Source organism: Roseovarius lutimaris (assembly GCF_900115165.1).
GTDB lineage: Bacteria > Pseudomonadota > Alphaproteobacteria > Rhodobacterales > Rhodobacteraceae > Roseovarius > Roseovarius lutimaris.
The window spans coordinates 113083-153848 of sequence record NZ_FOVP01000010.1 but is presented as its reverse complement, the minus strand read 5'-3'; the positions used below and the strand labels follow the sequence as shown (position 1 = coordinate 153848).

Sequence of the window (40766 nt, the reverse complement as noted above, 5' to 3'; positions counted from 1 at the left end):
AGAAGGTGCGGGACTGGATCGCTGCCGTCGGTGCCAAGACGGCTTACATCGAACCCGGATCACCTTGGGAGAACGGATATTGCGAAAGCTTCAACGCCCGTTTCCGCGACGAATTGCTCAATGGCGAAATGTTCTACACCTTGCGCGAGGCACAAATACTGATCGAGCAATGGCGAATCCACTACAACACCGTCAGGCCGCACAGCGCATTAGGTCATCGACCGCCCGCGCCAGAAAGCATCGTTCCGATAGACCAGAGGCCCACAATGCACTAACAATTAACCTGGACCACCCGACGGGGGCACGCCACCGTCTCGAACCGGTCCACCAGATCAATCAGTGATCCGGCTTCAAGGCCCGCTTCAAGTTCGGCCAATGCCCCAAGCGTCAGCTTGAGAACCTGCCGCTCTCCGTCGATGACCAACGCCACCTCACCTGCCCAGGGGTTCGCCATGGGTCACAGCACAGTAAAGGTCAGCTGACCCGCCGAGGCGAGCGCAACCTCATAGGTCGCCTCGCCATCATGGGTGCCGCCATATTCGATCGCCGTGACCTGAAACGCACCCTCGATGGTGCCAAAATCGGGGATCACCACCTGAAAATCGGGTGTTTCGCCATCAAAGAAAATCTGGCGCGCGCGCTCGTCACTGGCCGCATCGCGGAAGATGCCAGACCCGCTGATACTGGCCGATTTCACACCGGCACCGGCCAGCAACTCGCGCCAGCCCCCCGCCGATTCAAGGCTGGTGACATCGACGCTCTCGGCGTTAAAGCTGACCCGCGTTGCACGCAGCCCGGCCACCGTTTCAAAATTACCGCTGCCATTGAGATCAATCTTGATCAGCAGGTCCTTGCCATTCTGTACTGCCATTGGTCTTATCTCCAATAAATCATAGGGTTATGGGGTGTCGTCCACGCGCGCCCGAAACGTCAGGTCGATCCGGCGCAACTGACCGCCGCTCTCTCGTCGGGCGCGGGCGCGCAGGAAATCAAGGTTGCTCAGCCGCCCACGCGCCAGCGTAAGATCGGCCCCGACAAGTGCGTCACTGACCGCGCTGGCCACCTCTTTCGCGGCCAGAAAACCGGCGTTTTCGGTAACGACCGAAACGGTGAACCGGTGCCAGGCGCCCCCGGCGGTGGCATCTGATCGGTCACGCACGTCTTCGGGGCCGAGCGTGACATGGGTCTGCGGCACCTGGCCGGCGGGGATCGCATCAAAGATCGCGTCCCCGACCAAAGCCGCCAACCCGCTATCTGCGGAAAGACGTTGAAAAACCGCCTCTTGCAGGGCCGCCTCTACGGCATAGCTCATAGCACCACCTCCTCTTGCGCCCAGCAGGTCAGAAACCGCCCCGCCGCATCCCGCTCGGTCACCGACTGAATAACAAATAGCCGGGACCCATCGCGAAACCGCTGACCGGGCTTGGGGCGCGCCGGGCTGTCTTGTGGCGCGGCGCGCACCGTGATCCGAAAGGTGGCACGCGACAGGCTTACCGCCGCACCGGCCACTCCACGCCCCGTGCGCGCCACCACCTCGGCCCAAAGCGTGCCACGCGGTAGCCAGGCCTCGATGAACCCGCCCGCGCCATCGGGCTGGCGATCCGGCACCTCAAGCACAAGCTCCCGATTAAGGTGAACGGGGCCCATCATGCACCCCTCCCACCAAGCAGACGCACCGTGCGATAGCGCTCGATCAGGCTTGAAACCCCGAACGGCATACAGCCATCGCCAAGACCCGTCTCATGGCGGTACTCATAATAATGCGCCGCCAGCAACAGCACCGCCTGCGCCAGATCCGCCGGCAGATCGCCCCATGCCACGCCATACCCGGCGCGAAACACGATCTCGACCGTGCCCCCCGGCGCAATCGGCGCAAGCATCGTGCCGCTCGGTCGCAGGATCGGGCGATGCGCGTCCTGCTCAAGGCGATAGTGATCGGGGGTGACCAGATCGGCCTCATCGGCGCGGTTGCGCAAGCTGAGGCTGACGATCTCGACGACCGGCGCCACCGGCAAGGCTTGGCCTTGGCCATCGCGCCAGGCGCTCAGCACCCAGGAAAACTCTCTTTCAATCAGAACCTTACCCGTGCGCGCCTCAATCGCGGCCATGGCGGCGCGCAGAAAACTTTCCAGAACCGGGTCCTGAATATCGTCATCCGCAAACCCCGTCCCCAGCCGCAGATGCGCCTTGAATTCCGCCAGCGGCAGCGCGGCCAGGGGAACCGCAGTTTCTTCGATTAACATCATGGACCTACTCCATACATCCCGGACCCCTCCGGTGGTTCAGGCGCGCACCACCTCGCGTCGCTCGGACGGAGGGGAAGAGCTGGACAACGCCAATATGCGGCAGCACGCGCCCCAGGACGGAGGCCATCATGCCCCCGCCCCGCTTCGCCCGTCCTTAGGAGAGGGCGAATTTCAAAAGCTTGATCGCCTTGAAGTCGCTCACATCACCACCCACACGCTTGGTTGCGTAGAACAGGACATGCGGCTTGGCACTGTAGGGATCGCGCAGCACGCGCAGATCGGGGCGCTCGGCCACGATATAACCGGCGCGGAAATCGCCAAAGGCAATCGCATCCGCGCCCGTGGCGATATCCGGCATGTCCTCGGCAATCAGAACCGGATAGCCCATCAGACGCGCAGGCTCACCCGCCGCAAGACCATCCGACCACAGGAACCGCCCATCCGCATCCTTGAGCTTGCGCACAGTGCCTGCGGTTTTCGAGTTCATGACAAAGCTGGCATTGGCGCGGTATTCGGCGCCAAGCGCATAGACCAGATCGACAATAGGATCGGCCCCGCCAATCGCGCCGTCGGCCCCGGTCGGCACATAGCCAAGGTTGCCCCAGACCCAGACATCGTTGTCAACGCTCGGATGGGTCAGGAAACCGCGCGGCTTGTCCACACCATCGCCGCTCACAAAAGCTGCGGCTTCGGCGCGGGCAAACTTGTCGGCAATCCGGCCTGCAAGCCAACCCTCGACGTCAAACGCGCTGTCGTCCAGCAGACGCTGGCTAGCCTTCGGCAGCGCGCTCAGCTCGTGCAGCGGGATGGTAATCCGGTCAATCACCGGCGTCGCGGTCTCTGCCGTGCCCGCCGTTTCGGTCGCCCAGCCATGGCCGACATCGGTATGGTCAATCAGCACGTCAAAGCTTGTCGCCTCGACCCCCACGACATTGGCCACGGCCCGGATCGACGCGGTCGAGCTCAGAACCGACTGGATCGTCTCGGCGGTCTGCGGATCAACCAGATAGCCACCATCGCCAGCCACAGCGGTATTGAGCGCCTTGCCCTCAAGCTCAAGACCGCGCAGGCCATCATCGTCGCCCGCCCGCAGATAGGCGTCAAACGCCTTGCGATGGGGTGCATATGTGTCACCTGCGGCGGCCAGTTGCGGGCGCTGAAGGCCAAGAGGTTTGCGTTCAAACATGGTCATCTTCTCTTCTTGCTGTTGAAGTCGGTTGTGAACATCGGACTGAAAGCCCTTGAATTCGCTCATGAACCCCGCGATTGCGGATTTCACTTCGGCCGCCGGAGAAAGATCTTCCCCGGTCCGAGAGGTTGCCTCGGTTTTGCTCATCATAAGATCCTGTAGCTTTGGTCCTGTTGGGCGCGTTACATCTGCGCCATCTCCCGGCGGGCGTCCTCAAAGGCCGCCGCCAACTCGCGCAGGGTGTCTTCGGCCAGGCCATCGCCCTTGGCCGCAACCCGCGCACTGGGCAGCATCGGAAAGGTCACAAGCGACACCTCCCAAAGCTCCAGTTCCGTCAAGAGCCTGCGGCCCTTGTCATTCTTGCTGGCGCGGAGCGTGCGATAGCCGATGCTCAGCCCGTCAATCGCACCCGCCGCAATAAGCGCCGCCGCCTCTCGGACCCGCCCGACGCTTTCCAAAAGGCGACCCTTCACGAAAAGCCCCCGCGCATCCTCGCGCACCTCGTCCCAGACGCCGATCGGCTGGCTCGGGTCGTGCTGCCAAAGCATCTTGACCTTGCGCCCCTCGGTCACAAGCCGCGTTAGCGATTTGGCATAGGCCCCCGCCTCCACGATATCACCGCCCTGATCGGTGGCCCCGAACAGACTTGCATAGCCTTCGATCGCACAGCCATCGGTCACGCTCAGCGCATCATCATCAAACCGCGCGAATTTGCGCTCCAGTCCCGTTTCCATATCCATTTGCCTCATCCTTTTGCCCAAGGAGGGGATCACCCCACTCATCCCGTTCACGGCAGCGCGGCCAAGATCGGCTGAAATGCCTGCACCAGAATGGCCGCCACCACGCCATAGACCGCCAGCCACAACCGCCGCTCCAACCTCTCCAGCGCGGCTTCCATCCGCATCAGCCGGTCGCTCAGCGCGCGGGTCTGCAATTCGGCCACCCTTTCATGCGCCTCAAGCCGCAACGCCGGTGCGCAATCAAAGGCCTCAAACCCGTAACGCTGCGGCGGGTGCTGCTCAGCCATTCAAATCCCCCTCGGCCAATGCCGGAAGCCCCAGCAGTTCGCGTTTTTCCGCATCGGTCAGAAAATCGGCGGTGGCCACCCGGCTCCACTGCGCATCGCGCTCGGCCGCAAGGGCCGGCACCTGATCAAGGTCGGGGCGCAACTCAAGCATCTCGCCGCTGAACCCCGCAAGCCAGTTCGTCACCGACGCCGCCACCCGCGTGGCCAGCGGCAAAACCGTCAGCCGATAGAATGCCCGATTGGCCTCCTGGTAATTCGAAAACGTCGCATCACCGGGGATACCAAGCAGCATCGGCGGCACCCCAAACGCCAGGGCAATCTCGCGCGCCGCACTTTCCTTGGTCTTCTGGAATTCCATATCCGAGGGGCTGAACCCCATCGGTTTCCAGTCAAGCCCGCCCTCCAAAAGCATCGGGCGACCGGCATTGCGCGCGCCCTGGTGATGGGCCTCCATCTCGCTCACCAGCCGCTCATACTGATCGTTGCTCAGGCTGCCCTGCCCCTCGGCCCCGCGATAGACAATCGCACCGCTGGGACGTGCCGCATTGTCGAGCAACGCCTTGGACCAGCGGCTTGCGGAATTATGCACATCCACCGCCTGCGCCGCCGCCTGCAAGGGTGACAAACCATAATGATCGTCCTGCGGATGAAAGCTTTTGACATGGCAGACAACCGGATTGCCCTCGCTCACGTCAAACCGGTGCTTGCGCCCTGAAACCGCATATTCATAGGCAATCGGCCAGCCATCGGCGCCCGGCACCACACTCATCCGATCCGAGCGCAACACATGAAGCTCAAGCGGCACACCCTGGCCTGCGCCAACCGCCTCGACATAGGCATTGCCGGTCAAAAGCAACTGACCATAGAGCGCCTCGAAAAGTTCGGCCCGCCCCTGCGCCGGGTTCGGCGCCTTGATCAGGTCAAGCAACGGATGCTCCGAAAAGCGGCGCTCGCAATCCTGCAACACCAAAGGCAGCGCCGCCGCCGCCTCGGCGATCATCTTGACACAGCGAAATCCAACCGGATTGCCAGCAAAGCCGATGCGCGTCAGGGTCACCGTATCGCGCGGGCTCCATGCCACACGACCGGCGCCATGCCAGGCCATGACCCGCCCCGTGGCACTGGCTTTTTGCTCGGGCGTCACCGCCGGTTCCGCACTGCCCTGCCGGAAGAAGTCCAATATCATCTCGCGTTCTCCTTGGTCCTGCATCCATTGGGCTCATTGCCCGCTTGTCGCCATCAGACGCTCAAAGGTTTAAGAAAAATAAACCACACCGTGCGCCGCCGCCCACAGGCCCTCGGACGCTGCCAAAACGCTCTTACCCTTTGTTTTTCATAGAGAAATGAAAACCACTCCCAGAACCAAAAACAAAAAAGGCGCGGCGACCTTTCAGCCGCCGCACCAGATTTATCCCGTTCAATCCCCAAAGCCGCGCCGTCACACCGCGCGCACACTCGGGTTGCGCCATTTGGCGGCCGGCTCCAGAATGAGATCGCTGATCGCCCAGACAAGTGCATCCACCCGGTCCGGGCTACCCTTGCCCTCGAACCCACGCGCCGTCATCGCGCACATCTGATCCTCAAGCGCGCTCAGCCCGCGCAGATGCAAGATACGGCCCTGCTCATAAAGCGCCGCCACCGGCTCTGCGCGGGCAACCTTGCCCCGGCTGGCATGCACCTTGCGAAACGGCACCAGCGGATCGACCTGCCGGATCACCTGCTCAACCATGTCGCCGCCCTGGTTGACCTCAGCCACAAGCCGCTCTGCCCCCCATTGCTCCATCGCGCGGATGGCCGCATTGGCCCACCGCGTCGGACTAGCGGCGCTGATGCTGCAATCGGCAAGCACATAGGCCCGCCAATCCTGCACCGGCCCGCTGGTCACCGCGCCGACAACCACGATCCCGCATTCATCCGATCCGCTATGCCCGGTTACAGGCGGGTCGACCGCCACGATCACCCGGTCCATCTCGGGCACCTGGTCAATCCGAGCCGCCTCCAGCATCCCAGAGGTCCAGAGCGCATCCTCGGCCTCATCCACCAGAATACCGTCAAGCTCCTGCCGCCCAAGCCTTGTTCCGGCATAGCGCGTCCGTACCTCCTCCAGAAAGCTCTCGGCAAGATAGGCCCGGTTGGCCTCGGTCGGCGCATTTGTCACCACTGTGCTTGGCGCCGCCAACAGCTCCTTCAAAACGCCCACATTGCGCGGCGTGGTCGTGACACAAACTCTTGGATCGTCGCCCAACCGCATCCCGAACTGAAGCATATCCCAGGTCGCGCGGGCCTTCTTCCACTTGGCCAGCTCATCGACCCAGGCGCCATCGAACTGCGGCCCCCGCAAGCCCTCGGGATCATGCGCCGAAAATACCTGCGCCGTGGCCCCGTTGGGCCAGATAAGCCGTTTGCGCGTCGCCTGCCATACCGGGCGCCGATCGGGTGGCGAACAGGCCATGATGCCGCTTTCGCCAAACACCATGACCTCTCGCACCTGATCAATCGTCTCGCCGACAAGCGCCAGACGCTGACAGCGGCCCTTGTCCAAGGGCCGCGCGCCCTCCACTTGTGCACGCACCCATTCGGCCCCGGCGCGGGTCTTGCCTGCCCCGCGCCCCCCCATGATCACCCAGGTGCGCCAATCGCCCTCTGGCGCAATCTGATGATCCAGCGCCCAGAACTCGAACAGATAGGGCAGCGCCATAAGCTCGCCATCACTCAGCGCATCGAGGAATTCGTCCTGGGCATCTTGCCCTTCTGAGACGATCCAGCCGGCACCCGATCTGAGCCCGTGCATCGTCGAAATCGAGGGCATAGTCGTTGACGATGCCTCGGTCTTGTTTTTTACGTTTTTCAAGTTGCGCCTCCGCTTCTATCGCGATCTTGAGCCATTGGCGGATTTCACCTGTGGCCTTGGTTGCGTTTTTGAGTTCATCCAGGTCCCCAGCCCTGATCTTGAGATACAAATCCTCCAGTTCTTCGCGCATTTCCGCCAATTGACGTTCAAGCGCATTGATCGAAGTCGTAAGGCCCGTGGGCCCCTCTTCGGGGGTAATCAAAACCATGCGTGCTCTTGCCTCATGTGATTGCTATGCTGTCAGCGTCCCCTCCGCATATGCGACACAAAAAACGGCCACCGGGGTCACCCCCGGGGCCGCTTGCCCATCTCGTCCAGCATGTCACAACCTATACGGGAAACCGTTCGCAAAGTCAAGATGTTAGCAGATCACTATCCCCCCGCAACAGACCGGTATCATTACTTTTTATTAACGAATACCCGCCCTGCGCCCGCAACGCGCGCACCTCTGAATGCCCTTCATCTTTCCCGAAATACTCCCGCCGGAGGCGCCAAAACCGCAACACATCGAACAGGCCGACAGGTGTATTTCTGCAAAGGACTGCACCCCTGAAACACCCAGCCCATATGCCGTGGCATTCATTTCGGGGACAAAACGCCCATGTATGAAAGCCTCTGCCTCGCCGCCGAGGGCTATATGGTCGCGCTCGGGTCAGGTCAGCCGCGCCGGTGGCATGGTTCAGGTGACCTGCATCATCCGCCCCGACCGGCTTGACGGGTTGCTTGAGGCCGCTTTTCAGGTGGTCGAACGCCATATCGGCGCGGTCTGCGTGACCGATTGTGATGTGCTTCGCGCCGAACGGTTCTAACCTCTACTCCGCCGCATCCTGTGCTGCGGTTTCCGCCTCGATTTCTGCGGCGCGCTTTTCGACCTGCTCGACGATATGCTCGACCATCTGATCGTTGTCCATCCGGTGGCTTTGCTTGCCCGCCAGATAGACCATGCCATTGCCCGCCCCGCCGCCGGTAAAGCCGACATCGGTCATCAGGGCCTCACCGGGGCCGTTCACCACACAGCCGATGATGCTCAGGCTCATCGGCGTCTTGATGTGCTCAAGGCGCTGTTCAAGCGCCTCAACCGTCTTGATCACGTCAAAGCCCTGGCGCGCACAGCTTGGGCAACTGATGATGTTCACACCGCGATGCCGCAGACCAAGCGATTTCAGGATTTCATAACCAACCTTAATCTCTTCCACCGGATCGGCCGACAGGCTGACGCGGATCGTATCGCCAATCCCCATCCAAAGAAGGTTGCCGAGACCGATCGCCGATTTGATCGTCCCGCTGGTCAAACCGCCAGCCTCAGTAATCCCAAGATGGATCGGCGCATCGGTGGCCTCTGCCAGCTGCTGATAGGCGGCGGCGGCCATGAATACATCCGAGGCTTTGACGCTGATCTTGAACTCGTGAAAATCATTGTCCTGCAAGATGCGGATATGCTCCAACCCGCTTTCGACCATCGCGTCGGGGCACGGCTCGCCGTATTTGTCCAAAAGATGCTTTTCAAGACTGCCCGCATTGACCCCGATCCGCATCGAACAGCCATGATCGCGCGCGGCGGCGATCACCTCGCGCACCCGCGTTTCGCTGCCGATGTTGCCGGGGTTGATCCGCAAGCAGGCGGCACCTGCCTCGGCGGCCTCGATGCCGCGCTTGTAGTGAAAATGAATGTCGGCAACAATCGGCACCGGGCTTTCGGCCACGATCTCTTTCAGCGCCTTTGAGCTGGCCTCATCAGGCACGGATACCCGCACGATGTCGGCTCCCGCCTCTGCCGCCGCCTGAACCTGTGCCACGGTGGCCGCCACATCGGTGGTCAGCGTGTTGGTCATCGTCTGCACGGTGATCGGCGCATCGCCGCCGACCGGCACATTGCCCACCATGATCTGTCTGCTTTTGCGGCGGTAGATATTGCGCCATGGGCGGATATGGTTCAGCGACATTGCAAAAGCCCCGTCAAATCATGTGAATTCCTGCCCCATGCCTATCGCGCAGCGGACCAATTCGCAATCGGTCGGCAAACGAACATGAAAATGGGGAAAGGGTTAGTCCTGCGCCGCAACCGGAGGGCTTACAGGCGCGGCCTGCAATTCGGCCACATAGCGCAAAAGGTCCTGATCCGCATTGATATCGGCCACGGCATAACGTCCCTGAAGCTCGCCCGGCGTCAGCGTCAGACCAGAGGTCACCGAGCCGCGCGGACCTGCGGGGCCGTAATGCTCTCCGTTGACCGCGAAATACACCGCGCCCGATTCGCCGACGCGCAGCGTCGGCGGCTCTTGCGTGGCGGGCACATCATAACTGTCGCCGGCGTTGAGGATACCCTCATAAATCACGCTGCCATCAGCCGCGCGCACCCGCACCCATGCCGCGCGTACAGCAACAAGGCGCACATCGGGCATATCATCGGCAACAACCTGTGGCCGGTTTTGCGAAACGCCGCTCTCTTGATCAAGCTGCGCAACCGCAAAACCGCTATCGCGATCCGCAGTCGGTGTGCCCGGGCTCATTGTGCCCATTTCGGCCGGATTCAGCGTCGAAATCGGCGCGTCGCGCGCCACCATCACAGGCACATCAAGCGCCTTGGGGCGATAAAGACGGTTCAACCGCTCGTTGCGCGGCGGCTGGAACACGCCCGAGGCGTCAGCCGTCGACGGCTCGGTCGTATCAGCGGCCGCCCCTGCGCTCGTCAGCGGATCAAGGTCCGCCAACACAATCGGCGTATTCTCAACCGGCGCCAGTTGAACCTGCTGCACCTGATTGAGCACGCTCCACCCGCCATAGCCAATCGCCCCGATCAGCGCCACAAGCACAAAGGCAGAGCCAATCGCGCCCGGCTCGACCCGTGCCAGAAAGCTTTCCGAGGCCGGCAAAAACGGAGCGTTGGGAGAAATCAGCGGATCAGACACCTTGGCGGTCTTGCGCACCGCAGAAGTGCCTGTCTTGCGGATCGACGAGGCCTCGGCCGACATGCCATGGGCAATCGAAAAGCCGGATTCAGCGCAAAATGCCTTGAACGCCTGATCCGGGTCCATCCCAAGATACCGCGCATAAGAGCGTACATAACCGGGGATAAATCCAGGCGTATCAAAAGCGGTGGGATCAGCATTTTCAATCGCAGCCACATAGGTGGCCTTGATCCGAAGCTCGCGTTCTACATCGAGAAGGGATTTGCCGAGCGTGGCCCGCTCTCCTCGCATAAGGTCGCCAAGTCGTAATTCGAATGCATCAAAGCCACGGGCTTCGACGTCTTTGATCTCGGCCTTGCGTGCAAACCGCCGCCCAATCATGCGCTCACTGCCTCTTTTGGTTACTAATGCGTTTTCTCGAACGTCCCGATTCGAGCTTTGCACTTTTCTTTACGCAACCTTAACACAGGGCAAGGGCAATTGCACGTTTTACGGCACTAACCAGTCAGCTCAGCGCGATTCAGCGCACAATGGCTCCAGAGTTCATCCATCGCACTTACCAGCGCATCCATCTCATCGGGGCCATGCACCGGCGAGGGTGTAAACCGCAGGCGCTCGGTGCCACGCGGCACGGTCGGAAAGTTGATCGGCTGCACATACATACCAAAGCCCTCAAGCAACATATCGCTAAGTTTCTTGGTATGAACGGGGTCGCCCACGATCACCGGCACAATATGCGAACCATGATCGACAATCGGCAAGCCCAATCCCTTGAGGCGGGTCTTGAGGATTTTCGACTGTGTCTGATGCAGCTCGCGCAGTTTTTTGCCCTCGGAGGTCTTGAGGAACGCGACCGAAGCCGTGGCCCCCGCCGCCAGCGTCGGGGCCAGCGAGGTCGAAAAGATGAAACCGGGCGCATAGCTGCGCACCGCGTCACACATCTTGGCCGAGGCCGCGATATAGCCGCCCATCACACCATAGGCCTTGGCCAGCGTGCCGTTGATAATGTCCAGACGATGCATCAGGCGGTCACGCTCGCAGATGCCCGCGCCGCGCGGGCCATACATGCCAACCGCGTGAACCTCGTCGATATAGGTCAGCGCGCCGAATTCGTCGGCCAGATCACAGATCGCCTCGATCGGGCCAAAATCGCCATCCATCGAGTAGATGCTTTCAAATGCAATGACTTTGGGCGCTTCCGGGTCATCGGCGGCCAGCAACTCGCGCAGATGCTCGACATCATTGTGCCGGAAAATCCGCTTGGCGCCGCCATTGCGGCGCACGCCTTCGATCATGCTGGCATGATTCAGAGCGTCCGAATAAATGATCAGACCGGGGAAAAGTTTCGGCAGCGTGCTCAGCGTGGCGTCATTGGCAATATAGGCGCTGGTGAACAAAAGCGCCGCCTCTTTGCCATGCAGATCGGCCAATTCGGCCTCAAGCCGCTTGTGATAGACCGTCGTGCCCGAGATATTGCGCGTGCCGCCCGACCCGGCGCCGGTGGCGTCAAGCGCCTCATGCATCGCCTCAAGAACGACGGGATGCTGGCCCATGCCAAGATAGTCATTGCCGCACCACACGGTGATCGGCTGTTCACTGCCATCGGGCTTGCGCCAGATCGCATGGGGGAAATTGCCGTTGCGGCGTTCAATATCAATAAAGGTGCGATAGCGCCCTTCCTGATGCAGACGTTCGATTGCGTCATCCAGCTTGGCCGAATAATCCACTGGCAGTCCCTTCCCTCACCGATGCCGTTCCGCGCCTCTTGCAAGGTGCCTCGCGGGCCGCAGCAACGCAGCGCGCTACTTATTCAATAATCAGAATGGGTATACATCCCATCTGTCTCTGACAACAGGCTACAAAATGCCGCTCCCCCCTTCCTTGACTTGGGTCAAGTCGCTGGACAGCACCGCAGAGCCTGTTACCCTCGTCTCAAAGCATAATTCAACATCGAAGGCCAGCCATGTCCCTTACCGCCGTTCTCGCCCGCATTGACGACCAACTGCCGACCGCCACAGAGCGGCTGATGGGACTTTTGCGCATTCCGTCGATCTCGACCGACCCGGCCTATAGTGATGCCTGCCAGGACGCTGCGGACTGGCTTGTCGCAGACCTGCAAAGCCTTGGTGTAAAGGCGCAAAAGCGCCTTACCCCCGGCCACCCGATGGTGGTGGGGCATATCGACGGGCCGAGCGATGGCACCGGGCCGCACCTGCTGTTTTATGGCCATTACGATGTGCAGCCGGTTGACCCGCTTGACCTCTGGCACACCGACCCGTTTGATCCGCAAGTGCAGGACAGCGATCACGGCAAGGTGATCCGCGCGCGCGGCGCCTCGGATGACAAAGGACAACTCATGACCTTTGTCGAGGCTTGCCGCGCCTATAAGGACGTGACCGGTGCCCTGCCCTGCAAGATCACGTTTTTCTTTGAAGGCGAGGAGGAATCAGGGTCGCCCTCTCTGATTCCCTTCCTGCGCGAGAATGCTGACGAGCTTTCGGCCGATATCGCGCTGATCTGTGACACCTCGATGGTCGCGCCCGGCGTGCCCTCGATTGCCTCACAACTGCGCGGCATGCTCAAGGATGAATTCACGATCGAAGGCCCCCGCATCGACCTGCATTCCGGGCATTACGGCGGCCCCGGCCTGAACCCGCTGCGCGAGATCAGCCGCCTGATCACAAGCTTTCATGACGACACCGGCCGCGTCGCGGTCGAGGGCTTTTATGAGGGCGTTCATGAGGTGCCCGACGACCTCTTGCGCCAATGGGAAAGCTGCGGGTTTGACGAGCACGACTATCTCACCTCGGTGGGCTATACCCAGCCCCACGGCGAACAGGCCTATTCTACCCTTGTCCAGCAATGGGCGCGTCCGACGCTTGAAATCAACGGGCTCTGGGGCGGTTATCAGGGGGCGGGCAGCAAGACGGTGATTCCGTCCAAGGCGCATTGCAAGCTGACCTGCCGCCTTGTGGGTGACATGGACCCCGATGCGCTGCGGCTCAAAATTCGCAAACATGTCGAAGACCGCCTCTCGCCCGACGTCAAGATCACCTGGGATCAGAACCTGGAGGGCTCGCCCGCTGCGGTAATGAATATCAATCGCCCCGAATTTGAAAAAGCCCGTGCGGCGCTTTCGGATGAATGGGCGCGCGAAGCGGTTTTTACCGGCATGGGCGGCTCGATCCCGATTGCGGGGTATTTCAAGGAAATCCTCGGGCTTGACGCCATGCTGATCGGATTTGCCCAGGAAGATGACGCTATCCATTCCCCCAACGAGAAGTACAACCTCTCAAGCTTTCACAAAGGCATCCGAAGCTGGGCCCGTGTGCTTGACGCATTGGCGGGATAAGCGTGGGTTTCACCCACCCTACAGGCAACCGCAGATGACAATTCCCGGTTTCAGCGATCACGTATCCGCCCCCAACGGCGTAGAGGTCGCCTTTTCGCAAGGCGGCTCTGGCCCGGCGCTTTTGGTGCTGCACGGCTTTCCCCAGACCCGCGCCATGTGGGCGTCGATCGCACCAGAGCTTGCCAGAACCCATCGTGTCATTTGCCCCGACCTGCGCGGCTATGGCCAATCGGGCAAACCGCAAGACGTGGCCGCCTATGCCTTTCGCGAGATGGCGCGCGATTTGACCGCACTGATGTCAGAGCTGGGTCACACGACATTTCACCTCATCGGCCATGATCGCGGCGCCCGCGTCGCGCACCGCCTTGCGCTCGATGCCGCGGACCGCGTGCAAAGCGTCACGCTGATGGATATCGTCCCGACCCACACATTGCTCGCCGATCTGCGCACCGATGTGGCGCAGGCCTATTACCACTGGTTCTACCTCGCCCAGCCGGAGCCCTTCCCCGAAACCATGATCGGCTATGACCCCGACGCCTTTTATCACGCCTGCCTGTTGGGCTGGGGCGGCACAAAGCTCTCGGATTTTGACGCGCAACGGCTCGATCACTACCGCGCCGCCTGGCGCGATCCCGACACGATTCGCGGCATGTGCAACGATTACCGCGCCGTTCTGTCGCATGACTTTGCCGATGACACTGCGGACCTTGGCGCGCGCATAGCCTGCCCTGCCCTTGTTCTTTACGGCGCGGATGGCGCCATGGCGCGGGCCTATGACGTGCCTGCCACCTGGGCCCCCAGATGCACCAAGATGCAAAGCGCCGCCATCCCCGGCGGACATTTCTTTCCCGATACGGCGCCGGGCGCCACGCTCACCGCGCTCAAGGCCTTTCTGCAAGCCCAGGCTTTCACCGTTCCATAAATACTCGAACGCCGCACTTGCACCGCGCCCAACGCTGTCCGTCATGGAAATCAAACAGGAAAAGTGGCGCGGTTGACGGGACTCGAACCCGCGACCCCCGGCGTGACAGGCCGGTACTCTAACCAACTGAGCTACAACCGCGCATCTCACGTCCAAGGGATCATTGGGCAGCGGTGGCGCGGTTGACGGGACTCGAACCCGCGACCCCCGGCGTGACAGGCCGGTACTCTAACCAACTGAGCTACAACCGCTCACTGCTTGCCCGATCCCTCAGGCGTGTTGCGCTTCTACGGCGGGCCTGCGCCCCCGTCAAGCGCCCGTAACGGGAAAAATCAACTTTCCGGGCATGTTGCCTTTTACCCCCGCTCAACGACACTCACAGCTTGCTGTCCGGTAGCGCCCGAGCGCCTCTGGAAGCACCTCGATGCCAAGGCCCGGCGCCTCACGCGCGCGCCATTCCCCGCCCCCAAGCGCACCACCCGGCCCCTCGAACGCACTGCGCAGCGGGTTGGGGTTCACATCCACCTCAAGCAGGCCATCCCCGCCAGCCGCCGCAAGCACCGCGCCCGAGGCCGCAAGCCCGATCCCGCCGCCAAGAAAATGCGGGCAATACCGCCGCCCCTGCGCCAAAGCGCGCTTTGCAACCGCAAAACAACCGCTTATCCCGCCCCATTTCACCACATCGGGCTGAACAACCGTCAAGGAACCCGCCATCAGGGCCGCCTCAAACCCGGCCAGGCCAACGATATTTTCACCACCCGCCAAAGGCATGTCCGCCGCCCGCGTCAGCGCCGCCCAATCCTCGGGGCGGGCAAACACCGGCAAGGGCTCTTCCAGCCAGCCAAGCCCTGCCCCGCGCAGGGCCTGCACAAACGCCAAAGCCGCAGGCAGATCCCACGCCTGATTGGCGTCAGCACATAGCACTGTCGTCGCAGGCAACCGCTCTTTCAACGCCAAAAGACGTGCGGCATCCCCTTGGTCAAAGCCGACCTTGACCTTGAATGCGCCAAACCCGGCATCGCGCGCGGCGGGGATCAACGCATCCGCCGCATCAATCGCGATTCCGCTGGCATAGGTCGGCACCGCCCCCGGCGCGCCCTCGCGCAGCATATGCCGCAGAGGCCGCCCGGCGCGCCGCGCTACCAGATCCCAAAGCGCGATATCAAGCCCCGCGATCACCTGATCAAACGGCCCCTGTTCGCCACATTGCACCGCTCGAATGCGGGTAAGGGCGCAAAGTCGTCGGAAAAACGCCTCGGGGTCTGCGGCGCTCTGGCCAAGCACCAGCCCCGCGATATCGCGCTCAAGCAGGGCCACGCGATGCTCGGCGCCGGCAGCGGGCCAATTGGCAAACACCTCACCCCAGCCAAAACAGCCATCACTGTCCTCAATGCGCACAAACACCGCCGGACGGTCCCGCATCACCCCAAAGGACGTGGCCACCGGCGCCTTGATCGGCACCCGAAAGGCATGCGCCTCAATCCGGGTGATCGACGCCGTCCTCTGCCCCTCTGTCATGATGCCCCCATTGCCTGCTTCAAGGGCCCAAGCCTGCAATGACAGGCCCCGGTGCGCAAGCTTTGATCATCGCAAACGAAAGACAGTTATACTCCAAACACTCGGAAACCCGAGTTTCCGGAGTATAACTTCTCTATTTTTCCAACAACTCATCTGAAAACCGGTTCCCACTTTTCAGGTCGATCGAGTAGAGCAAACATTGCTCGAAAGAGACCGGACCAAAACCGTGACAAGACCAGCGGTCTCACGACGATTTTCGGCTCTGCCCTGGCGTATAGCCAAATCGCGCACGAAAGGTCTTTGTGAAAACCACCGTCGATGTAAACCCTGACGCCATGGCGATCTCGCTCACCCTCAAATCGGTCTCGCGCAGCAAGCTACGCGCATGATCAAGGCGCAGATCACGGAAGAATCGATAGGGCGACTTGCCGAGGTATTTGACGAACAAACGCTCCATCTGTCGCCGCGAGCATCCCGCAGCCTCGGCCAGTTCGTCCATCGAAGGCGGCGTCTCGATCCCCGCCTGCATCGCCTTGATCGCGCGCACAAGCAGCGGGTTGCGCGTCTCGATCGCTGTGCTCACCGAGGCACGTTGCGGCGCGCGGTCGCTGCGTCGTTGGCTGTAAAGACACATATCGGCCACAAGATCGGCAAACACGCCACCGTAATCGGCTTCGATCTGCTCAAGCATCATGTCCGTAGCCCCGACACCGCCGCCACAGGTAAAGATCTGACCATCCACCTCATAGGCGTTCTGCGTCACCTCGACATCCGGGAACCTTTCTTGAAAGGCGGGCTGGTTCTCCCAATGCAAGGTCGCGCGACGGCCCTTCAACAACCCCGCCTGCGCCAGAGCAATCGCACCCGTACAGATACCGCCCACGCGCCCACCGAACCGCGCATGCTGGCGCAAAGAGCCAAGCAGATCCTTTGCCATCCCGCCGGTGCGCACGGTGCCGCCACAGACCACCAGATCGGTTTCGCGCGGAAACGGCCCAAGCGATTGGTCGACATTCACCGACATGCCACAAGAGCTGGTGACCGGCGCGCCCTCCCAAGAAGTGACAGTCCAACGATAAAGCGGTCGCTGTGCCAATTGATTGGCGATACGCAGCGGATCAAGCGCCGCGCTAAAGGCCAAAAGCGTGAAATCCGCCAACAGGTGAAAGGCAAAATGACGGGCCGGACGGGCGGTTTCAATCGCAAAAAAGGCCGCGCCCTGCGGGATGATGGCCGCGCGGGACACGGCTGGTTTATTCATCGGGCAGCCAACGCAGCATCACGCCGTTGCGCGGATGCCGATCAATGGCGGTCGGCTCGGTACGAGTCTTCTTCATCTTCGCCTCTTCTCGCGTTTCGGTTTCCCACAAGACCATGGTGCCGCCACGTTCGTTTTCACCCCCGGACGCCCGCAACGGTCTTGCCCGCGGCGCTGATCTGCGGTTCTGGCGCGCTGACGAAAAGCAGAGGCCAACGACCTTGGCTGCTGCCTTTGCCACCCTCCACTCTTACTTACCACACTTATCCTGGCGCTGGACAAAACCTGACAGGGATGTTCAGTGTCATCTGAAACACTCTTCCATAGCAAGAACAGAGAGCAACAGCCGATGGCACGCAGCGTAATTATCGAAGACTTCGGCGGCCCGGAGAAAATGAAGCTCGTCGATCGCGAGATCGGTGATCCGGGGGCCGGTGAAATCAGAATTCGGCACAAGGCCTGCGGGCTCAACTTCATCGACGTCTATCAGCGCACCGGTCTCTACCCGCTTGATCTGCCGCATGCCCTGGGAATGGAGGCGGCGGGGATCGTCGAGGCCGTAGGCGACGGGGTGACCCACCTCAAGCCCGGCGACCGGGCCGCCTATGCCGCAATGCCCCCCGGCGCCTATAGCGACGCGCGCATCATGCCCGCCGCTCAGGTCTGCCCGCTGCCCGACAGCATTTCGTTTGAGGAAGGCGCCGCCATCATGCTTCAGGGGATGACGGTAGAGTATCTCTTTCACAGGGTCTGGCCGCTCTTGGCTGGCGACACCGTCTTGTTTCACGCCGCCGCCGGTGGTGTCGGGCTCATGGCCTGCCAATGGGCAAAGTCCGAGGGGATCGAGCTGATCGGCACAGCCGGGACCGATGAAAAATGCAAGCTCGCCCTCGAAAACGGCGCCGCACATTGCATCAACTATCGGGCGCATGATTTCGTGCCAGAGGTGAAAAAGCTCACCGATGGCGCAGGTGTCAATGTTGTGATGGACGGGGTCGGCAAGGATACCTTCGACGGTTCGCTCGATTGCCTCAAGCCGCTCGGCATGATGATTTCCTTTGGCAATGCGTCGGGGCCGGTCGATCCGGTCAGCCTGCTTACCCTTGCCAACAAGGGTTCGCTCAAACTGACACGCACCACTCTGTTTACCTTTCTGGCCGATCACGCGCGCTGTCAGGACATGGCAAAGCATCTTTTCTCCAAGGTCGAAAGCGGCGCCATCAAGGTCAGAATCGGCCAGAGATTTCCGATTGAACAGATCGTCGAGGCACATCGCGCCCTTGAGGCCAGACAGACAACAGGATCGACCGTCATAACCCTCTGAGCCCGCCCCCCCCCCGGTCTCCGGGGTCTGCGGCGCGCCTTGAGGAGCGGCTTGAACGTGACAGCAAACTGAGACAACATCGACAGGTGGGCATTTACGCGGGAATGCCAGTTTGTGTTGCGGCAACCGAGGGAAAGACCTTCATGAGTGGATTACTGGCCCTTCTGGACGACGTCGCAGCGATCGCAAAGCTGGCGGCGGCGCAACTTGACGATATCGCGGCGCAGGCCAGCAAAGCCGGAACAAAGGCCGCAGGCGTGGTCATTGATGACGCTGCGGTGACGCCGAAATATGTGACCGGTCTGCCGGCCGCGCGCGAATTGCCGATCGTGTGGAAAATCGCGCGGGCGTCGTTTTTCAACAAGCTGGTGATCCTGTTGCCCGTGGCCCTTCTGTTGAATGCCGTCCTGCCGTGGATGTTGACGCCGCTCCTGATGATTGGCGGGGCCTATCTGAGTTTTGAGGGGGCAGAGAAGGTTTGGCACCTTATCGTCCCGCACAAGGATCACGGCCCCCAGCAGGCAGAGACGCTGGATGCGGCGCATCTGGAAGAGCAGCGGGTGAAAGGCGCCATCAAGACCGATTTCATCCTGTCGGCAGAGATCATGACAATCTCGCTCGCCCAGATCGAGATCGACACCCTGTGGATACAGGGGACGGCCCTGGCGGTGGTGGCCATCGGGATCACCGCCCTGGTCTATGGCGCCGTGGCCTTGCTGGTGAAAGCCGATGATTTCGGAATTCTGCTCAGCGCGAAAGGTCGGTTTGCCGCAACCCAGGCGGTCGGGCGCCGGATTGTCGCAGCGATGCCCGGCGTGATGGTGGTGATCGCGTCGGTCGGCACCGTGGCCATGCTCTGGGTCGGCGGCAGCATCATCGTGCACGGGCTGCACGATCTCGGCTGGCACCTGCCCTATGAGCAGATCAAGCACGCCGCACAGGTCACAGCGACCAGCCTTGGCACCGCGACAGGCTTTGTCACCTGGCTGGTGACCGCCGGGCTGGACGGTATCATCGGGCTGGCCACCGGGTTTGTGCTGATCCCGATTATCACCTACGCGGTGGCGCCGGTCACCGGCTGGCTCTTTCCAGAAAAAGCCTGATGCGGCCCTGCCCCCGGCATGCACAGGGTTGTGTTGCTTTTCAGAGGGGGAATGGTGGGTGATGAGAGGCTCGAACTCCCGACATCTTCGGTGTAAACGAAGCGCTCTACCAACTGAGCTAATCACCCGAGTGCGGGCGTCTTAGCCAAGCCCGCCGCACAGTGCAAGAGGCTTTGTTCACCTTCCTGCAATTCCTTGCCAATCCGACGCCCCGATGCGCACCTAACGCATCAAAACCACCGGCACCTTACAGGATCGGATCATCGCCGTGGTGGTCGAGCCGATGATCAGACTGCGAATGCGGCTATGGCCATAGGCGCCCATTACCAGCATGTCGAAATCGGCCTCTTCCACCAGCTTGCCAAGGGCCGCATCCGGTTGACCGGAAACGACGCCGATTTCGGCGGTGATCCCGGCCGCCTCAAGCAGGGCGCGGGCATCCTCAAGGCCTTTCTTGACCTCGGGCGTGGCCGTGCCGACGGTGACCACATGCACCGACAGGCCCGCGAAGACCGGGTTGCGCGCGATCTGATCCACCGCTTTCATCGCCGAGACACCGCCGTCATAGGCCACAAGCACCTTTTCGATCGGCCGAAACGCGCGCGCGGCCACGACGACAGGCTTGTGGCTGGCGCGCACGATCCGCTCAAGGTTCGATCCCAAATGCCCCTTGGCAAAATCCGCCGCCTCGCCGCGCTTGCCGATCAGGATCATTGCCGCATCGGCTTCGACCTCGGCCACGGTTTCCACGATATCGCCATGACGCAGCCGGGTGGTGATCTCGCTCACCCCGGCGCGCTCGACAATGGCGCGGGCATCCTCAAGAATGGCACGCCCGCGATGCGCCACAAGCTTGGCGCGCTGCTCATCCAGCGTCGCCAGCTCTTCCAGCAAAGCGGTGCGCGCGCCAAGCCGGATCGAGCCCGACAAATCGGAATTTTCCGCGCTTTCGCGGCGCCCCAGCACATGCAAAAGCTCAACCGGTGCCTCTGCGCGCGCCGCAAGCCATGCGGCATGCTCGCAAACCGAAGCCGAATAGATCGAGCCATCCACCAGCGCGATGATCTTGTCCGTCATGGGTTCTCCCCCCTCAATGCGCCATCAACGTGTCTATGGCTCCGGGCTTATCATGAATTGCCAGCTTGTCGACGATGGTTTCGCTTGCCTCGTTCATGCCGACGATTTCGACCTCGGCACCATCACGGCGGAACTTGAGAACCGCCATGTCAAGCGCCTGCACCGAGGATATATCCCAGATATGCGCGCCGCTCACGTCGATGACAACCTTGTCGAGCGCCTCTTTGAAATCGAAGGCATTCATGAAATCCTCGACCGAGCCATAAAACAGCTGCCCCTCGACACGATAGGTCCGCACCCGCCCGTCGCGTGTGATATCGGTCGTGACCCGGAACAATTGCGAGATTTTGCCCGCAAAGAAGATCCCCGACAAGAGCACACCGACCAGCACGCCAATCGCAAGGTTATGGGTATAGACCACCATCACCACCGTCGCGATCATCACGACCGAGGACGAGCGCGGATGCTCGCGCAGGTTCTTGATGGACGACCAGCTGAACGTTCCGACCGAAACCATGATCATGATCGCCACGAGAGCCGCCATGGGGATGCGGCTCACCATATCGCCAAGCCCGACCACAAGGATCAGCAGGCACACACCGGCCACGAAAGATGACAGGCGCCCGCGCCCGCCGGATTTGACGTTGATGATAGATTGCCCGATCATCGCACAGCCCGCCATGCCGCCGATGAACCCGGTGGCGGAATTGGCCAGCCCCTGACCGATGCATTCCTGATTGCGGTTCGATTTGGTATCGGTCAGGTCATCGACGATATTCTGCGTCATCAGGCTCTCAAGCAGGCCGACAACCGCCACCGCGATCGAATAGGGCAGAATGATCATCAGCGTTTCAAGGTTGAGCGGAATGTCGGGGATCAGAAAGATCGGCAAGGTATCGGGCAAGGCGCCCATATCGCCGACCGTGCGCACATCAAGCCCAAGCGCCAGCGTTACCGCCGTCAGCACGATGATCGTCACAAGCGGCGATGGCACCGCCTTGGTCAACAGCGGGAACAGATAGATGATGCACAACCCCGCCGCCACCAGAACATAGGTGATCCATGGCACCGCGCGCGGGTCAAGTTCTGGCAGTTGGGCCATGAAAATAAGGATCGCAAGCGCATTCACAAAGCCCGTCATCACCGATTTCGAGACATAGCGCATCACAAAGCCAAGCTTCAAAATGCCCGCGCCGATCTGTAACAGCCCGGCAAGAACGGTCGCCGCCAACAGGTATTCCAACCCGTAATCGCGCACCAGCGTCACCATAAGCACCGCCGTCGCCGCCGTGGCTGCCGAGATCATCCCCGGCCGTCCGCCGGTGATCGCGGTGATCACCGCAATCGAGAAACTGGCATAAAGCCCGACCTTGGGGTCAACCCCGGCGATGATCGAAAAGGCAATCGCCTCGGGGATAAGCGCAAGCGCCACAACCAGCCCCGACAAGACGTCGCCTTTGATATTTCCCAGCCATTGGCCACGATAGGCATCAAGTGAAATCATGTGAAATCCGTTCCTGACCGAGCCCGCCAAAACCGGCCCTGTCATCTCTGTGCAGTTTTATCGTCGATGATCCGGCGCTTTGGCCGCCCCAAAGCCGCCGAGGTCACTCCCCAGGGGTTCCGGTTGATTGGCCGCAGGCTTTATCGCCCCTGTCCGGCATTGCCAACCCCATGCGCGCGCATTGCTGCTAGGGCGTTGCGGCAGGGTCGCGCGGCGCGGGCTTTGCCACCTCGGACTCGGACGCGACAAGCTCGGGAAGGGTAAAGGCCTCTGGGCTCAAGCCCCGCTTTTTGGCCGTGGCGCGCACCGCCTCTTGCAAGCTCTTGCTGCGCTTGAGCAGTTTGACAAAACGCGCCTCGTCCAGCACCAGCAGCGTCGAAGGCGCAATCGCGCGCACCTCGGTACGGCGAGGCTTTTGCATCAGAATCGCCATCTGGCCAAACATATCGCCCCGCCCAAGCCGCCAAGTCTGGTTCGCAGTCTCAAGCTCGACCGCGCCAGAGGCAAGAAAGAACACGCTTTTTGGCGCGCTATCCTTGGCCACGACGATCTCATCCTCGTTGACATAGCGCGTGCGCAACGCCCGCGTCAGCTGCTTGAGGCTGCGTTCATCAAGCTCGCTAAACAGTTGGAACTGGCTCACCAGCACTGACTTTTGCACCGCGAGGTCAAGCTTGGGGCGCTCTTCGGCCTTGAGACGGCGGGTATCGATTTCCTGCACCAGCGATGTATAAAGCTCCGCCCCGATAAGCCCGTCTCCGCGCAGCGCCTCATATTCGTGCGCCTCAAGGCGCAGGGCGGTGCGGCGGATAAAGCGGCGCTCAAGCTCTTCGGCATAGCCCGGATATTGCAGGCGCAACCCCTCAAGCGCGGTCTCGACCCGCTCGATGCGCCGGGCCTGAAGTTCCTGCAACAACTCGGCCACGCGACGCCCGTGAATGCGCCGGATGCGTTTATCGATAAAACCGCTCAGATCGCGCAGGATCAGGCGCTGCGACAGCAACACCTCAAACCGGTCGGCCGTCAACTGCGCCAGCGGTCTTGCCAGAGCACAGCGGTTGTTGAGAAACACCGCCAGACGAAACGCCTTGCCATAGCGCAGGCTTTTACGCGTCGCGCGCTGATAGCCGGTGCGACCGCCGCTGCGCGTCGCCTCAATCAGGCGGTCCGCCTCGGTCAGTATCTGCTCTGAGAGACGTGCCGAAATCGCGCGCTCGCGAAATCGCGCCAGGATCGTGTCGCGCTCGGCCCCCGCAAGCGCAATAAGCCCAAGCGTGATCCGGTCCCGATCCGAAATTGCCGCATGCTCCTCGGCGGCCTTGACCGCACCGTCAAGACGTTCGCCAAAGCGCTTGGCCTCGGAGCGCACGGTTTCCTTGGTCAGCTCATAGTTTTCCGAGACCCGCGCCACATCCTCGCGCACCGCCTGAAGCGCCACCGCGATCACCTGATTGCTAAGAGCGGAATCCAACGGCGACAACCGGTCAAGCCCAAGCCGCCCGATCACCCATCGAAGGGTCGTGCCCTGCACCAGCAGCGTGAACAGGGTAAAGCCGGTGGCCAAAATCCCGACCAGCCGCTTGACCTCAAGCGGCACCCGGACACTCTCGGTCACGGCAAGCGCTAGCGCCAGGGTCACCGCCCCGCGCAACCCACCCCAAAGGATCGCCGCGCGGTAGGGTCGCTCGACCACAGGCGACAGTTTGAGCGCCGATAAGATAGGCATCAACCCGAACAGGATAAGCGTGCGCGCCGCAATCGCCGCCAGCGTCACCACCACGATCAGGATGACATCGCTCGCCCGCACCTCTTCCAGCAGGCGCGGGATCAACAGGGCCGCCAGAATAAAGATCAACGCCCCGGCCCAATGCGCCAGAAGGTTCCACACCTCGCGCAGATTGCCCCAGGCGGCGGGCGGAAGCCGCGCAGGCCCGGTCAGGTTGAGCGTAAGACCCGCCGCGACAACAGCAATGACGCCCGAAGCGCCGATGCTCTGTTCCGCGCCGATATAGGCGAGATAGGGCAAGGCGACCGAGACCGAAATCAAGGCCAGCTCATAGCGCGCGAAAAGCGCCATGATCCAGACCGCCACCCGCGCCGCCAGCCAGCCCACCACGGCCCCGCCCGCGATCAGCACCGGAAACTGAGCCAAAGCATCGCGAAGCGTCGGATCCGGCGCGCCAAGGCGCACAAACCCCATGAACAGACCAAAAAGCGCAATCGCCGCCGCGTCATTCAAAAGGCTTTCGCCCTCGATGATCCGCGACAACCGCCGCGGAGCCGAAATCGAGCGGAAAATGCCAACCACCGCCGAAGGGTCGGTCGTGCTGACAATCGCGCCGATCAAAAGACAGGCGGCAATCGGCAAAGCACTCGCCGAGGCAAGCGCATAGCCAACCGCGAGCGTCGCCACCACCACCGCCACCACCGCCAGCACAATGATCGGCACCCAGTCATCCAACATCCGGCGCGGGTTCATCCCAAGCGTGACCTGAAACAACAATGTCGGCAGGAAGACATACAAGAACACGTTCGAGCGGATCGGAAGCGCCAGAATCGCCTCGGCCACGGGGTTGAGGGCATCGGTAATTTCGGTGCGCAGAAAAAAGATCGCCGCCGCCCCGATCAGCATGCCAAGACAGGCCAGAATAACGCTATAGGGCAAGCGCAGACGCGCCGCCAACGGGTCAGCCGCAGCTATGACCAGAAACAGCGATGCAATGATCGTGGTGATAAGAACGATGTCCATACCACTGATAATAGACCAAGAATTACCGGTGTGAAATCACGCTTTTGGCCATGGCCCATCTCAAATACGTCATTTCCTGCCACAAAACGCGATAGCGGCCGATACGTACCGCAATCGAGCGTTTAAACATGTAGAAATTCGGCATTCGCATCGCTGACCGACCCTAAGGCGGCCAAAGAGACGCTCGACGTCTTGCTTTATCGAATATTAAGGCAAATTTCGACATTCCTCAAAAAGGTGCCATCCCCTTCTTTATCGCACCTATCGGCGTTTTCCGTTTCAATAAACTTGCGCTTACACAGCCATGGATAAAGTGAATACATCGTAAAACACCTCAGACGCGATCACTCGCCTCTGTGGTGTAAGGCCCCCGGATTGACTCGCCTTTTTCTTCTCTCGTAATTTATTTATTATCGTAAAAAGGATAAACTCAATGAGACAGAATTTTAGTAAGCCATTGTTTTTCATTGGTATCATGGCGTCTCTTTTTACCACTGCCAATCATGCCGCCGCCTGCCAGTATGGTCAGTGCTGGAATGCAGTCGCGGTCGGCCCCAACTGGGCCGCCGGCTATGTAACAGATCGCGCCACCGCCCCCGAGGCATATGATCGCGCGAAACGCAGCTGTGGCGAGTCTTGTGACGTTGTCGAGGTTTTCGATGGCGGTTGCGGCAGTTTGGCCACATCGCGCGAGGGCACGGCCTATTTCGGGCTGGGATCCGCGCGCAGGATCGCAGCCAAGGATGCAATGAACCGTTGCGGCATTTTGAACAAATCCTGCGTGACCCGCATCACGACCTGCTCGCGGTAAATCGCTCGCAAGCTGCCAATCCTCTCAGACGCCCTGTCGTTCCCCGGCATTCTGTTCCAACACCTGTCCAAGCCACGTGACTAGAAGAGAAATGGTGGGTGATAAGGGATTTGAACCCCTGACATCTTCGATGTGAACGAAGCGCTCTACCACTGAGCTAATCACCCGCCGTGCGCGGTTTCTAGCGTCAGTCGGCGCCCTGTGCAACCTGATCTTTCATCGGGTCTTCCTCGTCGCCACCCAGCGGTTTGATCACGCTTGCGCCGCCTTGTTTCGACTGGCGGATCTTGGCGATGATGATCCGGGCATTGGGCGTTTCCTTGGTGCGGTTCAGCTTGACCTTACCCAAGGGCTGAAGGTTCAATTCGCGCCCCTCGGCCAGAGCTTCGCCCAGCACCTCCAACATGGCTTCGACCACTGGTTTGGCGAATTTCTTCTTGACCTCGGAACGGGTCACGATCTTGTCCAGAAGCTCTTGTTTCTTAAGCTCGGGGCCGGTGTCAGCGGCGGCGTTTTCGGTGACGACGACAGGGGTGATACTCTGCGCTGCGTCCGCTTTCGGGGGCGTCGCGGTCGAACTGGCCTTTGCTGTGGTTTTCGGGCGGGTCTTGGTGCTGCGTCTTGTGCTCATTTCATGCCTCAATTGTTTATTTTATAGCAACAATCTAACGCGATAAGGGAAACAATACCAGCCAGAGTTGACGAAACCCCACCTGCACCGTTAAATCGACGCTGGATTTCATCTTGGGGAAGACAGATGAACAGAACCTGTGCCGCCGCGCTTTTCAGCTTGAGCCTTTTGACCACCCCCGCCTTTCAATAGCGCGCTCTACGGTCTTTCATAATCCCGCGCATGTCATCGCTATCGCAGCTATAGAGAAAGACGCCGCAATTTCTCTGTCAGTGCCAGGATGTGTTCGTCCCGCATAAGAAACCACCGCCCCTGAAACAGAAAAAGCCCCGGTTTTACCGGGGCTTCCTCGTCGATTTGCTTAATGCGCGGTGGCGCCTGTGCCCTCGCCGCCCTTGGCGATTGCCGCCTCGGCGGCGGCGGCCTCTTCTGCGGCCTCGTCCCATTCGACCGGCTCGGGCGTGCGCACCAGCGCCAGCCTGAGCACGTCACGCACGTGATCGACCGGGATGATATCCAGACCCTCCTTGACGTTATCGGGGATCTCGACCAGGTCTTTCTCGTTCTCGCGCGGGATCAGCACGGTCTTGATCCCGCCACGCAACGCCGCGAGGAGCTTTTCTTTCAGCCCCCCGATCGGAAGCGCATTGCCGCGCAATGTGACCTCGCCGGTCATGGCGATATCCTTGCGCACCGGAATACCGGTGAGGACCGACACAATCGACGTCACCATCGCAAGCCCGGCGCTTGGGCCATCTTTCGGTGTCGCACCTTCGGGCACATGCACGTGGATATCCCACTTTTCGAACTTCGGCGGCTTGACCCCGATTTCGGGCGCAATCGAGCGGACATAGCTTGAGGCCGCATCAATCGATTCCTTCATCACATCGCCAAGCGTGCCGGTGGTCTTCATCCGGCCCTTGCCCGGCAGGCGCAGCGCCTCGATGTTCAAAAGCTCGCCACCGACGGAAGTATAGGCAAGCCCGGTGACAACCCCCACCTGATCGCTTTCCTCGGCCAGACCGTATTTGTACTTTCTGACGCCAAGGAAATCGCTGAGGTTCTCAGAGGTCACCCTAATTTGCTTGTCCTCACCCTTGATGATCCGGGTCACGGCCTTGCGCGCCACCTTGGCGATCTCGCGCTCAAGATTCCGCACACCGGCCTCGCGGGTGTAATAGCGCACCATATCGGTCAGCGCCTCGTCCGTCAGCTCAAACTCGCCCTTGCGCAAGCCGTTGTTCTTGACCTGTTTGTCAATCAGATGCTGCTTGGCAATCTCGCGCTTTTCGTCCTCGGTATAACCCGCCAGCGGAATGATCTCCATCCGGTCCAAAAGCGGCCCCGGCATGTTATAGGAGTTCGCCGTTGTCAGGAACATCACATTCGAAAGGTCGTATTCCACCTCCAGATAGTGATCGACAAAGGTGCTGTTCTGTTCGGGGTCAAGCACCTCAAGCATGGCGCTCGCCGGATCGCCGCGGAAATCCTGCCCCATCTTGTCGATCTCATCCAAAAGGATAAGCGGGTTGGTGGTCTTGGCCTTTTTCAGCGCCTGAATGATCTTGCCGGGCATCGAGCCGATATATGTCCGGCGGTGACCGCGAATTTCGCTCTCGTCGCGCACGCCGCCAAGCGAAATGCGGATGAATTCGCGCCCGGTGGCCCGCGCCACCGATTTGCCAAGGCTGGTCTTGCCCACGCCCGGCGGGCCGACAAGGCACATGATCGGCCCCTTGAGCTTTTTGCTGCGCTGTTGCACCGCAAGATATTCGACGATCCGCTCCTTGACCTTATCCAGGCCATAGTGATCGGTATCAAGCACGTCCTGTGCGCGGCTCAGGTCTTTCTTGACCCGGCTTTTCACGCCCCATGGGATCGACAACATCCAGTCGAGATAGTTGCGCACCACTGTTGCCTCGGCGCTCATCGGGCTCATGTTCTTGAGCTTTTTGAGCTCAGCATCGGCCTTTTCGCGCGCCTCTTTGCTCAGCTTGGTTTCATTGATCCTGCCCTCAAGCTCGGCGACTTCGCCTTCGCCCTCTTCGCCATCGCCCAGTTCCTTCTGAATGGCCTTCATCTGCTCATTCAGATAGTATTCGCGCTGTGTGCGCTCCATCTGGGATTTGACACGCGTCTTGATTTTTTTCTCGACCTGAAGAACGCTCATTTCGCCCTGCATCAGGCCATAGACCTTTTCCAGCCGCTCGCTCACGCTGAGGGTTTCAAGCAGGTCCTGTTTCTTGTCGACCTCGATGCCAAGATGCCCGGCAACCAGGTCGGCCAGCTTTGCGGGCTCTTCAGAGTCCGTTACCGCGGCAAGCGCTTCGTCGGGGATGTTCTTCTTGACCTTGGCATAGCGCGCAAACTCATCCCCCACCGAGCGCAACAGCGCCTCGATGGTGGTGGCATCGCCCGGCATCTCGGTGAGATACTCGGCGCGCGCCTCGAAGAAATCGTCATTCTCAAGATAGTCGGTGATCCGCACCCGCGCCACACCCTCGACAAGCACCTTGACGGTGCCATCGGGCAGCTTCAGCAGTTGCAGCACATTCGCCAACACACCGGCGCGATAGATGCCACTCTCGTCGGGGTCATCAATGCCCGGATCAATCTGACTGCTCAGAAGGATTTGTTTATCGTCCTGCATCACCTCTTCCAGCGCGCGAACCGATTTCTCGCGCCCGACGAAGAGCGGCACGATCATATGCGGAAAAACCACGATATCGCGCAGCGGCAGCACTGGGTAAGAAGCGTTAAGGGGCTCTTGCATCATCATTTCCTGTTCTTGGCAAAAAGGCACTGGCCCTGACTACGCAGCAACCTCGGCCTTCTCCGTTTCACTGGTGTTAATCTGGGGCACAAGCCCGCTGATTTCAACACGCGTCCCCCAGAATGCCCGCCTGCGCCCGCGGGGGCAAGGGCACAATGGGCAGGTTTTAACGCAAATGCCGCGCCCGATGGTCAGGCGCGGCAAGAAAGCGTGTTGTTTGCGTCTTTACCTTAACCGGGTCACGCCGCGTCAAGCCTTGGATAATCGGTGTACCCCTCTCGGCCCCCGCCATAATAGGTATCACCATCCCCCTCGTTGAGCGGCGCATCACGGCGCAACCGCTCGACCAGATCGGGATTGGCGATGAAGGGGCGCCCAAAGGCGACAAGATCGACCTTGCCCTCGTCAACCCGCGCCATCGCCAGATCGCGGTCATAGCCGTTATTGGCCATATAGGTCCCGCGCCAAAGCTCGCGCAGCGCGTCAAAGCCGCCATTGCGATCGCCCCCGGTCTCCCCTTCAATCAGGTGCAGATAGGCCAGCGGATAGGCGTTCAGCCGCTCGACCACATAGCCAAAGGTGGCATCGGGATCGCTATCCTCGGCGGCGTTAAAGCCCGAATAGGGCGAAAGACGCAGACCGATTTTTCCAACGGGCCAGACATCCGTCAACCCGTCAAGCACCTCGAACAAAAGCCGCGCGCGGTTTTCGATCGAGCCGCCATAGGCATCGCTGCGCGTGTTAGGGCCATCCTTGATGAACTGATCCAGAAGATAGCCATTGGCGGCGTGCAATTCGATCCCGTCAAAGCCCGCCTCTTTGGCGCATTTGGCGGCATGCACGTAATCGGCCACGATGCGCGGCATCTCGTCCGTCTCAAGCGCTCGCGGCACAGAGGTCGTTTCAAACCCGTTGCGGGTAAAGGTCGGCGACTCGGCGCCGATGGCCGAGGGCGCAACCGGTGGCTGACCATCCGGTTGCAGCGACACATGGCTGATCCGCCCGACATGCCAAAGCTGGATCACGATCTTGCCGCCCTTGTCATGCACCGCGTCGGTGACCTTTTTCCAGGCCGCGACCTGTCCGGGCGTGTAAATCCCCGGCGTACCGACATAGCCCTTGCCCTCGGCCGAAATTTGCGCGGCCTCGGTGATGATAAGCCCGGCCCCGGCGCGCTGACTGTAGTAATCCACATGCATATCCGACACCTCGCCGGTGTCATCATCGGCGCGATTGCGCGTCAGCGGGGCCATAACCATGCGGTTGGCCAAATCGAGGTCACCGGCGGTGACGGGGGAAAATAACTTGTCTGACATAAGGACGCTCCTGGGTTTGTTCTGCGGCATAGTGCGGATCGTCTCCGCAGCCTCGCAACACAGTTAGGCACGACCGGCCCTGCCCCCAAGGGCCAAACCCTATCCCCTATTCCACAGCGCCCCTTGCAGAAATGCACAGGTCTGATGGCTTGACAGGCGGATACCCGAAAGCAGATCCGTCAAAGCGGCTCGATATCGCCCTGCGCCCGCCCGGCATGAAAACCCGCTTCCCATTCGGCAAACCGACCCTGCGCAATCGCCTCTCGCATGCCCGCCATGATATCCTGAAAATAATGCAGGTTATGCCAGGTCAACAACATCGAGCTGATGATTTCCTGGCTGCGGAACACATGATGCAGATAGGCGCGCGAGTAATTGCTGCACGCCGGACAGCTACAGGCCTCATCCAGCGGTCTTGGATCATCCTGATGGCGCGCGTTCTTGATGTTGAGCACGCCCCGGCGGGTAAACACCTGGCCCGTGCGCCCCGAGCGGGACGGCAGCACGCAGTCCATCATGTCAATCCCACGCTTGACCGCGCCGACGATATCGTCGGGTTTGCCCACCCCCATCAGATAACGCGGCTTGTCTTCGGGCAGGAACCCCGGCGCATAATCCAGCACGCCAAACATCGCCTCCTGCCCCTCACCCACGGCAAGCCCGCCGACCGCGTAACCGTCAAAGCCGATCGCCTTGAGCGCCTCGGCGCTTTCCTCGCGCAACTCGGGCGTCACGCCGCCCTGCATGATCCCGAAAAGCGCATGGCCGGGGCGGTCGCCAAAGGCGTCTTTCGACCGCGCGGCCCACCGCATCGACAGGCGCATGCTTTCGGCCACGGCCTTATCCGTCGCCGGAAGCGCCGGGCATTCGTCAAAGCACATGACGATATCGCTGCCCAACAGCCTTTGGATTTCCATTGATCGCTCTGGGGTCAGCTCGTGTTTCGAGCCGTCGATATGGCTCCGAAACGTTACACCTGCCTCGGTGAGCTTGCGCAGCCCCGCAAGGCTCATCACCTGAAAGCCGCCGCTATCGGTCAGAATGGGGCGATCCCAGTTCATGAATTCATGCAGGCCCCCCAGCCGGTCAATCCGCTCGGCACCGGGGCGCAGCATAAGGTGATAGGTATTGCCCAACAGGATATCCGCCCCGGTCGCGCGCACGCTTTCGGGCATCATCGCCTTGACGGTTGCCGCCGTCCCCACCGGCATGAAGGCCGGCGTGCGGATGTCGCCACGCGGCGTTGAAATCACCCCGCTGCGTGCAAGACCGTCGCGGGCCTGCATCTCGAACCTGATCTGCGCCGTCATAATTTGACCCCTATCTGCGTTTACCCCCCTTAAAGCGATTTACCCCAGCTTGTAAAACGGCCAAAAGCGGCACATCTTTCAAAAATGGCCGAACGCGGCGGTTTGCGTGTAATTTTGAGGTACGAAATGTTAGAAGATCAGATCATGGACCTGCTTTCGTCCAACCTGTTGTATATCCTGTTGGCCGCGCTGATCATCATCACGGTACTGCGCAGTGTCAAAATCGTTCCGCAATCGGAACAATTCGTGATTGAACGCTTTGGGCGGCTGCATGCGGTTCTCAAACCCGGTATCAACATGATCGTGCCGTTTCTGGATCGCGCTGCGCATCGCATTTCGATCCTTGAACGCCAATTGCCGACCGCCAGCCAGGATGCAATCACCAAGGACAACGTGCTGGTGCAGGTCGATACCTCGGTGTTCTACCGCATCATCGAGCCGGAAAAAACGGTGTATCGCATCCGCGACGTCGATGCCGCCATCGCCACCACCGTGGCCGGGATCGTGCGCGCCGAGATCGGTCGAATGGACCTTGACGAAGTCCAGTCCAACCGCAACGAGATGATCGGCACCATCAAATCGCTTGTCGAAAGCGCCGTGGATGACTGGGGCATCGAGGTGACGCGCGCCGAAATCCTTGACGTGAACCTTGATCAGGCAACCCGCGACGCGATGATGCAACAGCTCAACGCCGAGCGCGCGCGGCGCGCCCAGGTAACCGAGGCAGAAGGCTCCAAGCGCGCGGTCGAGCTCAATGCCGACGCCGAGCTTTACGCCGCCGAGCAAACCGCCAAGGCCCGTCGCATCGCCGCCGAGGCCGAGGCCTATGCCACAAGCGTCGTTGCCGCCGCCATCGCCGAAAACGGCCTGGCGGCTGCGCAATATCAGGTCGCCCTGAAACAGGTCGAGGCGCTGAATGCGCTTGGCGCAAGCCCATCCTCTTCGACCATCCTGGTGCCCGCCAACGCGCTTGAGGCTTTTGGAAATGCCTTCAACATGCTGAAAGGAAAGGCATGATGCTGGGCGGGGTTGCTCTCTGGTCGTTCTGGTGGGTCTGGTTTGCCGCCGCCCTTGTGCTTGGCATCCTTGAAGTGCTTGCACCGGGCTTTATCTTTCTCGGCTTTGCCATCGGCGCCGCCCTCGTGGGCCTCTTGCTGCTTAGCCCGCTCACCCCTGGCCTTGCCGCGCTTCTGGCGATCTTCGCGGTGCTGTCGCTGATCGCATGGCTCATTCTGCGGCGCTTTTTCCGCGCGCCCGGCGGCAATGCGCGCAGGATCGAAACCGACATCAACGATTAGGCCCTGCAACCCAAGCTCCCTTGAGTTTCCCCTCCATTCATGATGTGACTGGGTGCCCAAGGATGCCGGGGTGTGCCCGCGCGCGATCCAGACCTTGCCAAGGAGGCACCGTTCATGACCACCGCCGACACTCCGCAGCCGCTGCAATTCGGGTGGGAAGAATGGGTTGCCCTGCCCGGACTTGGCGTGCCCGCGCTCAAGGCCAAGGTCGATACCGGTGCGCGCACCTCGGCGCTGCATGCCTTTGATATTGAAACCTTTGGCCCCGCCTCCAAACCCAAGGTGCGCTTTACCGTGCACCCGATTCCGGGGCGCGACGACCTTGTGATCCCCTGCTCGGCCACGATTATTGACCGGCGCGATGTGACCTCGTCCAACGGCGACAAGGAAATGCGCTATGTCATTTCCTCCACTCTCGCCGTGAACGGCCAAAGCTGGCCGATCGAAATCACCCTGACAAACCGCCACGGCATGGCCTCTCGCATGCTTTTGGGCCGTCGCGCGCTCAAGGATCATATCTCGATTGTCGCAACCGACCGTTTTATGCAGCCCGAGCTTTCCTATGACGTCTACCACACCGCCAAAATGCGCAGCGCCCAGCCCAACCGTGCCCTGCGCATCGCTGTTCTGAGCCGCGAGGACAACTATTCCACCCGCCGCCTTGTCAGCGAAGGCGAGGCGCGTGGTCACACCGTCGAGGTGATCAACACCACCCGCTGTTACATGGCGATCAACGCGATGTCGCCCGAGGTGCATTACGACGGCAAGCGCCTGCCGCGGTTTGATGCCGTGGTGCCGCGCATCGGCGCCTCGATCACGCCCTATGGCACCGCGATCATCCGCCAGTTTGAAACCATCGGCACCTATTGCGTGAATTCCAGCGCCGGCATCACCTCTAGCCGCGACAAGCTTTACGCCCATCAACTTATGGCGCGCGCCAAGATCGGCATGCCCAACACCGCCTTTGCCGCCTCGCCGCTTGACACCTCGAACCTGATGGGGCTTGTCGGCACCGCGCCACTTATCGTCAAGCTTCTGGAATCGACACAAGGAAAGGGCGTCGTGCTGGCCGAAACCAAAAAGGCGGCCGAATCCGTGATCGACGCCTTTCGCGGTCTCAAGGCCAACTTTCTGGTGCAGGATTTCGTCAAGGAGGCGGCGGGCGAAGATATCCGCTGTCTGGTGATCGGCGGCAAGGTTGTGGGCGCGATGAAGCGCACCGGGGCCGAGGGCGATTTTCGCTCGAACCTGCATCGTGGTGGCTCGGCCAAGGCGGTGCGGATCACCAAGCTTGAACGCGAAACGGCGATCCGCGCGGCAAAAGTATTCGATCTCAACATGGCCGGCGTCGATCTTTTGCGCTCTGAGGCCGGGCCAAAGGTGCTTGAGGTCAACTCGTCCCCCGGCTTTGAGGGGATCGAGACCTCAACCGGCAAGGACATCGTTGGCGCGCTCTATGATCTGATCGAATCCCGCGTGCGCCCCGCCCCGGTGCGTCGCCGTAAATCCAGCATCAGCATCGAAGACTGATCCGCTTGCCGCCGCCCTCTGGACGAAGCCCGCTATAAACCCTATATGTTTGGTCAGGATAACCCGTAGGACACGATGATGAACAATAGCCCAGAACCCCTTGAAGGCGCCCCGCTGATTGCGCCCTCGAGCACCGATCACCCGCTTTATGATCAGGTGGTCGAGGCCTGCCGCTCTGTCTATGACCCGGAAATTCCGGTGAATATCTATGATCTGGGCCTGATCTATACGATTGATATTGATGGCGAAAATGCGGTCAATGTCACCATGACCCTGACCGCGCCCGGCTGTCCCGTGGCCGGTGAAATGCCCGGCTGGGTTGCCGAGGCGATCGAACCTTTGGCAGGCATTAAACATGTCGATGTTCAACTGGTCTGGGAACCGCCCTGGGGCATGGACATGATGAGCGATGAAGCCCGCCTTGAGCTGGGCTTTATGTAATTACCACAACGGATTGGAAGGCAAACCTAATGTTTGGCATCCCCGGAAAACAAGCCGTCACCATTACCCCGGCCGCCGCGTCGCAAATCGCAAAGCTGATGGGCCGCGATGGTCATCAGGGGCTGCGTATTGGCGTCAAGAAGGGCGGCTGTGCGGGCATGGAATACACCATGGAATACGTGACCGAGGTCGACCCCAACGACGAGGTGGTCGAATCCGATGGCGCGCGCGTGATGATCGCACCGATGGCGCAGATGTTCCTGTTTGGCACCCAGATTGACTATGAAGTCTCGCTGCTGGAATCGGGATTCAAGTTCAACAACCCCAATGTGACCGAGGCTTGCGGCTGCGGTGAATCGATCAAATTCGCGGATATGTAAGCCGCCGCTGCTCTCAAACATATCGGCTAACCGCCTGTCGTGCTTGCATTCCGGCGGATGTCGGACGACGAGATCAGGTAATTTCAAGAAGGCATGATGATGAAACGCAAACTCGCTGCGGGCAACTGGAAGATGAACGGCACCACCCCCAGCCTTGCCGAGTTACAGGCGCTTGTGTCTGTCCATAAGACGCCCTCTGTCGATATCCTGATCTGTCCGCCTGCGACCTTGATCGCCCAGGCCGCCGGGATTAGCGCCGACAGCACCATTATGATCGGCGCTCAAGATTGCCATGCGGCCGCCTCTGGCGCCCATACCGGCGATATCTCGGCCCCCATGTTGGCCGATGCCGGTGCCGGGGCGGTGATACTTGGCCACTCGGAACGCCGTGAAAATCACAATGAAACCAGCGATTTGGTCGCAAAAAAGGCCCTGGCCGCCCATGCGGCGAGCCTGATTGCACTGGTCTGCCTTGGTGAAACTCTGGCACAGCGCGAAGGCGCGCAAACATTGGATGTGATCGCCGATCAGCTTGCCGGGTCCCTGCCCGACGGCACCACCGGTGCCAATACCGTCATCGCATACGAGCCGATCTGGGCCATCGGCACAGGGCTCACCCCGAGCCTGGAGCAGATTGGCGAGGTACATGCTTTCATCCGCAGCCGCCTTGATGATCGCTTTGGCGCCGGGGCCGCACAGGATTTTCGCCTGCTTTACGGTGGATCGGTCAAGCCGGAAAATGCCGCAGAAATTTTCGCCACCTCGAATGTCGATGGCGCACTGGTCGGCGGAGCAAGTTTGAAGGCTGATGATTTTTCGCCTATTATCAACGCATTGGAATCCTGATTTAAAGCGGAAGCATGGTGGTTGATTTGATCTCTTCCATCGACAAAAGTGCCGTGACATTATGCACCTTCACCTCTGAAATCAGCGCCTGATAAAACACGTCATAGGCGCGCGCATTGGCGACCCTGACCTTGAGAATATAATCGATATCCCCCGCAAGGCGATGTGCCTCTTGCACCTCGGGCCGTTCCTTGAGCGCCTTCAGAAACGCCTTTTGCCAGGCGGCATCATGCTCTGAGGTTCGGATCAGTACGAAAAAACAGGCCTCAAGCCCAAGCGCCTCGGCATCCAGCAGATAGGTTTGCTGTTTGATCACCCCGGCCTCGCGCATCTTGCGAATCCGGTTCCATACGGGGGTCTTGGAACTGCCGACATTCCTGGCAATATCGTCGAGCGATTGCCCCCCATCCTCTTGCAACTGCACGAGGATTTTTCGATCCAGTTCATCCAGACGAACAGCCATTCCGATTTCCCTTCAACCTTGGAACACTTCGCCTAAGCGGGCCGCAATACGGAACATATGTCCTTATTCACCGCGCCGTATGGCGTATATGTGGGAATATTTCCTATATTGAGGGACAAGTCAAACCGATCAGGGCCGTCCCGATGAAGCATTTTCCAATCTACCGGTCGTTGATGGCCGCTGTATCGCTCCGTCGGGCGGTGGCGATCCGTCTCTTGGGGCGTCGACACCGTGATTTCCGGGCCGAATGCGATTTCACTGTCGATCCCCGCGCGATCGAAATGGGTGCCAAAAGTGAGGTCAAAAACGACATGCAAGCCACTTTAAATAAACATAAAACCGTAGAGGGTCACCAAGGACACGTGGCTTTTGTCGGCGCGGGCCCCGGCGATCCAGAGCTGTTGACGCTCAAGGCTTGCAAGGCGCTTGAAGCGGCCGACGTGGTGATCCATGACCGCCTTGTCACGCCCGAAATCCTTGAATTGGCGCGCCGCGAGGCTGTGCTAATTGATGCGGGCAAAGAGGGTTTTGGCCCCTCGATGAGCCAGGACGACATCAACGCGCTTATCGTGACCCACGCCAAAACCGGCGCGCAGGTCGTGCGCCTCAAGGGCGGTGACCCCACCGTCTTTGGCCGACTTGACGAAGAAATCGACGCCGTGACCGAGGCCGGGATTGGCTGGCATGTGGTGCCCGGCATTACCGCCGCCTCGGCCAGCGTCGCGGCCATCGGTCAAAGCCTGACAAAACGCGGGCGCAACGCCTCGGCGCGGCTGTTGACGGGGCATGACATGAAGGGGTTTGCCGATCACGACTGGCGCGCTCTGGCGCAGCCCGGCGAGGTGGCGGCGATCTATATGGGCAAGAAATCGGCCCGTTTCATTCAGGGCCGCCTGATCATGCAGGGCGCGGATCGCGCCACGCCGGTCACCGTGATCGAGAACGCCAGCCGCCCTGATCAACGCATCCTTGCGACCACGCTGGATGCGCTGCCCAGTGCCCTGACTGAGGCCGATATCACCGGCCCCGCCCTTATGTTTTACGGCCTGAGCCCGCGCGAAACGCAGGCTGGTCTTACCCGAATTCAGCAACAGGAGCTTGCCTGACATGTCCCGCGACTTTACCCCAAAGGTCATCACCGCCAACGCCCTGATCGAGGGCGATGTGATTTACTTCACCGCCGATAACGCCTGGACGCGCCACCTCTGTGAGGCCGAGGTTCTCACCGATGAGGCCGACGCTGACCTGCGCCTGTTACAGGCCCAGGCCCAACCGCATCTGACGGTTGGCGTCTATCTGGCAGATGTCGCGCCTGGCGCGACCGGACCAGAGCCCACCCATTTTCGCGAGGATTTTCGCCGCAAGGGCCCCTCGAACCTTTTCCATGGCAAGCAGGCCGATGGCCTGGCGCACGTCCAAGCCCGCGCTGGAGACTAAAATGTATCATTACAATGACTTCGACGCCGCTTTTGTGGCGGAACGCAATCGCCAGTTCCGCGCCCAAGTTGAGCGTCGTATCGACGGAAGCCTGACCGAAGATGAATTCAAGCCGCTGCGCCTGATGAACGGTCTTTATCTGCAACTGCACGCCTACATGCTGCGCGTGGCAATCCCCTATGGCTCGCTCGATGCGGCAAAATTGCGTCAGCTGGCCTATCTGGCCGAGCGGTTTGACAAGGGCTATGGCCATTTCACCACCCGCACCAATATTCAATACAACTGGCCAACGCTTAGCGATGTGCCGGATATGCTCGATGCCCTGGCCGAGGTCGAGATGCACGCTATCCAGACCAGCGGCAACACCATCCGCAACGTGACCTCGGATCATTTTGCCGGCGCCGCCGCAGATGAGATCGAAGACCCGCGTCCGGTGGCCGAGTTGATCCGGCAATGGTCCACCGACCACCCCGAGTTTCAGTTCCTGCCGCGCAAGTTCAAGATCGCCGTGATCGCAAGCGACACCGACCGCGCCGTAATGAAAAGCCATGATGTCGGCCTGCGCATTGTCGAGCGTGACGGCGAACGCGGCTTTGAGGTCTGGATTGGCGGCGGCATGGGGCGCACCCCGATGGTGGCCAAGCGGCTGCGTGATTTCCTGCCGCGCGCCGATCTTCTGCCCTATCTTGAGGCGATCCTTGCCACCTACAACCGGATCGGGCGGCGCGACAACAAATACAAGGCGCGCGTCAAGATCACGGTGCATGAAAACGGCCTTGATGAAATCCGCGCGCAGGTCGAGGATGAATTCCCGCGCCGCCGCGCCGTCTTTGGCGGGGAGGATCAGGCCTTGCTGGCCGAGATTACCGGCGCTTTTGCCCCGCCTGCGTTCAAGACCAGCGATCCGGCGCCCTATTTCGCCGCCCGCGACGCCGATCCGGTGTTTCGCGCCTGGAGTGACACCAATGTCACCCCCCACCGCGCGCCGGGCTATGGCAGTGTCACCATCAGCCTCAAGGCCCATGGCGCCACGCCCGGCGATGCCAGCGCCGATCAGATGCGCCTTGTCGCCGATCTTGGCGAAACATACGGCCACAACGATATCCGCGCCACCCATGCCCAGAACCTTGTTCTGCCGCATGTGCCGCTGGCCGATATTCCGGCGGTTCACGCCGCTCTGAAAACGCTTGGGCTGGCCACCGGCAATATTGGCCTCGCCTCGGATATCATCGCCTGCCCCGGCATGGATTACTGCGCGCTTGCGACCGCGCGCTCGATTCCTGTGGCCCAAGGCATCGCCACGCGTCTTGAAGAGCTCAAGATCGAGCATGAGGTCGGCCATCTCCAGATCAAGATTTCGGGCTGCATCAATGCCTGCGGCCATCACCATGTGGGTCATATCGGCATTCTTGGACTGGATCGCGCAGGGGTGGAAAACTATCAGATCACCCTTGGCGGCGATCCGTCCGAAACCACGGCCATCGGCACCCGCACCGGCCCCGGCTTTGCCTATGACGAAATTGTGCCCGCCATCGAGCGTCTGATTTTTGCCTATCTTGGCCTGCGTCAGAGCGAGGAAGAAACCTTTCTTGAGGCGTTCAACCGTATCGGCATGGCCCCGTTCAAGGCCGCGCTCTATGACGCCGAGGCGCGGGCCTATGCCGCAGAGTGATCTTGCCAACAGGGTGAGCGCCCTCAATCACCGCTATCGCCATCATTCGGCGGTCGCGGTGGTTGACCACGCGCTGCACGATCCCGAGGCTGGCAGGCTGGCGCTTGTGTCAAGCTTTGGCGCGGAATCGGTGGTGCTTTTGCATATGGTGTCGATCACGCGGGCCGCGACGCCGGTGATCTTCATCGACACCGAAATGCTGTTCACCGAAACGCTTGTCTATCAACAAGAGCTGGCCGAGCGGTTAAATCTGCGCGATCTGCGCATCCTGCGCGCCGCGCCCGCCGACATGGCCGCGCAGGACCCCGACAACACGCTGCATCTGCGCGACACCGATGCCTGTTGCGTCCTGCGCAAGACCCGGCCGTTGCAAACCGCCCTGACCGGGTTTGATGGCTGGATCACCGGGCGCAAACGCTATCAGTCGGGCACCCGCGCGGCACTTGAGTTCTTCGAGGTCGAGGACGAGACAGGCCGGATCAAGGTCAACCCTCTGGCCCATTGGACGCCCGAGGATATGCAGACCTATATGGATGAGAACCGCCTGCCCCGGCATCCGCTGGTGGCGCGCGGCTATCCGTCGATCGGCTGCATGCCCTGCACCACGCCGGTGGCGCCCGGCGAAGACCCACGATCGGGCCGCTGGCGCGATCAGAGCAAAACCGAATGTGGCATCCATTTTGTAAATGGCAAAATGGTGCGAAAAGGAGTGACCGCATGACCGTCATCGTCAAGGACACGGGCTTTGCGCCCGAGGATTTCACCACCCCGATCACGCCGCTGGCCGAGGCGGGGGCGCATGCCACCGCGCTTGACCTTGCGGTTGACA

General features: G+C 60.8%; 41 protein-coding genes, 4 tRNA genes and 2 pseudogenes (1 of these 47 running past the window's edge). 18 read left to right on the top strand and 29 right to left on the bottom strand.

Annotation, left to right across the window (positions count from 1 at the left end; translation table 11 throughout):
• The coding region (locus tag BMZ91_RS10605; protein WP_143076328.1) for an integrase core domain-containing protein at positions 1–275 on the top strand (275 nt) is incomplete at its 5' end.
• 11 nt (positions 276–286) lie between these two features.
• Here the strand turns inward: BMZ91_RS10605 and BMZ91_RS10600 are convergent.
• The 11 genes and pseudogenes from BMZ91_RS10600 to BMZ91_RS10550 all read right to left on the bottom strand — a co-directional run.
• A pseudogene (locus BMZ91_RS10600) lies at positions 287–454 on the bottom strand (GTA-gp10 family protein); the annotation flags it as partial.
• 3 nt (positions 455–457) lie between these two features.
• Positions 458–871 (bottom strand): phage major tail protein, TP901-1 family, encoded by a 414-nt coding sequence (locus tag BMZ91_RS10595; RefSeq protein ID WP_092838233.1) that lies wholly within the window; start codon positions 869–871, stop codon positions 458–460.
• 27 nt (positions 872–898) lie between these two features.
• Complete coding sequence (locus BMZ91_RS10590) at positions 899–1312, bottom strand: DUF3168 domain-containing protein (protein WP_092838230.1); 414 nt, start codon at positions 1310–1312, stop codon at positions 899–901.
• Entirely contained in the window at positions 1309–1647 is a 339-nt protein-coding gene (locus BMZ91_RS10585; RefSeq protein ID WP_092838227.1) for a head-tail adaptor protein, read from the bottom strand. The genes BMZ91_RS10590 and BMZ91_RS10585 overlap by 4 nt, the downstream gene beginning before the upstream one ends.
• Positions 1647–2246, bottom strand: a complete 600-nt coding sequence (locus tag BMZ91_RS10580) for a head-tail connector protein (RefSeq protein ID WP_092838224.1) — start codon at positions 2244–2246, stop codon at positions 1647–1649. The genes BMZ91_RS10585 and BMZ91_RS10580 overlap by 1 nt, the downstream gene beginning before the upstream one ends.
• 154 nt (positions 2247–2400) lie before the next feature.
• Positions 2401–3582 carry a phage major capsid protein gene (locus BMZ91_RS10575; RefSeq protein ID WP_092838298.1) on the bottom strand — a complete coding sequence of 394 codons (1182 nt, stop codon included), beginning with the start codon at positions 3580–3582 and terminating at the stop codon, positions 2401–2403.
• Positions 3583–3617: 35 nt separating this feature from the next.
• Positions 3618–4175, bottom strand: a complete 558-nt coding sequence (locus tag BMZ91_RS10570; RefSeq protein ID WP_092838295.1) for an HK97 family phage prohead protease — start codon at positions 4173–4175, stop codon at positions 3618–3620.
• A 47-nt stretch (positions 4176–4222) separates the two neighbouring features.
• A complete protein-coding gene (locus tag BMZ91_RS10565; RefSeq protein WP_092838221.1) occupies positions 4223–4462 on the bottom strand; it encodes a GTA head formation protein, RCAP_rcc01685 family in 240 nt (79 codons plus the stop codon).
• The gene (locus BMZ91_RS10560; RefSeq protein WP_092838292.1) at positions 4455–5648 is read right to left on the bottom strand and encodes a phage portal protein; all 1194 of its coding nucleotides are present in this window, start codon (positions 5646–5648) and stop codon (positions 4455–4457) included. The genes BMZ91_RS10565 and BMZ91_RS10560 overlap by 8 nt, the downstream gene beginning before the upstream one ends.
• A gap of 252 nt (positions 5649–5900) precedes the next feature.
• A complete protein-coding gene (locus BMZ91_RS10555) occupies positions 5901–7253 on the bottom strand; it encodes a DNA-packaging protein (protein ID WP_245736311.1) in 1353 nt (450 codons plus the stop codon).
• On the bottom strand, positions 7171–7521 hold the full coding sequence (locus BMZ91_RS10550; protein ID WP_092838215.1) for a hypothetical protein: 351 nt from the start codon (positions 7519–7521) through the stop codon (positions 7171–7173). The genes BMZ91_RS10555 and BMZ91_RS10550 overlap by 83 nt, the downstream gene beginning before the upstream one ends.
• Positions 7522–7918: 397 nt before the next feature.
• Between BMZ91_RS10550 and BMZ91_RS10545 the strand changes: the two genes are divergently transcribed.
• Positions 7919–8122 (top strand): transcriptional regulator, encoded by a 204-nt coding sequence (locus BMZ91_RS10545; protein ID WP_092838212.1) that lies wholly within the window; start codon positions 7919–7921, stop codon positions 8120–8122.
• Between the two features lie 3 nt (positions 8123–8125).
• Here BMZ91_RS10545 and ispG read toward each other — a convergent pair whose 3' ends face one another.
• The 3 genes from ispG to hemA form a co-directional block, all read right to left on the bottom strand.
• The gene (ispG, locus tag BMZ91_RS10540; protein ID WP_092838209.1) at positions 8126–9256 is read right to left on the bottom strand and encodes a flavodoxin-dependent (E)-4-hydroxy-3-methylbut-2-enyl-diphosphate synthase; all 1131 of its coding nucleotides are present in this window, start codon (positions 9254–9256) and stop codon (positions 8126–8128) included.
• A 102-nt stretch (positions 9257–9358) separates the two neighbouring features.
• On the bottom strand, positions 9359–10603 hold the full coding sequence (locus BMZ91_RS10535) for a helix-turn-helix domain-containing protein (protein ID WP_092838207.1): 1245 nt from the start codon (positions 10601–10603) through the stop codon (positions 9359–9361).
• Between the two features lie 116 nt (positions 10604–10719).
• Complete coding sequence (hemA, locus tag BMZ91_RS10530; protein ID WP_092838204.1) at positions 10720–11949, bottom strand: 5-aminolevulinate synthase; 1230 nt, start codon at positions 11947–11949, stop codon at positions 10720–10722.
• 236 nt (positions 11950–12185) lie between these two features.
• Here hemA and BMZ91_RS10525 point away from each other — a divergent pair, with 236 nt between their 5' ends.
• Positions 12186–13574 carry a M20/M25/M40 family metallo-hydrolase gene (locus BMZ91_RS10525; RefSeq protein WP_092838201.1) on the top strand — a complete coding sequence of 463 codons (1389 nt, stop codon included), beginning with the start codon at positions 12186–12188 and terminating at the stop codon, positions 13572–13574.
• A gap of 34 nt (positions 13575–13608) precedes the next feature.
• The gene (locus tag BMZ91_RS10520; RefSeq protein WP_092838198.1) at positions 13609–14496 is read left to right on the top strand and encodes an alpha/beta fold hydrolase; all 888 of its coding nucleotides are present in this window, start codon (positions 13609–13611) and stop codon (positions 14494–14496) included.
• 64 nt (positions 14497–14560) lie between these two features.
• Here BMZ91_RS10520 and BMZ91_RS10515 read toward each other — a convergent pair.
• The 5 genes from BMZ91_RS10515 to BMZ91_RS21090 form a co-directional block, all read right to left on the bottom strand.
• A tRNA-Asp gene (locus BMZ91_RS10515) sits at positions 14561–14637 on the bottom strand.
• A 33-nt stretch (positions 14638–14670) separates the two neighbouring features.
• Positions 14671–14747 (bottom strand) — tRNA-Asp (locus tag BMZ91_RS10510).
• Between the two features lie 115 nt (positions 14748–14862).
• Entirely contained in the window at positions 14863–16014 is a 1152-nt protein-coding gene (locus BMZ91_RS10505) for a mandelate racemase/muconate lactonizing enzyme family protein (protein ID WP_092838289.1), read from the bottom strand.
• Between the two features lie 244 nt (positions 16015–16258).
• Entirely contained in the window at positions 16259–17275 is a 1017-nt protein-coding gene (locus BMZ91_RS10500) for a GlxA family transcriptional regulator (RefSeq protein WP_092838195.1), read from the bottom strand.
• The gene (locus tag BMZ91_RS21090) at positions 17268–17513 is read right to left on the bottom strand and encodes a hypothetical protein (RefSeq protein WP_143076327.1); all 246 of its coding nucleotides are present in this window, start codon (positions 17511–17513) and stop codon (positions 17268–17270) included. Before BMZ91_RS21090 ends, BMZ91_RS10500 begins: the two co-directional genes overlap by 8 nt.
• Before the next feature lie 108 nt (positions 17514–17621).
• Between BMZ91_RS21090 and BMZ91_RS10495 the strand changes: the two genes are divergently transcribed.
• On the top strand, positions 17622–18596 hold the full coding sequence (locus tag BMZ91_RS10495) for a quinone oxidoreductase family protein (RefSeq protein ID WP_092838192.1): 975 nt from the start codon (positions 17622–17624) through the stop codon (positions 18594–18596).
• 143 nt (positions 18597–18739) lie between these two features.
• A complete protein-coding gene (locus BMZ91_RS10490; RefSeq protein WP_092838286.1) occupies positions 18740–19699 on the top strand; it encodes a DUF808 domain-containing protein in 960 nt (319 codons plus the stop codon).
• Positions 19700–19751: 52 nt separating this feature from the next.
• Here the strand turns inward: BMZ91_RS10490 and BMZ91_RS10485 are convergent.
• The 4 genes from BMZ91_RS10485 to BMZ91_RS10470 form a co-directional block, all read right to left on the bottom strand.
• Positions 19752–19827: transfer RNA gene (locus BMZ91_RS10485), tRNA-Val, on the bottom strand.
• A gap of 94 nt (positions 19828–19921) precedes the next feature.
• A complete protein-coding gene (locus tag BMZ91_RS10480) occupies positions 19922–20776 on the bottom strand; it encodes a universal stress protein (RefSeq protein ID WP_092838189.1) in 855 nt (284 codons plus the stop codon).
• Between the two features lie 13 nt (positions 20777–20789).
• Complete coding sequence (locus BMZ91_RS10475) at positions 20790–22280, bottom strand: SulP family inorganic anion transporter (protein ID WP_092838186.1); 1491 nt, start codon at positions 22278–22280, stop codon at positions 20790–20792.
• Positions 22281–22467: 187 nt separating this feature from the next.
• Positions 22468–25029, bottom strand: a complete 2562-nt coding sequence (locus tag BMZ91_RS10470) for a cation:proton antiporter (protein WP_092838183.1) — start codon at positions 25027–25029, stop codon at positions 22468–22470.
• Between the two features lie 433 nt (positions 25030–25462).
• On the opposite strand from BMZ91_RS10470, the gene BMZ91_RS10465 reads away from it, so the two are divergent.
• Positions 25463–25840, top strand: coding sequence for a DUF4189 domain-containing protein (locus tag BMZ91_RS10465; RefSeq protein ID WP_092838180.1), 378 nt, complete (start codon positions 25463–25465; stop codon positions 25838–25840).
• A 92-nt stretch (positions 25841–25932) separates the two neighbouring features.
• On the opposite strand, the gene BMZ91_RS10460 is transcribed toward BMZ91_RS10465, so the two are convergent.
• The 5 genes from BMZ91_RS10460 to tgt form a co-directional block, all read right to left on the bottom strand.
• Positions 25933–26007, bottom strand: a tRNA-Val gene (locus tag BMZ91_RS10460).
• A gap of 20 nt (positions 26008–26027) precedes the next feature.
• Positions 26028–26471, bottom strand: coding sequence for an HU family DNA-binding protein (locus BMZ91_RS10455; RefSeq protein ID WP_092838177.1), 444 nt, complete (start codon positions 26469–26471; stop codon positions 26028–26030).
• A 361-nt stretch (positions 26472–26832) separates the two neighbouring features.
• A complete protein-coding gene (gene lon, locus BMZ91_RS10450; RefSeq protein WP_092838283.1) occupies positions 26833–29244 on the bottom strand; it encodes an endopeptidase La in 2412 nt (803 codons plus the stop codon).
• Positions 29245–29483: 239 nt separating this feature from the next.
• Positions 29484–30560: an alkene reductase gene (locus BMZ91_RS10445; protein ID WP_092838174.1), complete on the bottom strand. Its 1077-nt coding sequence runs from the start codon at positions 30558–30560 to the stop codon at positions 29484–29486.
• 179 nt (positions 30561–30739) lie between these two features.
• Positions 30740–31870 carry a tRNA guanosine(34) transglycosylase Tgt gene (gene tgt, locus BMZ91_RS10440; protein ID WP_092838171.1) on the bottom strand — a complete coding sequence of 377 codons (1131 nt, stop codon included), beginning with the start codon at positions 31868–31870 and terminating at the stop codon, positions 30740–30742.
• A gap of 126 nt (positions 31871–31996) precedes the next feature.
• Between tgt and BMZ91_RS10435 the strand changes: the two genes are divergently transcribed.
• The 6 genes from BMZ91_RS10435 to tpiA all read left to right on the top strand — a co-directional run bounded on the left by BMZ91_RS10435 (position 31997) and on the right by tpiA (position 36365).
• A complete protein-coding gene (locus BMZ91_RS10435; protein WP_092838168.1) occupies positions 31997–32887 on the top strand; it encodes an SPFH domain-containing protein in 891 nt (296 codons plus the stop codon).
• The gene (locus tag BMZ91_RS10430) at positions 32887–33168 is read left to right on the top strand and encodes an NfeD family protein (RefSeq protein ID WP_177193839.1); all 282 of its coding nucleotides are present in this window, start codon (positions 32887–32889) and stop codon (positions 33166–33168) included. Before BMZ91_RS10435 ends, BMZ91_RS10430 begins: the two co-directional genes overlap by 1 nt.
• A 114-nt stretch (positions 33169–33282) precedes the next feature.
• Positions 33283–34698, top strand: coding sequence for a 30S ribosomal protein S6--L-glutamate ligase (gene rimK / locus BMZ91_RS10425; protein ID WP_092838277.1), 1416 nt, complete (start codon positions 33283–33285; stop codon positions 34696–34698).
• Positions 34699–34776: 78 nt separating this feature from the next.
• Positions 34777–35139 (top strand): SUF system Fe-S cluster assembly protein, encoded by a 363-nt coding sequence (locus BMZ91_RS10420; protein ID WP_092838274.1) that lies wholly within the window; start codon positions 34777–34779, stop codon positions 35137–35139.
• 29 nt (positions 35140–35168) lie between these two features.
• Entirely contained in the window at positions 35169–35519 is a 351-nt protein-coding gene (locus tag BMZ91_RS10415; RefSeq protein ID WP_092838165.1) for a HesB/IscA family protein, read from the top strand.
• A 99-nt stretch (positions 35520–35618) separates the two neighbouring features.
• On the top strand, positions 35619–36365 hold the full coding sequence (gene tpiA, locus BMZ91_RS10410; protein WP_092838271.1) for a triose-phosphate isomerase: 747 nt from the start codon (positions 35619–35621) through the stop codon (positions 36363–36365).
• Position 36366: 1 nt separating this feature from the next.
• On the opposite strand, the gene BMZ91_RS10405 is transcribed toward tpiA, so the two are convergent.
• Positions 36367–36828: an Lrp/AsnC family transcriptional regulator gene (locus BMZ91_RS10405; RefSeq protein WP_092838162.1), complete on the bottom strand. Its 462-nt coding sequence runs from the start codon at positions 36826–36828 to the stop codon at positions 36367–36369.
• A gap of 185 nt (positions 36829–37013) precedes the next feature.
• On the opposite strand from BMZ91_RS10405, the pseudogene cobA reads away from it, so the two are divergent.
• From cobA to BMZ91_RS10380, 5 genes and pseudogenes are all read left to right on the top strand, one after another.
• Positions 37014–37934: pseudogene (gene cobA / locus BMZ91_RS10400) on the top strand (uroporphyrinogen-III C-methyltransferase); the annotation flags it as partial.
• 1 nt (position 37935) lies between these two features.
• Positions 37936–38265 (top strand): DUF2849 domain-containing protein, encoded by a 330-nt coding sequence (locus BMZ91_RS10395; protein ID WP_092838156.1) that lies wholly within the window; start codon positions 37936–37938, stop codon positions 38263–38265.
• 1 nt (position 38266) lies between these two features.
• Positions 38267–39937 (top strand): nitrite/sulfite reductase, encoded by a 1671-nt coding sequence (locus BMZ91_RS10390; RefSeq protein WP_092838152.1) that lies wholly within the window; start codon positions 38267–38269, stop codon positions 39935–39937.
• Positions 39924–40658: a phosphoadenylyl-sulfate reductase gene (locus tag BMZ91_RS10385; RefSeq protein ID WP_092838149.1), complete on the top strand. Its 735-nt coding sequence runs from the start codon at positions 39924–39926 to the stop codon at positions 40656–40658. Before BMZ91_RS10390 ends, BMZ91_RS10385 begins: the two co-directional genes overlap by 14 nt.
• Positions 40655–40766 carry the 5' portion of a DUF934 domain-containing protein gene (locus tag BMZ91_RS10380; protein ID WP_092838146.1) on the top strand. Its footprint extends 296 nt past the window's final position, so the window shows 112 of its 408 coding nt (coding positions 1–112); it begins with the start codon at positions 40655–40657; its stop codon lies off the right edge, out of view. The genes BMZ91_RS10385 and BMZ91_RS10380 overlap by 4 nt, the downstream gene beginning before the upstream one ends.

Coding starts and splice junctions, on each gene's coding strand:
- BMZ91_RS10595 (WP_092838233.1), bottom strand. CDS start 871: ATGGCAGTACAGAATGGCAAGGACCTGCTGATCAAGATTGATCTCAAT.
- BMZ91_RS10590 (WP_092838230.1), bottom strand. CDS start 1,312: ATGAGCTATGCCGTAGAGGCGGCCCTGCAAGAGGCGGTTTTTCAACGT.
- BMZ91_RS10585 (WP_092838227.1), bottom strand. CDS start 1,647: ATGGGCCCCGTTCACCTTAATCGGGAGCTTGTGCTTGAGGTGCCGGAT.
- BMZ91_RS10580 (WP_092838224.1), bottom strand. CDS start 2,246: ATGATGTTAATCGAAGAAACTGCGGTTCCCCTGGCCGCGCTGCCGCTG.
- BMZ91_RS10575 (WP_092838298.1), bottom strand. CDS start 3,582: ATGAGCAAAACCGAGGCAACCTCTCGGACCGGGGAAGATCTTTCTCCG.
- BMZ91_RS10570 (WP_092838295.1), bottom strand. CDS start 4,175: ATGGATATGGAAACGGGACTGGAGCGCAAATTCGCGCGGTTTGATGAT.
- BMZ91_RS10565 (WP_092838221.1), bottom strand. CDS start 4,462: ATGGCTGAGCAGCACCCGCCGCAGCGTTACGGGTTTGAGGCCTTTGAT.
- BMZ91_RS10560 (WP_092838292.1), bottom strand. CDS start 5,648: ATGATATTGGACTTCTTCCGGCAGGGCAGTGCGGAACCGGCGGTGACG.
- BMZ91_RS10555 (WP_245736311.1), bottom strand. CDS start 7,253: ATGCACGGGCTCAGATCGGGTGCCGGCTGGATCGTCTCAGAAGGGCAA.
- BMZ91_RS10550 (WP_092838215.1), bottom strand. CDS start 7,521: ATGGTTTTGATTACCCCCGAAGAGGGGCCCACGGGCCTTACGACTTCG.
- BMZ91_RS10545 (WP_092838212.1), top strand. CDS start 7,919: ATGAAAGCCTCTGCCTCGCCGCCGAGGGCTATATGGTCGCGCTCGGGT.
- ispG (WP_092838209.1), bottom strand. CDS start 9,256: ATGTCGCTGAACCATATCCGCCCATGGCGCAATATCTACCGCCGCAAA.
- BMZ91_RS10535 (WP_092838207.1), bottom strand. CDS start 10,603: ATGATTGGGCGGCGGTTTGCACGCAAGGCCGAGATCAAAGACGTCGAA.
- BMZ91_RS10525 (WP_092838201.1), top strand. CDS start 12,186: ATGTCCCTTACCGCCGTTCTCGCCCGCATTGACGACCAACTGCCGACC.
- BMZ91_RS10520 (WP_092838198.1), top strand. CDS start 13,609: ATGACAATTCCCGGTTTCAGCGATCACGTATCCGCCCCCAACGGCGTA.
- BMZ91_RS10505 (WP_092838289.1), bottom strand. CDS start 16,014: ATGACAGAGGGGCAGAGGACGGCGTCGATCACCCGGATTGAGGCGCAT.
- BMZ91_RS10500 (WP_092838195.1), bottom strand. CDS start 17,275: ATGAATAAACCAGCCGTGTCCCGCGCGGCCATCATCCCGCAGGGCGCG.
- BMZ91_RS10495 (WP_092838192.1), top strand. CDS start 17,622: ATGGCACGCAGCGTAATTATCGAAGACTTCGGCGGCCCGGAGAAAATG.
- BMZ91_RS10490 (WP_092838286.1), top strand. CDS start 18,740: ATGAGTGGATTACTGGCCCTTCTGGACGACGTCGCAGCGATCGCAAAG.
- BMZ91_RS10480 (WP_092838189.1), bottom strand. CDS start 20,776: ATGACGGACAAGATCATCGCGCTGGTGGATGGCTCGATCTATTCGGCT.
- BMZ91_RS10475 (WP_092838186.1), bottom strand. CDS start 22,280: ATGATTTCACTTGATGCCTATCGTGGCCAATGGCTGGGAAATATCAAA.
- BMZ91_RS10470 (WP_092838183.1), bottom strand. CDS start 25,029: ATGGACATCGTTCTTATCACCACGATCATTGCATCGCTGTTTCTGGTC.
- BMZ91_RS10465 (WP_092838180.1), top strand. CDS start 25,463: ATGAGACAGAATTTTAGTAAGCCATTGTTTTTCATTGGTATCATGGCG.
- BMZ91_RS10455 (WP_092838177.1), bottom strand. CDS start 26,471: ATGAGCACAAGACGCAGCACCAAGACCCGCCCGAAAACCACAGCAAAG.
- lon (WP_092838283.1), bottom strand. CDS start 29,244: ATGCAAGAGCCCCTTAACGCTTCTTACCCAGTGCTGCCGCTGCGCGAT.
- BMZ91_RS10445 (WP_092838174.1), bottom strand. CDS start 30,560: ATGTCAGACAAGTTATTTTCCCCCGTCACCGCCGGTGACCTCGATTTG.
- tgt (WP_092838171.1), bottom strand. CDS start 31,870: ATGACGGCGCAGATCAGGTTCGAGATGCAGGCCCGCGACGGTCTTGCA.
- BMZ91_RS10435 (WP_092838168.1), top strand. CDS start 31,997: ATGTTAGAAGATCAGATCATGGACCTGCTTTCGTCCAACCTGTTGTAT.
- BMZ91_RS10430 (WP_177193839.1), top strand. CDS start 32,887: ATGCTGGGCGGGGTTGCTCTCTGGTCGTTCTGGTGGGTCTGGTTTGCC.
- rimK (WP_092838277.1), top strand. CDS start 33,283: ATGACCACCGCCGACACTCCGCAGCCGCTGCAATTCGGGTGGGAAGAA.
- BMZ91_RS10420 (WP_092838274.1), top strand. CDS start 34,777: ATGAACAATAGCCCAGAACCCCTTGAAGGCGCCCCGCTGATTGCGCCC.
- BMZ91_RS10415 (WP_092838165.1), top strand. CDS start 35,169: ATGTTTGGCATCCCCGGAAAACAAGCCGTCACCATTACCCCGGCCGCC.
- tpiA (WP_092838271.1), top strand. CDS start 35,619: ATGAAACGCAAACTCGCTGCGGGCAACTGGAAGATGAACGGCACCACC.
- BMZ91_RS10405 (WP_092838162.1), bottom strand. CDS start 36,828: ATGGCTGTTCGTCTGGATGAACTGGATCGAAAAATCCTCGTGCAGTTG.
- BMZ91_RS10395 (WP_092838156.1), top strand. CDS start 37,936: ATGTCCCGCGACTTTACCCCAAAGGTCATCACCGCCAACGCCCTGATC.
- BMZ91_RS10390 (WP_092838152.1), top strand. CDS start 38,267: ATGTATCATTACAATGACTTCGACGCCGCTTTTGTGGCGGAACGCAAT.
- BMZ91_RS10385 (WP_092838149.1), top strand. CDS start 39,924: ATGCCGCAGAGTGATCTTGCCAACAGGGTGAGCGCCCTCAATCACCGC.